The 57,671-nt window shown below is 61.9% G+C and carries 45 protein-coding genes, 1 pseudogene and 1 riboswitch; of the genes and pseudogenes, 24 read left to right on the top strand and 22 right to left on the bottom strand.

The window, feature by feature from the left end; genetic code table 11:
• Positions 1–247: 247 nt before the first annotated feature.
• The gene (locus VGO12_RS31520) at positions 248–1,429 is read left to right on the top strand and encodes a glycosyltransferase family 2 protein (RefSeq protein ID WP_327516671.1); all 1,182 of its coding nucleotides are present in this window, start codon (positions 248–250) and stop codon (positions 1,427–1,429) included.
• Between the two features lie 858 nt (positions 1,430–2,287).
• Here VGO12_RS31520 and VGO12_RS31525 read toward each other — a convergent pair.
• Positions 2,288–2,515, bottom strand: a complete 228-nt coding sequence (locus VGO12_RS31525; protein WP_327516672.1) for a helix-turn-helix transcriptional regulator — start codon at positions 2,513–2,515, stop codon at positions 2,288–2,290.
• A 28-nt stretch (positions 2,516–2,543) separates the two neighbouring features.
• Here VGO12_RS31525 and VGO12_RS31530 point away from each other — a divergent pair.
• Both VGO12_RS31530 and thiD read left to right on the top strand, forming a co-directional pair.
• Positions 2,544–2,933: pseudogene (locus VGO12_RS31530) on the top strand (LysR family transcriptional regulator); the annotation flags it as partial.
• Between the two features lie 256 nt (positions 2,934–3,189).
• A riboswitch (TPP riboswitch) is annotated at positions 3,190–3,293 on the top strand.
• A gap of 118 nt (positions 3,294–3,411) precedes the next feature.
• Positions 3,412–4,248: a bifunctional hydroxymethylpyrimidine kinase/phosphomethylpyrimidine kinase gene (thiD, locus tag VGO12_RS31535; protein ID WP_327516673.1), complete on the top strand. Its 837-nt coding sequence runs from the start codon at positions 3,412–3,414 to the stop codon at positions 4,246–4,248.
• A 168-nt stretch (positions 4,249–4,416) separates the two neighbouring features.
• Here the strand turns inward: thiD and VGO12_RS31540 are convergent, their stop codons facing one another.
• From VGO12_RS31540 to VGO12_RS31580, 9 genes are all read right to left on the bottom strand, one after another.
• Positions 4,417–5,718 carry a glycosyltransferase family 4 protein gene (locus VGO12_RS31540; RefSeq protein WP_327516674.1) on the bottom strand — a complete coding sequence of 434 codons (1,302 nt, stop codon included), beginning with the start codon at positions 5,716–5,718 and terminating at the stop codon, positions 4,417–4,419.
• Positions 5,715–7,946 (bottom strand): hypothetical protein, encoded by a 2,232-nt coding sequence (locus tag VGO12_RS31545; protein ID WP_327516675.1) that lies wholly within the window; start codon positions 7,944–7,946, stop codon positions 5,715–5,717. The genes VGO12_RS31540 and VGO12_RS31545 overlap by 4 nt, the downstream gene beginning before the upstream one ends.
• A gap of 8 nt (positions 7,947–7,954) precedes the next feature.
• Positions 7,955–8,689, bottom strand: a complete 735-nt coding sequence (locus tag VGO12_RS31550; RefSeq protein WP_327516676.1) for a hypothetical protein — start codon at positions 8,687–8,689, stop codon at positions 7,955–7,957.
• Between the two features lie 10 nt (positions 8,690–8,699).
• Positions 8,700–9,962 carry a glycosyltransferase family 4 protein gene (locus VGO12_RS31555; protein WP_327516677.1) on the bottom strand — a complete coding sequence of 421 codons (1,263 nt, stop codon included), beginning with the start codon at positions 9,960–9,962 and terminating at the stop codon, positions 8,700–8,702.
• Positions 9,959–10,804, bottom strand: a complete 846-nt coding sequence (locus VGO12_RS31560) for a class I SAM-dependent methyltransferase (RefSeq protein WP_327516678.1) — start codon at positions 10,802–10,804, stop codon at positions 9,959–9,961. The genes VGO12_RS31555 and VGO12_RS31560 overlap by 4 nt, the downstream gene beginning before the upstream one ends.
• Positions 10,801–13,053 carry a glycosyltransferase family 2 protein gene (locus tag VGO12_RS31565; RefSeq protein ID WP_327516679.1) on the bottom strand — a complete coding sequence of 751 codons (2,253 nt, stop codon included), beginning with the start codon at positions 13,051–13,053 and terminating at the stop codon, positions 10,801–10,803. Before VGO12_RS31565 ends, VGO12_RS31560 begins: the two co-directional genes overlap by 4 nt.
• A 62-nt stretch (positions 13,054–13,115) precedes the next feature.
• Positions 13,116–13,775: a calcium-binding protein gene (locus tag VGO12_RS31570; RefSeq protein WP_327516680.1), complete on the bottom strand. Its 660-nt coding sequence runs from the start codon at positions 13,773–13,775 to the stop codon at positions 13,116–13,118.
• 315 nt (positions 13,776–14,090) lie between these two features.
• On the bottom strand, positions 14,091–15,509 hold the full coding sequence (locus VGO12_RS31575; RefSeq protein ID WP_327516681.1) for an HlyD family type I secretion periplasmic adaptor subunit: 1,419 nt from the start codon (positions 15,507–15,509) through the stop codon (positions 14,091–14,093).
• A complete protein-coding gene (locus VGO12_RS31580) occupies positions 15,506–17,251 on the bottom strand; it encodes a type I secretion system permease/ATPase (protein WP_327516682.1) in 1,746 nt (581 codons plus the stop codon). Before VGO12_RS31580 ends, VGO12_RS31575 begins: the two co-directional genes overlap by 4 nt.
• A 232-nt stretch (positions 17,252–17,483) precedes the next feature.
• Here VGO12_RS31580 and VGO12_RS31585 point away from each other — a divergent pair, with 232 nt between their 5' ends.
• The 7 genes from VGO12_RS31585 to VGO12_RS31615 all read left to right on the top strand — a co-directional run bounded on the left by VGO12_RS31585 (position 17,484) and on the right by VGO12_RS31615 (position 27,220).
• Positions 17,484–18,056 carry a MarR family winged helix-turn-helix transcriptional regulator gene (locus VGO12_RS31585; RefSeq protein WP_327516683.1) on the top strand — a complete coding sequence of 191 codons (573 nt, stop codon included), beginning with the start codon at positions 17,484–17,486 and terminating at the stop codon, positions 18,054–18,056.
• A 47-nt stretch (positions 18,057–18,103) separates the two neighbouring features.
• The gene (locus VGO12_RS31590) at positions 18,104–19,357 is read left to right on the top strand and encodes a glycosyltransferase family 4 protein (protein WP_327516684.1); all 1,254 of its coding nucleotides are present in this window, start codon (positions 18,104–18,106) and stop codon (positions 19,355–19,357) included.
• A 174-nt stretch (positions 19,358–19,531) separates the two neighbouring features.
• Positions 19,532–21,004, top strand: a complete 1,473-nt coding sequence (locus VGO12_RS31595) for a DUF6212 domain-containing protein (protein WP_327516685.1) — start codon at positions 19,532–19,534, stop codon at positions 21,002–21,004.
• A complete protein-coding gene (locus VGO12_RS31600) occupies positions 20,997–23,672 on the top strand; it encodes a glycosyltransferase (RefSeq protein ID WP_327516755.1) in 2,676 nt (891 codons plus the stop codon). Before VGO12_RS31595 ends, VGO12_RS31600 begins: the two co-directional genes overlap by 8 nt.
• Positions 23,673–23,711: 39 nt before the next feature.
• The gene (locus VGO12_RS31605) at positions 23,712–24,890 is read left to right on the top strand and encodes a polysaccharide pyruvyl transferase family protein (protein WP_327516686.1); all 1,179 of its coding nucleotides are present in this window, start codon (positions 23,712–23,714) and stop codon (positions 24,888–24,890) included.
• A gap of 46 nt (positions 24,891–24,936) precedes the next feature.
• Positions 24,937–26,109, top strand: coding sequence for a polysaccharide pyruvyl transferase family protein (locus VGO12_RS31610; protein WP_327516687.1), 1,173 nt, complete (start codon positions 24,937–24,939; stop codon positions 26,107–26,109).
• Between the two features lie 19 nt (positions 26,110–26,128).
• Entirely contained in the window at positions 26,129–27,220 is a 1,092-nt protein-coding gene (locus VGO12_RS31615; protein WP_414650806.1) for a glycoside hydrolase, read from the top strand.
• Between the two features lie 15 nt (positions 27,221–27,235).
• Here the strand turns inward: VGO12_RS31615 and VGO12_RS31620 are convergent, their stop codons facing one another.
• A complete protein-coding gene (locus VGO12_RS31620; RefSeq protein ID WP_327516688.1) occupies positions 27,236–27,478 on the bottom strand; it encodes a hypothetical protein in 243 nt (80 codons plus the stop codon).
• A gap of 356 nt (positions 27,479–27,834) precedes the next feature.
• On the opposite strand from VGO12_RS31620, the gene VGO12_RS31625 reads away from it, so the two are divergent.
• Positions 27,835–29,289: a TrkH family potassium uptake protein gene (locus VGO12_RS31625; protein ID WP_327516689.1), complete on the top strand. Its 1,455-nt coding sequence runs from the start codon at positions 27,835–27,837 to the stop codon at positions 29,287–29,289.
• A gap of 26 nt (positions 29,290–29,315) precedes the next feature.
• Here VGO12_RS31625 and VGO12_RS31630 read toward each other — a convergent pair whose 3' ends face one another.
• From VGO12_RS31630 to VGO12_RS31665, 8 genes are all read right to left on the bottom strand, one after another.
• On the bottom strand, positions 29,316–31,673 hold the full coding sequence (locus tag VGO12_RS31630; RefSeq protein ID WP_327516690.1) for a polysaccharide biosynthesis tyrosine autokinase: 2,358 nt from the start codon (positions 31,671–31,673) through the stop codon (positions 29,316–29,318).
• 179 nt (positions 31,674–31,852) lie between these two features.
• On the bottom strand, positions 31,853–32,860 hold the full coding sequence (locus VGO12_RS31635) for a glycosyltransferase family 2 protein (RefSeq protein ID WP_327516691.1): 1,008 nt from the start codon (positions 32,858–32,860) through the stop codon (positions 31,853–31,855).
• On the bottom strand, positions 32,857–33,786 hold the full coding sequence (locus tag VGO12_RS31640) for a glycosyltransferase (RefSeq protein ID WP_327516692.1): 930 nt from the start codon (positions 33,784–33,786) through the stop codon (positions 32,857–32,859). Before VGO12_RS31640 ends, VGO12_RS31635 begins: the two co-directional genes overlap by 4 nt.
• Entirely contained in the window at positions 33,783–34,781 is a 999-nt protein-coding gene (locus VGO12_RS31645; protein ID WP_327516693.1) for a glycosyltransferase family 2 protein, read from the bottom strand. Before VGO12_RS31645 ends, VGO12_RS31640 begins: the two co-directional genes overlap by 4 nt.
• Positions 34,778–36,001 carry a glycosyl transferase family 1 gene (locus VGO12_RS31650; protein WP_327516694.1) on the bottom strand — a complete coding sequence of 408 codons (1,224 nt, stop codon included), beginning with the start codon at positions 35,999–36,001 and terminating at the stop codon, positions 34,778–34,780. The genes VGO12_RS31645 and VGO12_RS31650 overlap by 4 nt, the downstream gene beginning before the upstream one ends.
• 101 nt (positions 36,002–36,102) lie before the next feature.
• Positions 36,103–36,885: a glycoside hydrolase family 16 protein gene (locus VGO12_RS31655; protein ID WP_414650807.1), complete on the bottom strand. Its 783-nt coding sequence runs from the start codon at positions 36,883–36,885 to the stop codon at positions 36,103–36,105.
• A gap of 2 nt (positions 36,886–36,887) precedes the next feature.
• Positions 36,888–38,003: an acyltransferase gene (locus VGO12_RS31660; protein WP_327516695.1), complete on the bottom strand. Its 1,116-nt coding sequence runs from the start codon at positions 38,001–38,003 to the stop codon at positions 36,888–36,890.
• 411 nt (positions 38,004–38,414) lie between these two features.
• Positions 38,415–39,899 (bottom strand): lipopolysaccharide biosynthesis protein, encoded by a 1,485-nt coding sequence (locus tag VGO12_RS31665; protein WP_327516696.1) that lies wholly within the window; start codon positions 39,897–39,899, stop codon positions 38,415–38,417.
• A gap of 121 nt (positions 39,900–40,020) precedes the next feature.
• Here VGO12_RS31665 and VGO12_RS31670 point away from each other — a divergent pair, with 121 nt between their 5' ends.
• Complete coding sequence (locus VGO12_RS31670) at positions 40,021–40,986, top strand: glycosyltransferase family 2 protein (RefSeq protein WP_327516697.1); 966 nt, start codon at positions 40,021–40,023, stop codon at positions 40,984–40,986.
• 68 nt (positions 40,987–41,054) lie between these two features.
• Positions 41,055–42,005 (top strand): polysaccharide pyruvyl transferase family protein, encoded by a 951-nt coding sequence (locus tag VGO12_RS31675; RefSeq protein WP_327516698.1) that lies wholly within the window; start codon positions 41,055–41,057, stop codon positions 42,003–42,005.
• A 23-nt stretch (positions 42,006–42,028) separates the two neighbouring features.
• Here VGO12_RS31675 and VGO12_RS31680 read toward each other — a convergent pair whose 3' ends face one another.
• Together VGO12_RS31680 and VGO12_RS31685 are read right to left on the bottom strand one after the other, a co-directional pair.
• Entirely contained in the window at positions 42,029–43,045 is a 1,017-nt protein-coding gene (locus tag VGO12_RS31680) for a glycosyltransferase family 2 protein (RefSeq protein WP_327516699.1), read from the bottom strand.
• A 161-nt stretch (positions 43,046–43,206) separates the two neighbouring features.
• Positions 43,207–43,485 carry an exopolysaccharide production repressor protein gene (locus VGO12_RS31685; RefSeq protein ID WP_327516700.1) on the bottom strand — a complete coding sequence of 93 codons (279 nt, stop codon included), beginning with the start codon at positions 43,483–43,485 and terminating at the stop codon, positions 43,207–43,209.
• Between the two features lie 719 nt (positions 43,486–44,204).
• Here VGO12_RS31685 and VGO12_RS31690 point away from each other — a divergent pair.
• The 4 genes from VGO12_RS31690 (at position 44,205) to VGO12_RS31705 (ending at position 48,533) form a co-directional block, all read left to right on the top strand.
• A complete protein-coding gene (locus tag VGO12_RS31690) occupies positions 44,205–44,885 on the top strand; it encodes a sugar transferase (RefSeq protein ID WP_327516701.1) in 681 nt (226 codons plus the stop codon).
• A gap of 114 nt (positions 44,886–44,999) precedes the next feature.
• Positions 45,000–46,226 (top strand): polysaccharide biosynthesis/export family protein, encoded by a 1,227-nt coding sequence (locus VGO12_RS31695; protein WP_327516758.1) that lies wholly within the window; start codon positions 45,000–45,002, stop codon positions 46,224–46,226.
• A 2-nt stretch (positions 46,227–46,228) separates the two neighbouring features.
• Positions 46,229–47,512: an O-antigen ligase gene (locus VGO12_RS31700; protein ID WP_327516702.1), complete on the top strand. Its 1,284-nt coding sequence runs from the start codon at positions 46,229–46,231 to the stop codon at positions 47,510–47,512.
• A gap of 19 nt (positions 47,513–47,531) precedes the next feature.
• The gene (locus tag VGO12_RS31705) at positions 47,532–48,533 is read left to right on the top strand and encodes an acyltransferase (RefSeq protein ID WP_327516703.1); all 1,002 of its coding nucleotides are present in this window, start codon (positions 47,532–47,534) and stop codon (positions 48,531–48,533) included.
• 56 nt (positions 48,534–48,589) lie between these two features.
• Here the strand turns inward: VGO12_RS31705 and galE are convergent, their stop codons facing one another.
• A complete protein-coding gene (gene galE, locus VGO12_RS31710) occupies positions 48,590–49,576 on the bottom strand; it encodes a UDP-glucose 4-epimerase GalE (protein WP_327516704.1) in 987 nt (328 codons plus the stop codon).
• 325 nt (positions 49,577–49,901) lie between these two features.
• On the opposite strand from galE, the gene VGO12_RS31715 reads away from it, so the two are divergent.
• The 7 genes from VGO12_RS31715 to VGO12_RS31745 all read left to right on the top strand — a co-directional run bounded on the left by VGO12_RS31715 (position 49,902) and on the right by VGO12_RS31745 (position 57,438).
• A complete protein-coding gene (locus tag VGO12_RS31715; RefSeq protein WP_327516705.1) occupies positions 49,902–51,539 on the top strand; it encodes a TIGR04028 family ABC transporter substrate-binding protein in 1,638 nt (545 codons plus the stop codon).
• Positions 51,540–51,605: 66 nt separating this feature from the next.
• Positions 51,606–52,550, top strand: a complete 945-nt coding sequence (locus VGO12_RS31720) for an ABC transporter permease (protein ID WP_327516706.1) — start codon at positions 51,606–51,608, stop codon at positions 52,548–52,550.
• A complete protein-coding gene (locus VGO12_RS31725; protein ID WP_327516707.1) occupies positions 52,547–53,428 on the top strand; it encodes an ABC transporter permease in 882 nt (293 codons plus the stop codon). Before VGO12_RS31720 ends, VGO12_RS31725 begins: the two co-directional genes overlap by 4 nt.
• Positions 53,425–55,071: an ABC transporter ATP-binding protein gene (locus tag VGO12_RS31730; RefSeq protein WP_327516708.1), complete on the top strand. Its 1,647-nt coding sequence runs from the start codon at positions 53,425–53,427 to the stop codon at positions 55,069–55,071. Before VGO12_RS31725 ends, VGO12_RS31730 begins: the two co-directional genes overlap by 4 nt.
• A gap of 28 nt (positions 55,072–55,099) precedes the next feature.
• The gene (locus VGO12_RS31735) at positions 55,100–56,146 is read left to right on the top strand and encodes a putative FMN-dependent luciferase-like monooxygenase (RefSeq protein WP_327516709.1); all 1,047 of its coding nucleotides are present in this window, start codon (positions 55,100–55,102) and stop codon (positions 56,144–56,146) included.
• A gap of 52 nt (positions 56,147–56,198) precedes the next feature.
• Complete coding sequence (locus tag VGO12_RS31740; protein ID WP_327516710.1) at positions 56,199–56,816, top strand: CMD domain protein; 618 nt, start codon at positions 56,199–56,201, stop codon at positions 56,814–56,816.
• 19 nt (positions 56,817–56,835) lie between these two features.
• Positions 56,836–57,438 (top strand): alkylhydroperoxidase domain protein, encoded by a 603-nt coding sequence (locus VGO12_RS31745; RefSeq protein ID WP_327516711.1) that lies wholly within the window; start codon positions 56,836–56,838, stop codon positions 57,436–57,438.
• Positions 57,439–57,671 lie beyond the last annotated feature (233 nt).

Consider the following 57,671-nt stretch of genomic DNA (forward strand, 5'->3'; position numbering starts at 1 on the left):
TTGTACTGTACGATCCAAGGCCAAAATCGAGTACGTACGGCAAAATCTGCAAGGTCTATCTGTCCGGCACCCGACCTCGACTTGTCAACGTACCGAAATTCGTTTGGCATGCTGATCACAACATCGGTACTTCCGATGTTGTTGTCGTTAATTTCCCAACGATCCAATACGATCATTCGAGCCCTGACAAATATCGGCTTCCGATTGACACCGATCTAATCCCGTACAGCTTTGAAGGCGCCAAGGGATGGTGAGCCAGCCACTAATTTCCATTCTAATGCCGACCCATACGCGGGTCGACGTCATCGGAATCGCGATCGAATCTGTCTTGAAGCAAACCGTTGGTGATTTCGAACTCCTTATAGTTGGCGACGGCTGCGCCCCAGGCACCGCGGATGTGGTTCACGGCTTCAAGGATGATCGCATACGTTTCTTCGACCTGCCGAAGGCGCCTCATTTCGGCTATGCGAATAGGAACATCGCTCTCCGCGAAGCGCAGGGGAGGTTCATAGGCTTTGCCGCGGATGATGATATTGTACTGCGGGATCATTTTGAACTTCTGATAAAGGCTCTCGGACACGGCGCCGCCATTGCTCACAGTCAGGCCTTTTGGGTTTCGACCGACGGCATAGCAGCTCCATTCCTAACGAACCTTGAAATGCCGGACGAACTCTCGCATTTTATGGAGCGCAAGAATACGATCCCGGCGAGCTGCTTTCTTTATCGAGCTGATAGCCTGCCATCATTGGATTCTTGGCCGGAAGACCTTCCGGCTGCTGCCGATTGGCGCTTATGGCAGCGCATAGTCCGTGAAAACCCGGAACCCGCCGTGGCCCATTGTCGGCAGCCCACGGTGTTGCACTTCTCTGCCAAATGGAAGCGCTCTCGAGAATCTGGGATGAGGCAATTAGCGAGTATGCTGTCTATCGCTGATGTTGCTGATTGGTGGCCGGCGGCACTACGGGTACCAATTCCCTCGGGTCAACCTGAGCAGCAAGCCTACGCGGATCTCCTAAACGCCGATTCAGAGGAGTGGACTGCCGCAATCCGGCAGGCAGGGCGAGATCTTACTGCTCGCTTGGCCTGGGACGACTTGCAAATTATTCGCCCAGCATTGAAGGCTGCGAACGAAAAGTCCGCGACTGCGCAAAAGGAACTCGCAGCAGCGCGCACGGAAACTGCGACCTATCAAGCCCAGTCGCGAATAGCGGAAGACGGCTGGGCAATGTCGGATATCGAAATGGAAGCGTGCCGAAAGAAAATTGATTCTTTGGATAATCGCCTTAACGAAGCGTTACACGAATCCAGGTGTCTGGTGGCCGAAGTCGAACGGTTGGCAGGCGAACTTAGGCGAATTCGGGCATCTACTGCTTGGCGCGTGCACGAAACAATTAAGCGACTCCGATGGGGGCGCAACAAAGCGTCGTAATTGGCCTCAGCAGCGGGTGTCGGGACTCACGACTTCCAATCCCAGATAATTCGTAGGTGTGTTCCGGCGTGCAAAGACGCAGCTTTGGTGGTCATAGATTACATCCCATCCCGATGAGGCGGGCTTGGGGCAGGTCAATCTTTGCGCGAGATAGCAGCGGAGCGGGTCGTCGTGACCGGTGGTCATAGGACGCGCAATGGTCTTGACCCAGGACGCTCGGTTTAAGGCGCTGTCATCGACCTTTCTTCTTTTTCGACTGCTTTTGGTCCACTTGGTAATTACTCGAAGGCATCCGCAGACCCCAACTTTTGAGTTGCCTCCATTACTCCGCTCCGTTCCGATGTGCGGCCGCCGATTGAGCGTCAAGCGAGCGCGGGTAGAGTTGTTGCGGGAAGCGTTCGACGCGCATGGCAGCGTCCGGTGGTGGCGCGACGCCATGGTTAGCTCAACAAATGCGCAACAGCCTTTCGTCTGACTGTGGGAGTCGCCCCTACCTTCCTTTAGCAGCATTGTCGAGCGTCGCGTTCGCCCGCAGGCGCATTCAGATGCGTGTTCTGATCACGCTGTGTTTTCAGTCGTCTGAACTCGGATATCTCGATGTTACTTAACTTGAATTCTACTTATAGTTGGTGGCGCCGCTGAAATCGTGTCCGCGGCAAAAATCCGGGGCGTGCCTGCCTGAGAGCAAGTTCAGGCCGACTTTCGCCCGAAACTACTCGTGTCGCATATAGTATAGGACGGTATCTTTTGGCGGAAACTGGCGCATCGGCGAATGTCGGACCCACGGCATTTCTCTCTGTTTTCCGGACACTTACCTTGTCCTTGTTGCGGCCGCTCGTCGCCAGGTCGTGAGCGGCTCTATAGCAGTTGTGCCTTCTGGGACTTGCTCAAGAGTGAGCCGATCTCGCATTCCACAGCTTGAGCGAGTTTTTGAAGTGTAACAATAGTGGGGTTTTTGGCACCGCGCTCTAGGTGACAGGCGTACGAGCGCTCGATACCTGCCGCCAGCGCCAGATCATCTTGCGATATCTGTCGCGCAACCCGCAATCGTCGAAGATTCAGAGCGACCAGTTGCCGTACATCCATGGCTGCTGCACCTTCAAAGGAGGTTGCGATGGAACTTCGCCAAGTCTCGTTCTTCGTCGCCGTGGCCGAGGAGCTGCACTTCAATCGGGCGGCAGTGCGGATGTGCGTTGCTCAGCCGGCATTTAGTGCGCGCATCCAGGCGTTGGAGAAGGAGTTGGGTGTCCGACTGCTGGATCGATCGACGCGGAGGGTCGAGCTGACGCGGGCGGGGGAGGTGTTCTACGATCGAGCGGTTCCGATCATTGGCGATGTCGGGTTGTCGATGGACGTGGCGCGATCTGCGGCCGGCAAGGCGGCGCGCAGGATCAAGATCGGAACAGTTTACCCGGCGACCATCGGCGCGTTGCCGGCGTTTCTTGCCCGCATCGGCCGGAAGTTCCCCGAGGTCGCACTGCATGTCACGGGTCTTGGCATCGGTTTTGCACCGGAATGGACGAAGGACGTTCCGAACCGCAACTTCGAGCTCCTGCCTGTGCGTCGTTGCGTTCGACAAAAAAATAGAGTCAGCGCGCCTATGAAGTAGAACGCTCAGGTAGAAAGCTTCTAATGTCGTAACGACAATAGGGGCCTTCCTCGCAATTGCTACACCTTGGATTCCCCCAATGGGATCGAACCGTCACACCCGATCGGCAAACTCCGGCGATTGACATCCCCGCCCCCACTCCCCTAGCATCCCTCCCGCCCAGGGGCGCACCGTCACGGTGCTGAGATGGCGGTGAGCCAGACCCTTGAACCTGATCCGGATCATACCGGCGTAGGAACGGCAAGGGCTCCTCCGCTCATCAGCTGTCTTTGCGCTTTTGCCCGGGTCTCCGTCTGTTCAGGGAGATCGCTTTGCTGGTGTGTGCTTTTGATATTTCGAACCGAAAAGACTTGGGCCTTGTGCAGGTGGGCCGATGACTGCGATTGCCGTTACCATTGCAGGCTCGGATTCCGGTGGAGGGGCCGGGGTCCAGGCGGATCTGAAGACGTTTTCGGCGTTGGGCGTCTATGGCGCCAGCGTCATCACGGCGGTCACCGCGCAGAACACCCGTGGGGTGTCTGCGGTGGAGGATATCTCCGCGGCGGTCGTTGCGGCTCAGATCGATGCGGTGTTTTCGGATCTCGCCATCGGTGCGGTGAAGATCGGAATGGTGTCGCGGCGCGAAACGATCGGGGTGATTGCGGACGGCTTGAAGCGCTATGACCGGTTGGCTGTCATCGATCCGGTGATGGTCGCGACCTCAGGCGATCATTTGATGCGGCCGGATGCGATCGCGACGCTCAAGGAGGAACTGCTACCGTTTGCGCTTGTGATGACGCCGAACCTGCCCGAGGCGGCGCTCTTGACCGGACGGGCGATCGCTGAAACCGAAGCCGAGGTCGCGCGTCAGGCGGAGATGCTTCTGAAACTCGGTGCACGTTCGGTGCTGATGAAGGGCGGGCATGCCAAGGGCAGGGATGCGATCGATTTCCTCTATAGCCAGGCGGGTGTGCTGCGCCTGTCGCGGCCACGCATAGAGACCAGGAACGATCACGGCACCGGATGCACCCTTTCGGCTGCAATCGCCGCGGGCCTTGCCAAGGGCAAGCCGATTGCGGACGCGGTTACGGCCGCCAAAGCCTATCTGCATGACGCGCTCATCGCAGCGGCTGGTCTGACCGTCGGTCAGGGGCGGGGGCCGGTGCATCATTTTCATCACTGGTGGAGCGGCAGCGGCGACCACAGCGTTGCGCCTTTGGACGACGCCTAGAGCATCCTGTTTTCAGGCGGAATCACTTACGGTCAGAAGGACGCTTGCGGATCAGAGCATTAGAGCGTCCTTTGCACGCGCGTGGGAACGCGTGCGCCCTGACCACAGCTGCGCCTCGGCCGAATGCCTTGATCTGGATAAGCACCGTGACATGGCGCTCGTCGCACCTCACGCGACAGCCGCGCTCGGCGCAGCCGGCACTTCATCCTTCAGCAGCTTCCGGTAGAGCGCAACATGCTCCCGGGCGCAGTCGACATGACTTGTCGGGCGCCGCATCGTTGCGCGCAGGTTGTCCCAGGCGCGCGGCGTCTTCAGCACGTCGATCAGACGGTCGGCGAGATCCTGGGCGCTGCCGGTGCGGAAGTGGTGGCCGTCGAGGCGGTCTCGGACCTTCTCGGCCATGCCGCCGATGTCGGAGCAGAGGATCGGGCGGCCGTGGTGCAGCGCCTCCTGGATGACGATCGGGGAGTTTTCCCACCAGACCGAAGGCATCACCACCCAGTCGACCGAGCGCATCAGCCGCGGCATGTCCTGGTTCTGGTAGGCGCCGTAAAAACGCACGCGATGGCCGGCGTCCTCGATCAGCTTGCCCATCTTTTCCTGATAGTCCTTTGGCTGGCGCTCGAGGTTGCCGCCAAAGATCATCAGCGAGGAATCGTCGCCCCAGATCTCCTTGGGGATGCGCGACACAGCGTCGATCAGCACGTGCACGCCCTTGAACGGCGTCATCTGGCCGAAATAGGCAAACCGGTTGCGTCGCGCCGCAGGCGTCGGCAACTCGCGCGCCGGCGCCTTGTCGCCGAGCACGATGCCGTTTTCGATCACGAAGATCCTCTCTGCCTCGATCCCCCATTCGACATAGCGGTTGGCGAGAAAGGCGCTCGGCGCGATGAAGGCGTCGGCAAGGTTCAGCATGCCGCGCACGAAATGTTCGCGGCGCACGAAGCGCGATACCGGGATATCCGGAAAACACCCGTGGCAGCTGATCGGTGAAGCGCCGTTGCAAAGCTGGCCGGAGGGGCGCTTCACCATCTGCCCGTGATTGTGGCAGATCGGCAGGTATTCATGGAAAGTCACGATGATGCGGGCTCTGGGCAACGCATCGCGCACGGCGTAGAGCGCCTCCAGCCCGAAGCCGAGGATGTGGTGGAAGTGGACGATATCGGGCTTTATGTCGCCGACGAAGCGCAGCAGATCCCGCTTGATCGCATCCGTATCGCCGTTGGAGAGAAAGAAGTGGTCGAAATCCTCGGCGTGGTAGAGCACCTCGTCCATGGCAAGGCGAAGGCTCATCAGGGCCGAAGCGCCGTGGCGTGGAACGGGGTTCCCGACGCGGGCGAGATAGATCGATTCAATTCCGGAAAGCCCGTTCAGTGCCTTGTGCAGGGCATGAGATGCGACCTCGGCGCCGCCGAGCGAATGGGTCGGGTGGCCGTGAGAGACCACAAGGACGCGCAGTTTTTCACTCATGCGGACACCTCTTCGATCACATGTGTGCCTTCGATCTCATTGGTGCCCATGCCGCCGGCAGGCATCCAGCGTGCGCGAAACATGGTCCGATCGACCTGCTCGACAAACCTTGCCGTTGCGGCGGAATTCTCGTCATGGGCTTCGTCCGACCCCACCATCTGCAGCGATGGCAGCCAGTAGGAGGCATAGCCCTTACCGCTCAGCCGTAGCGCTACATCGAGGCCTTTCAGCGAAGCGCCGAGATAGCTGGGCGCGAGCCCTGCCGTTTCGCGAAGGGCCGCACGCGGCATGATGCAGCAATCGAGCGATGCGGCTGCGACCTTCGTCAGTTTCAGGCGGTTCACGGCCCCGACCGGATAGCCGGCATAGCGGCTCGACTGAAGCAGATCCGGCCGATCGATTGACGTGCTGCCGGCCCAGCGGATGGAGTGATCCTCATAGGCAAGTGTCGGCGAGATGATGCTTCCGGCGTTTGCCTCATAGGTATCTGTCAACGTCCGGTACCAACCGGTATTGGCGGGCGTCAGGCCGGTCGAAAGCAAGATGACGGCCTCGCTGCTGACCGTCTCTGCGGCTGCCTGCGACAGGTCGGCAACGTCGGCGGCCCCCGCCACCGACACCAGGCGCAGCGGCAAACGATAGAATTCCGCAAGCTTGCGGATCCGGGCTGCATGCCTGCGGAACCGTTCGGCCGACAGGACAAGAGCGATCGGGGCGTTGCGCGTCTCAGGATCGAGGGCGAGCAGCCCAAGCAGAGGGGCGAAATCGTCTTCGGCCTCGCCGGCAACCAGCAGGATTGCCGTTCCGTTCGCCTGGTCGAAAGGACCGGCATCAAGGACGGTCTCGATCGATGGGCTCCCCGCGCGCACGGCGCTCAAGAACGGAACAATCTGTCGGTCGAGGATGTCGGGCAGGGCCCAGCTTGTCGGATCGATCGAATTGAGCAGCCGCAGGGCTGCCGTGCGGGCCTGCAGCCGCAGGGGAAACAGCGGCATATAGGCGCGACGGCCGTCGTTGAGGCTCACTTCGAGATGAACGGCAGCGCCCGGTTCCGTGCCGAGCGCGTCGACGAAGGCGACGAAGCCATGCGAGCGACGGTGGCCGGAGATGGCATTCCTGAATTCCGGCCGGTCGGTGAAAGCCTCCTCGACATCCGGACGTTCGCTGCGGGTCCAGTCGTCGTCCAGGCGTGCGACCGAACGCTGCCGACGCAGGCGCACGCCCGTGACATGGCCGTCGGGATCGAGCAGCCAGCCTGATATCAGCATGGCACCGCCGTCATCCTGATAGAGCGCGTCTACGCCGAGACGCACGGGAACCGGAAGGCTCGAAATCGTCTCCGTGCCGTCAAAGCCGCTTGCGGCCTCGCGAAGCCGCAGCAACACCTGAGGCGAGCCCTGGCTCTGAAGCAACAGCGCGCGGATGTGTCCGGGGGTTTCGAGCGGGCCGGCCGTCAGCCGGCGCTCGTGGATTGCCACGTATCGCCAGGCGCCTCTGCCGCGATAGTAGATGCCCTGGATGTCGCGCGGGCGCGGCAAATCGGCTGATGTCAACAGTCCGACGAAGCCGGTAGCACCTTCGGGTGCGTCGTTTCGCGGAAACACCGCCACAGTGCATTCCGCCAAACCCGGACGCTCGCTCTTGACGATCGCTTTCGTGACACCCGCCGGCATGTCCTGCGCCCATCCTTTGAGCGCAATCGCGTCGTCGTGGCTCTCGCCCACCAGCTCGATGTAGCCATCCGCAGCGGTTCCGGCCTTCAACAGCGACAGGATCACCTCAAGCCGCGCGTCGTTGGCAGGCAGGCCGATCATTATATCGATCAAGCGGCTGAAGACATGGGCGGCCTGCGGGCCGGCCACGTCCTTCAGCATCGCGGCAAGATCGCCCTTCGACACGGCGCGGGGAGCAACGACGTAGCGTTTCGCTCCGACGCGAACCGTGGTGGGCAGGCGCCTGGCGCCTTCGACAGGGACAAGCGCTGCAAAGCCATGGGTGTTCTGCGGTTGCGGTGCGACAAGCCGCCAGCTGATGATCGAGGCGACCGCGTGGCTGGACGGATCGTCGTCCGTCTCGACCGCAACCTGATCGGGCAACGCGCCCGCCGCGCCAAGGACGAAGATCAGTGTCTCGTCGAGCGGGCACACGACGACCCGGCCGCTGCGGGTGATCCGTGCGAGCGGCTGCGGCGTGGAGGCGGGGGAAAGAGCAAGCTCCGTGTTGGCCATGAGCCCACTCAGGTCCGCAGGAAGAGGCAAAGCACCGCGCCGGCGACAAAGCCCGCCAGCACGAAAAGAAGCAGGAAAGCCGGCTTCAGATCGCCGTTGGAGCGCTGCTTGATCGCCGTCAGGCTTTTTTCCATGCCTGCGATCACGCCATCAAGCCGCATCAGGTGGACGTCGAGATCGGTCAGGCGCTGGGTGATTTCGGCACGCAGGCTGGCGACGTCTTCGCTGACCGCACCGAGGCCTGGCGCTTCGCCTTCGGCATCGTCGCCGTCCAGCTTCTGCCTGATGGCGGAGCGCTGTGAGACCTGAAGCTGTCGCTGCGCCGCCATCAGCACGTCGAGCTTGTCGAGCACCTTTGCGAGAGGGGCGGCAATCATCGCTTCGGCGGCCTGCTCGTCGGGCTTGGGAACCCGAAGCGGCAATTCGCCACCCTTGTCCGTTGCCGCGAGGACAACGAGGTCAGCGCTGCGCGCGCTCGCCATCTCGGGCAGGGCGATCTCGAACGCGTGGTTGCCGTCGCCGATGCCGTTGCGTTTGAGATCGGGCCTGTTGCGGTCGGCGAGCGCCTCGGCGATCACCTTGCCGTCGAGAAGCACCCTGATGGCGAGCCGCTTTTCCGGCGTTTCCGGATCGAACGCCCAGCCGAAGACGCGGCCCTGGTCGATCGCATCCACGCGGCCTTTCAGCGGTTTTGCATTGTTCTGTTCCGGTGCGACGTCCGGCTTGTCGGCTGCTACAGACATGGTCATTCCTTTAGGCCGCCGCGGTGTCCCGGGGCGCGATCGCGTCGATGAGGGAGAGGTATCGTCGCGCGGTGGTGTCGATATCGTCGGGTTTGCGTGCGTTGGCCGATAGGCGACGCTTCAGATCCGGGGTTTCTGCAAAGCGGCGCATCGCCGCGGCAAGCGCGCGCGGATCGTTGGGCGCCACCGTCAGGCCGTTCATCCCGTCCTGAACCATTTCGGCCATGCCGCCAATGTTGCTGGCGATCACGGGTTTTCGCTGGGCCTGCGCCTCGCCGATCACCAGCGGTGCGTTTTCCCACCAGATGGAAGGCACGATCGTGCAATCCACCGCGGCGATGAGCTCGGCGATATCCTCGCGCCGGTAGGCGCCGCGCTGCTGCACGGACGGTGCCGTTTTCTTGAACAGCCGGGCGATCTCGTCCTTGAAGCTGTCGCTCTGGAACGGTGCTGCGCCGTGAACCCTCAATTCGAAACGCAGGCCGTCGGCGATCAACTGGCGGGCGGCCTCAAGCAGAACCGTGGTCCCCTTCCAGGGGTTGAGGTTGCCGAAATAGCCGAAGATCGGGCGGTCGTTGTCCTGCTTGTCCTTTCGACCAGGCGTATCGCGGCGGGGAAGGCCATTCGGGATGACATCGATGCTCTCGGCGTCCAGCCCCCAGTCGACGAACCGTTGCTTGAGAAACTGGCTTGGCGAGACGAAGCGGTCCACGGTCCGAAGCAGCGCCTTCAGATGCTGCTCGCGCAGCACGAAACGATCAAGCGGGATGTCCTTGAAACAGCCGTGGCAACGATCTGGGGATGACGCGTGGCAGAGCTCCTTGCCGCTGGTGCGCACCATCAGGCCGTCGTGGTGGCAAAGCGGATAGTAGTCGTGCAGCGTCATGACGATCCGACAGTCCGGCAGCGTCCGGCGCACGATGTGCGGAAACTCGGCGCCGAGCAGAAGCAGATGGTGGATGTGCACCACGTCAGGCCGAAAATCGCGCAGCAGTTCGGTCAGGTCAGGCACGACGCCGTAAAGGTCGATCTGGCTCATGAAGAAGCGGTCGAAATGGCCCGACCACAGCAGGACTTCGTCGCCGGCCGAGCCGATGGCCTGAAAGCTCGTGCCCGGGCGCACCTGACGGTGCGTCTGGTTGGTCGCGCCGAGAAAGAGCACCTCGTGGCCGGCGCGCTGGTATGCTCGGAAGAGGTCGTGCGCAAAAATCTCGGTGCCGCCGGGATGAAGGGCTGGATGATTGTGCGCGGCAACCAGAATGCGTTTCGTCATGCAGCGACGCCCCGGCGTTCGGCAACGAAGACATCCTGATAGTGGTGGGCCGCCCGACCCCGCCAGTGCCCGAGCGACTTCAAGGCGATCGCAAGGCCGGCCCGCTGCAGGGCCCGATCGAGAAAGCCGTCGTCAAACCCGACGGCTGCAAGAGGCGGCAGGCCCGGAACGAACCAGCAGGGACCATCGCCGCTGCGGTTGAAGGCAAGGCGCTGATCGCGCGTGCCGGCGTCGTTCCTGGCTGCCACATCGTCGACGACGAAGGCCGTCATGAACAGGCGACCGCCCGGCTTCAGCATTCTGCCAACTTCGCTCAGATAGACGAGCACTTCGTCAGGAGGAAGGTGGGTGACGATCGATGTCATGATCGCGAAATCGAAATGACGGTCGGGGTAGGGCAGCCTCAGCGCCTTGCCGTTGATCCTGCCGTTCGGATTGTAAAGCTCGTTGGCGATGTCGACATGCTGGAAGGTAAAGTTCGGATAGACCGGTGTAACGGTCTCGCGGCACCATTTGACACCGCCTTCTACCGGATCGATGCCGACATAGCGTCCGTGGTCGGGCTCGAGGTACTGGGTGAGCGGGACCGCCATGCGGCCGATGCCGCTGCCGATATCGAGCACGCTGGCTTTCGGTTGCAAGCCGCCCATGCGGATGAAATGGCCGAGAAATTCGGCGCCGACCGCCCGGTAGTTGCCGTCGCCGACAAAGACGCTGTCCTTATCCGGTTGCGGCAGGAAGCGATTGGCAAGCACGGCCTGGAGCATGCCTTCGATGCGCTCGTCGTTGCGTTGCGCGCTCGGCTCGAAGCTCTCTGTCTGGCGAAGGGCGGTCTGGTTCATGCGGCACTCCTGGCGGCCGTTGTCTTGACGCTCGGCGCTGCCGCCTCTTCGGCGCCGAGGGTGGCCGGCATCAGTGCGCTGATGTCGGCATCCCATCGCACGGTGTGCAGCCATGCATTGTACTGGCTGGCGACGCCGCGGGTGTAATCCTGGCTGCGGCTGATCGACCGCCGCTCGAGATGGTAGAGGCAGGCGGCCGGCTCGTAGGCGATGTCAAATCCGGCGCGGCGGATCTTTAGGCAAAGATCGCTGTCCTCGTAATCGCCGATCACGAAGTCTTCGGCGTAGCCGCCGACCAGTTCCCACACCTCCCGCCGCATCACCTGGCAGGCGCCGGTGATGCCCGGCACGAGCCGCGCCTTCTGCGCCGGAGGGTATGCGCCCGGCATGCCCTTGTAGAAATGATGGTTCAGCCAGACGCCCTCTCTGCTGCGCCCGAAATAGAGACCGGCATGCTGCAGCGAGCCATCCTCGAAAAGCAGCTTGGGCCCGATCGCGCCAAGGGATTTTTGTCGAAGGACCGGGAAAGCCAGTGTTTCAAGCCAGCCCGGACCGCAAGGCACGACGTCCGAATTGAGCATGACGACCACCTGGCCGCGGGCGAACCGCGCGCCGGCGTTGCAGGCGCGGGCATAACCACCGTTGCGGTTCATCACCACGAGTTTCATCGAGAGCCCGTGAAGCAGATGGAAACCGCCGAGCAGGTGCTCCGTTTCGTCATGGATCTCCGGAGAATCGAGGACGTAGATGATTTCGGCATTGGCCGCGACGAACGGGTCGGTCGCCAGGCCCGAGAGCTGAAATCTCAGGAAATCGAGCACCCGGTAGAGAGGTACGACGATCGATACCAGCGGTGCTTCGAGCACCGGGCCGAAGTCTTTTGTCTGATCGACCCGGACGGTTCTGCCCAGGCGCTGCTCGACGTCTTTCAGCGCAGGTGCGAGAATCGTGCGAAACGCAGCATCGTTTGCGTGCTGGGGGGGAACAGCCCGCAGAATGCGGTTGCGTTGCGTTGCCGGGTCGAAGGGTTGCGACTTGGGGATCAGAGGCCTGACCGCTCCGGAGGCAAGCCGCATCTGGAAGCGCGGTTGCAACAGCGCGCCGAGTGGCTCGCGCATGGGCAGCCAGCTGACGAAGCCCGTCACGTCGGTCTTGGAGCCTTCCTCTTTTCCCTTGGTCCAGCCGGGGAACTCGTACCAGTTGCCGTCGATCGGCAGGGCTGTTCCATCCAGCTGGAGATAGTCGATTCCAGCGAGCGCTCCGTTCGGGTCCCGCGTCCAGCCGCCGACAAGCAGTCCGTCGGGCAAAGCCAGTGCCAGGTCGATTTCGGCGCCAGGGTGGAGCGAAGAGGGTGCCGCCTTCTGCGCTCGCAAGGGGGAGCGTAGTTGCAGGTCGGTCGCAAGCGCCATGCCGTTTTCCGGCATTTCCGACAGACAACGCACGACGAATTCGCGCAGGCCCGGTGTCGCACCATTTTCCGGCCACCATTCCTGCAGGCTCGGATAGCGGGCGCCCAGATGGGCCAGTTCGCGGACGGCGATGCCGCGTTTTCCGACGATCATCAGCGACAGGGCTTGTGGAGCGCGCGGCATGTCGACAATGAAATGGCAGCGGTTCTGGCCGCGTTCGACCTTTCCAGTCACCGCGAACTGCTCGGCAAGGGGCAGGAGCGCATCGTGGCTCAGGGCATAGATCGCATTGATCTCGCCGAGTTCGGAATTGAGCTTTGTTTCGGCGAGGTAGCGCCCAGGCGCGAGCCTGCAAAGGACGTTTGCCGAACGCTGCCCAAGGTTCAGCGCATGGATGACATCATCCACGATGCCGATGAAGAACTCGTCGCGTGACAGCCGGAAGGCGCTGCGCCAGACCGTCAGCAGGGTGTTGAGGAATTTCAGCCGCCCCTCGGGCCGAAGATCGGCAAGCTGGGCCGACAGGTCGAGAAAAGCGAGCCTCCTTGCCGGTTCCAGCACGGCGGTGTGACGAATGTCGCCATCGGCTGCGATCTCGGCGAGCTCGCGTTCGTCTCCCGGACGCATCGCCCAGAAGATCCGCTGGCCGCCGTCGGTGCGCGGCACGGTGATGCTGACGAGGGGAACGAGCGACCGCGAAGCGGCGAGCGTGTATTTGGTTGACGCCGGCATTCCGGCGGGCGTGTCCCAGATCAGCACAGCAACGTCTAAGCCAAGCCTGAATGCTGCGGCGCTTGCGAAGTCCTGGCCGAAGCTTCTGATTGGGTTGTCTGCCGTCACGCGCTACTCCTGGACAGAAGGGAGGGCGCCCCACGGGAGGAAGTGGGGCGCACCGTTCAATCTCAATGGATCGTGAAGTAGTGGTTCGGATTCGCCTGGATGTCATCGGCGTCCGCATTGACGAGCGTCAGCGTGTCGCCATGGCCGAAGTCGATGATCACGTTGCCACCAACCTGGGTGACGCGCGATGCCAGATCTTCCGGCGACGAGATGTCGAGGCCGTTGATGTCCTTGGAGATCTGCAGCAGGTCTTCGCCGGGCGTGAAGTCGAGGATGACGTCATTGCCGCCACCGCCGTCGAACACGAACACGTCGCTGCCTGTGCCACCGGTCATGACATCGTCACCGGCGCCGCCGTTGATGACATCGTTGCCGGCGCCGCCGAACAGGATATCGCTGCCCTTGCCGCCCATCAGAAGATCGCTGCCGTCGCCGCCGATGAGGATGTCATTCCCCTTGTCGCCGTAGAGCAGGTCGTCGCCGTGGCCGCCAAACAGGACATCATTCCCGTTGTCGCCATGGATTACATCGCTGCCCCAGCCGCCGAACAGGGTATCGTTCCCGTTGCCGCCGAACAGCAGATCATCACCTTCGTCACCGAAAATGGTGTCGTCGCCATTGCCTCCGTTCACGAAGTCATCGCCACCGCGGGCATGGATGAAGTCGTCGAAGCGTGAGCCAAAAAGGGCGTCATCATACGCGCCGCCTTCCAACGTGGCCATATGCTACTCCTCTTAGTTGTTGCTTACGTCATCTTGGTTGTTGCTTGCGCTCGTCACTGACACTCAAAACCTGTGGCGAGCGCGGCGACATTGCACTGCAAAAAAACAGATAGCAACAGCAAAAACGAAATAAAATCAGCTGTACTGTATTATTATCTGCTACCTGCGATGTATATTATGTATCATTTTGATGATTATCCCCGAGATGTAGGGGGTAATAGATTTGGTATTACTTAGAAATAAATTCAAAAGTGGAAATAAATTGCCGGCGAAACCGAAATTTCGCCGGCACCATTGGATCTTGTGGTCTTCTGGTCAGTCTTCTCGGAAGGCCCGGTTCACGCTGTCGGCGATCGGCGAGACCATATAGTCGATCGCCGAGCGCGGCTTGTGGACGATCAGGACCTCCGCCGGCATGCCTGGATAAAGGCGGATGTCGGGGTTTGCCGTGAGGGATGTCGGGGCGATGCGGGCGCGCGCCACATAATAGGAGACGTTCGATTTTTCGTCGACCGACTGGTCGGCGGCCACATAGGTGATCTCGCCATCGAGCGGCAGGTGCGTGCGCTGATTGTAGGCCGTGAGCCTAATCTGCGTCTTCGAGCCGATGCCGATGCTGTCGATATCGCGGGTGCCGACATGCATTTCAACAAGCAGCGGCTCGTCCTCGGGCACGATGTCGAGCAGCGGCTGGCCGGCCGAAACGGCACTACCGGGCGTGCGCAACTGAATGTTGGTGACGATCCCCGTCTGCGGCGATCGAATGTCGAGCCGGGTCAGGATGTCCTTGGCGGAAACCAGCCGTTCCTCGACATCGGAAAGTTCAAGTCGGGCGGTGGTGATTTCGCCGGCGATCTCCGACTGAAACTCGTTTTCGATGCCGGTCAGGCCGAGTTCGGCACCCGCTTCCGCCTTTTCGGCCTGGGCCTTGTTGCCGGCGAGCTCACCGCGGGTTGCGGCCAGTTCACTGAGCTTGGCGTCGATCTCGATCAGCTTCGAACGCTGTGCGTATTCCTTCGCGACCAGGGTCGCGATCGACGTGCGCTGCTCGGTGATCAGTTCAACCTGGCGATCCGTCGCGCGGATCTGCTCTGCGAGCGACTTCGCTCGTTCGGAATACTCTTCGATCGTCTTGCGCTGGACGTCGAGGCGGCCGGTCTTGGCCTCGTGCCGCCTGTCGAAGAAGTTCGTTTCCGCCTTGATCGCATCCTCGGCGGTTGCGTCCGACGTTGCCGTCAGATCGGTAGGAAAGGCGATCGCCTCTGAACCGGTCTGCTCCGCGCGAAGGCGGGCAAGCTTCGCAATCAGGCCAATGCGTCGGCTCTGAAGCGCCTGCAGGTCCGAGCGGGCGCGGGTATCTTCGAGCTTCATCAATGGCTGGCCGGCGGCGACGCGGTCGCCTTCCTGGACGAGCAAGCGATTGAGGATCCCGCCCTCGAAGTGGCTGACGGTCTTGCGCTTCGAATCGACGACGACGGTGCCGCTCGCCACCGAGGCGCTGCTGAGTTCTGTGGAAAACGCCCAGCCGAAGAAGCCGCCAAAGGCGACAAGGATGGTCGTCAGTCCGGCCAGAACGACACCTCTGAGCGGCGCCGTGGCGCTGCCATCGGTGTCGAGATCATGGCCGTGGAGCGGTCGCGGACGATTGGCGAGGGCCGGCAGGTGACTGTCGCGGTCGCTTGGGACAACCGCCTGAGTGTCGCGTGCGATCGGCAAGTTTGGTTTCTTTGTCATGCGGAAACGCCTTCCCGTCTCGGTTCGCCGGGCGTCATGGAAGCCACAACATCGGTGCGCGGCCCGAACTGGGTGATGCGGCCGTTTTCAAGCACGAGCAGCTTGTCGGCTGCCTGCATGATGGTCGGCCGGTGGGCGATCATGATGACGATCGCTCCGTCGTTGCGCGCCCGGTCGATCGCGCGGATCAATGCCCGTTCGCCGATCGCGTCGAGATTGGCGTTCGGCTCGTCGAGAACGATCAGGCGGGGTCGGTCGTAGAGGCAGCGCGCAAGCGCGATGCGTTGGCGCTGGCCGCCCGAAAGGGTGAGATGGCCATCGCCGACCGGCGTGTCGTAGCCAAGCGGCAGGCGGCCGATCATATCGTGCACGTCGGCAAGCCGGGCTGCTTCAAGAACCTTCTGCGGCTCGCCTTCTTCCATGCGCGAGATGTTGTCGCGAATGGTGCCTTCGAGCAGCGAGACCGATTGCGGCAAGTACCCGGTCATCTGGCCGAAGGACGAGCGCTCCCAGAGGTAGACATTGTTGCCGTCGAGGAAGACGCCGCCGGTGGTCGGCTTCAGGATGCCGACGAGCAGGCGCGCAAGCGTGGATTTGCCGGCCGCGGACGGGCCAACAATGCCGAGGACTTCACCGGGCGACAGCGAAAACGAAATGCCCTTGATGATCGGAACATCGAGGCCGGGTGCGGCATAAACAAGCTTGTCGACCACAAGGTCGCCCTGAGTGCGCGGCTGCGGCATGGTCTGCCGCACGGCCAGGTCCTGGCTGAGTGCCGATTCGATTCGCCGCCAGCTGGCGATGGCGGTGACCCACTGCCGCCAGTTTTCGATCATCGAATCAAATGGGGCGAGAAGGCGGCCGACCAGAATGGTCGTCGCCATCATCGCGCCGGGAGAGATCTCCTGCCGCATCACGAGGATCGCGCCGGTCGCGAGCGCCGCCGACTGGATCATGAAGCGTATCGAGCGCGTGATGGAGGCCATGGCCTTGCTTCGGCTGCCGCTGGTTTCAAGCGCATCCAGCGCATGCATCTGCGCCGCGCGCCACCGGCGCGCGAGAGCCGGGAGCATGCCCATTGCCTCAATGGCCTCGGCGTGGCGCAGGCTTGCACCAATTTTAGAGACTGCCTCGATATTGGCTTGATTGGCCTCTTTCATCAGCCGGCGAGTCAGCAAATCAGTCAGCAATCCACAACACACGAGCAGGGCAACGGAAATGGCGCCAAGAAGGCCGAACATCGGGTGCAGTGCGAAGAGCACGCCGAGGAAGATCGGTGACCAGGCGGCATCGAGCGGGGCACTGACGGCCGACGTCGTCAGGAAGCTGCGCAACTCAACCAGGTCCCGCAGCGACTGTGTCGCGCGGGTCAGCCCTTGATCGGCTGCCGCCTGTACCGCCGCGGTCAGCACCGGCAGATTGAGCCAGCGCACAACGGCGCTGCCCATCGCCTGGAATGTCAGGGCGCGGATGTATTCGAGCACACCGTAGATCACGAGCGCGCCGACGACGAGAATCGTCAGCATGACCAGCGTATCCATGCTCTGGCTGTTCAAAACGCGGTCGTGGACCTGCATCATGTAGAGCGGGGTCGAGAGCTGCAAGATGCCGATGCAAGCGCTCAGCAGGGCTGCATAAATAAGTGCCAAAACGAACACGCGGCGTGCCTTCAAAATAAGCAGCCGCGGATCAATTGCTCCATTTTGCGCCGTCTTTGGCCCAATTTGGTTCTTGCTAATCATATTGCCTCGTTTGCTGTCACGCGTGGCGATTTTCTGGATAAGTTCGGCGGGGTCTTGAGGAAGCTATTTTGTTTGTTATCACTTAAATCACAGTGTTGCCGTGATAAGTGTGACACAATAATGGTGGATTGCTCAAGATGATCGTATTCGGGGGGAGTAAAGGGGGCCAAAAATTGCTTCAAAATTTGAAGTAATTTTTGAATATCGTAGTAATGCTCAGTTGGAGAGAGGGATGAATCAAAGGATTCTCTATCCGTTCGCAGATTTTGGCGGCGCTGTTGCCATCCGTCCCGGGGATGACGCAGCTGGAAGTGGCCCTGAACACGAGAATATTGACCAGGACAGCGAAGCTTCCGTGGTCAGCTATTTCGAATTGGCACGGATGATGGAACGCGCCAGCAGACGCTTTACCGGCCTGTTGCGGGCCGAGCTGACCAAGCTCGGTGTCGACGATATCGGCCCGGCACAGGCCATGGTTCTGTTGGCGATCGGTGATTCGGAAGTCTCCGTGGCGGAGCTGCTGGATCGGGGCCACTATGTCGGCTCGAACGTGTCCTATTATTTGAAGCAGCTGGGCGACGGAGAATATATCGACAGAGCGGCGTCTCAACGCGACAAGCGCTCGGCGCGCATCCGGCTTTCGGACAAGGGCAAGCAGCTCTGCGACGCCTTGCGCAAGGCGTCCGGCGCCTATGAGCGGGTCCTGAGCCACGGAGAGCAGGACCGGCGCAATCTCGAAACTGCATTTCAAACGCTGCACCGGCTCGAGCTGGTTTGGGGGAATGCAACGCGCTACGGCATCTGAGATGCCCGGCGCAAAGGCTGTCCTTTCAACGGCAATAGGCTAGGAACATGCACGTAGCATTTGTACACCGGCGCGGCTTCTGCCAGTTTGCCGCGCTTGCGGCGCATTTGGCGCAGACGGGAAACGAAGTGACCCTCGTCACGGAGACCGTGGACCAGAAGATACCGTCTACTCGGGTCATCCGGCACAGAGCCGAGCCGGGCCCGCAGGCCAATGCACAAATGGCAAGGCATTTGGGCGCTCCGGACCACCACGTCCGCATCGGCCACCGCGTGGCCGAAACCTTCGATGCAATGGCGCGTCAGGGCCAGGTGCCCGATGTGATCGTCGGCCATACCGGATGGGGCGGCATGATGTTCGTCAAGGACGTCCTGCCCCAGGTGCCGGCGCTCGGCTATTGCGAGTTCTTCTATCGCGCTGAAGGTGCTGATGTCGGCTTTGCCCCTGACGATCAGGTCGATTCGGATACGCGAAAGCGGCTCAGGCTGCGCAACATCGCCCAGCTCGTGTCGCTGGAGGCGCTGGATGGCGGCATCAGTCCGACCCATTGGCAAAGGAGTCTCTATCCGGCCGAACATCGCCCGCGCATCGCGGTGTGCCACGAGGGCGTCGATACGCGTGTTTTCCGTCCCGATGCATCCGCGTCATTGAAACTTCCGGATGGGCGGGTGCTGAAGGCCGGCGATCCGCCGATCGTGACATTCGTCGCGCGTGACCTCGAGCCCTATCGCGGCTTTCCACAGGCGCTCGCCGCTGTCGCGAAGGTGGCGCGCAGCCATCCCGATGCGCTGTTCGTTTTCGTCGGCGGTGACGGAGTCAGCTATGGCTCGCCTCCACCGGGCGGCGGGTCTTGGAAGGAGCAGCTGCTTCAGTCGCTGGACGTGCCGGCGGATCGGGTTCTGTTTCCCGGGGCCGTTCCACACGGCGTTCTCCGGCAACTGTTCCAGATCTCGGCCGCTCATATCTACCTGACCTATCCCTTTGTCTTGTCCTGGTCGGTGCTGGAGGCCATGGCCTGCGGTGCGCTGGTCATCGGTTCGGACACAGCACCCGTCCAGGAAGTGATCAGTTCCGGTCGCAACGGCCTTCTTGTGCCGTTCTTCGATGTGGACGCGCTGGCCGAGGCGGTATCAGGTGCGTTGCGGCAGCCGGAAAAGTATACCGAGATGCGCTCCGCGGCGCGCCGGACTGTCGAGCAGAGGTTCCGGCTCGGAGATTGTGTTGCGCGACAGATGACATTGCTGGACAAGGCGGTGGATAAACACGTGCCCACTCAAATGTTACGGGTTTCATCTGCATAATACTTCAAAATATGAAGTGTTATTTCACATAAAACACAAATATAACTTATTGTGCACTGCAAATAACCTTGGTATGCTTTTTCTAGAGTGTTGAATTCGCCGATTTATTTCGAATTGGCGAATTCAACTTGAGAGAGAGTTTGGTTGTATCGAGGGTGGCGCGTGCAAGAGTTGATGTCTTCTGGCGTGAGGTATTCGCAGGCGAAGCGAAAACTGGTGGTGGCGTCCGATCACGACAGAGCAAGTGTAGAAGGCAGTGGCATCGAGCACCTGGTGCATTTTCTACCGACCGGCCAACATAGCCGAGCGACCCTCGACAATGTCTTCCCCCTGATTGCGATTGCTTTTTCGAGCGAGGGCGAAGCGGATCTCGCTGACAGTGTCGCCGCGCTTCGCGCACTCGGCACAATTCCGGACATTCCGATCAAGCGGCTGAATGCCGAGGCCGTCGGCGAGAGTGCGGCGCTCATCCAGGCTCTGATCGACGGTGGCGTCGGTCGGCTGGCGCGATTTTCCTCGGCGATCACGTCGGAGCTCGCGCTCCTGCGGCGCGAGCGTGAAACCCTGCTTGAAAACTACCGCGCGCTTGAAGACGCCTTCCAGGCGCGCAATTGGGAGCCGGTCGCCGAGGTTTTCGCCCACGATCCTTACGTCGACCCCAAGGACGAAGGCATCGGTCACCTGATCGCAAACGCCTTCGTCGAGCAGCTTCTGCCCGTATCGAGCCACGGCGTCGCCGGCATCGCGCTCCATTTCAATTCGGTTCCGAGAGACGGCGGCGAGCTGATCGTCGTCTTGAGCTATGTCGAGAGCGGCGAGGGGGTGGCGGAATGGGCCGTTCCGTTCTCGCAGCTCATTCCCGGTTGGAATTTCTTCGCCCTGCCGCGTACATGTGGCGGCGGCGCCAGGACGTTGCGTCTGAGGGTCTCGACCGCGGGCGCCGAGACCATCGGTCTTTCGCTCGGCTATCCCATCGCCAGCGAGTACTACACGGCCCGCTCCGAGAGCCGCCACGCCGATCTCGACCTGCGCCCGCTCGCCTTCCGCGTCTATACCGGCCTGCCGGGCGTCAAACCGACCCGCATGCCCAACATGATCGCGCCGACGGCGCTGCTTGCCGGCCACTTCATCGAGGATTATCGCCTCTCAGTCGATCTTCTGAGCCAGATCGTCGACGTTTCCGTAACGCCTGTCGTGCCGGAATTCCAGACGGTTCGCTTTCTCGAGCACGAGCACGCCGTTGTCTGTCATCCGCTTGCAACGGGCGTGTCGGCCGGAGCCATCGGCCGTGCCGTTGAACCGGGTACGATCTCGTTTTCGGCAAGCGCAATCGTCGATCATCCAAAGGGTGCGCCGGCCGCCGTCAGCTTCCTGCTTGCGCCCGCCAATTCGAACGCGCGTTCGGAAGTCGCCGAGCTTGCGCGCAAGGGGTCGGTGAAGCCTTCGGCATTCTTCAGCGGCTGGCGCGAGGTGACGAACGAGCAGCCGATCAACATCAACTTCCAGCTCGACGAGCCGGTGCGCCAGCCGATGGACCTGATGATCCTCAGCCGTGCCGTCACCGATTCTGTCGATTTCTCCTGGCTCAAGGTCTCGGGCTTCCGGATGGTCAAGCAATCGGGGGAGGCGTCTCATGCCCATGCATAGCGAGCCCCGCGACCTGATCGCAATCGCCATGCCGCTCTACGGACACGCGGCGCTGGCGCTGGAGGCGGTCGAGTCGGCGCTGTCGTCGAAACTCTCCCATTGCCGGATTGCCGTGGTCGTCTCGGTTGACGGCGACCCGCGCCACGAAACCTTCGATCAGCTGCTGCTCTATGCCGCTGCCCACCCCGATATCCATGTTGTTTTCGGACGCAACGCAGGACCGGGTGGCGCGCGCAATCGCGCGATCGACTACGTGCTTGAAAATTTGCCGGAAGCGGAAGCTGTCTACTTCCTCGACGCCGACAATCGCGTGCTTCCAGGTACGATCGAAACGCTCTATCGGCGACTGCATGAAAGCGGCGCAGGCTGGGTCTACACCAACATCGACACCTTCTCGGTCAGCTGGCGGGCCCACTACGGCAACCAGTACTCGCGGCTCGTCCACTGCATCACCGACAATATCTGCGACACCGGTTCGATGATTTCGATCGATGTCTTTCGCGATGGCGTGCGGTTCAACGACGACCGGCAGAACGGTTTTGAGGACTGGGAGTTCTGGCTCTCCTGCGTCGAGCACGGTTTCGTCGGAACGCCCTGCCATGACACGACATTCGAATACCGCTTGCGAGCGGAAAGCCGTTTCAAGGAAGCCAATCGCGATCGCGCGACATCGGTAAGCTTCCTCAGGAAGCGCCACCGCGCGCTGTTCCAGCGGCCGATGCTCGTCGACTTCGAACACGAGGAATGCCCGCGCTACCTCTTTGCAAGGACGGAAGACGCGGCGATCTCGTTCTTCACCGATCCGACGAAACAGCCGAAGCGGCTTAGGCTCGACGACATCATCCCAGCCTTCTGGGCAAACACTGGCGAGCCGGACAACGTGCATTTCCCGCCTTTCGTGATGGCTGGAAGCGGCGCCACGATCGACCTGCTTCTGCGCTCGCGCATGCTGCCGAACGTGCTTTGCCATCTGGAGCGTTTGAGCGAGAAGGCGAACGTCGTGTTCGTGCACCTCGGCAACGACGCGACGCAGCGCAAGATCGCGCCGACATTCCTCGATGCCGGGGCCGAACATGTCGGCCAGCCCGATCTCATCTTCATCTCGACGGCGCTCCTGCGTGACGTCATCCGCAACAACGCGCTCGACTGGTTTGCGTCGATCGGCAGCCAGCAGGTCTGGCCGACATCGGCGGTCCTCAACGTGCGCTTTCCGTTCCCGCGCGCACTGCCGCGCCGCACGCTCATTACGCCGCAGCAGGTAATGATCAACTGCGTCAACGCGATCGCCACCAGCCCGCTTCGCCGCACGGCCGGTCGTCGCTGGACCTGGCGGCCGCCGCGGCTGATGCCCTATTCGGACCTGCACAAGGCGTTGCGCACGGAAATCGGCGGCTCTCCTGTGCTGCCGCTCGGCCACAGCGAGGCCGGCAAGAAGACCGCAGCGCTTCTGGTGCCGAACGCCTCCTTCGGCGGCGCAGAGAAGGTCATCTACGCCGCCTCGCGCGAGCTCAGGGCCTCCGGCTATGAAACCCACCTGTTCGTGCTTGGCACCAGCCGAATGGATGTGATCGACGAGTTCGACGCGAGCTTCGACTACGTGCATTTCTGGGACCAGGACATTCCGGCCTGGGGCGGGTCCGGCTCGTTCCTCGGACAGGATTTCATCGCCGAGCATCACGAGGTCGACTGGGGCGCGCTCAAGGGGCAGCTGTCGGGGTTCGATCTCGTCATCAACAATCATGTGATGGCGATGCATCCGCTGATCGCGCGACTGCGCTCCGAAGGGACCCGCACCGCCTGCTATCTGCATGTGGTCGACAACACGCCCTTCAAGCGCCCGGCCGGTCAGCCCTTCGCAGCGATCGCGCACGAGCACTGCTATGATGCGTTTCTGACCTGCTCGGAACAGCTGAAATTCTACCTGCACAGCTTCGGCGTGCCACTAGAAAAGATCTTCGCCGTCGCGAACGGCGCAAGCTTCTCCGTGCCGCCGAAGGTCCTTGCCGACGTGCTGCAGGTGAGACGGATCGAGCGCAAGGATGACCGCCTGAGGGTGCTCTACATGGGGCGCCTCGACCAGCAGAAGGGGATCGACCGTCTGGCGGCGACGATCGCCGAGCTGAAGGCCGCACGCGTATCCTTCGATGCACGCGCCATCGGGGGCGAAATCCTGGCCGACGCCTCGTTTTCATGGACGGACCGTCTGAAGGATCTCGGCGTCGAGGTGCGGCCCCCAGTCTTTGCAAGCCGCGACCTGATCAAGGCACTGGGATGGGCCGACGTGCTGGTCATGCCGTCACGCTGGGAAGGCGCGCCCTTGATGATCGCCGAGGCGCAACAGCTCGGCTGCGTGCCGATCGCAACCGCCGTTGGCGCCGTGGACGAGCTGATCGTCGACCGCGAAGACGGCATTCTGATCGATGCATCCTCCGATCCACAGGTGGTGCGCGACATGGTCAAGGCGATCACCGAGGTTGCCCATGACCGCAACCTGCTCGCGCCCATCATGGAAGGGTGCCTCAGAACGGCGGCGCGCCGCGGCTGGTCGAACTCCTTTGCGGAGTTTCTCGGCTGGTGCGACGGCGCCGTGAACAATTCCTCGCTTTCGCGCGCCAAGGTGATCCGGGCGCGTGAGACATCCAATACCGGCGTCGCAGCCGCAGGCTGACCGATCCGGGCTACTTTTCTAAACAGAAGGGACTTTCGCATGCGTCCAAGAATCCTCCTGACGGGCATTCCTGGTCATTACACGCGCCTCGCCAATGGCGCGAATGGCCTGTCGGTTTCCTATTCGGAAAGGCAAAAACAGCCCGAATCCAAGGACGAGTTTCTTCAGGAGCTTCGCAACATCAGCAACACCGGCAACTATCTGATCGGTGAGGGGGCTTTGCGCGCTATTGCGCCGCACGCCAAGCAGATCCCGTTCTGGCATCTCTACAATGCCCACAAGAACGGCTCCGGCTTCGAGGAATTCAACAACAACTTCGATATCTGCGTCTTCACTTGTGCCAATCTTCTGCGCAAGGGGCTTTCCGCGGACGCCGAAGCGGATGTTTTGAGCAAGCTCAAGATGCCGATCGTCATGCTCGGCATCGGCCACCAGAACCGCAAGGACCTGGAAACTGGCCTGCCGGAGGGGACGAAGCGCCTGCTCGAGGTACTCAAGGACCGCGAACATTACTTCCTGACCCGCGGCTACGAGACCGCCGGCTACCTGAAGGACCAGGGCTTCACCTACGTCCGTCCGACCGGTTGCCCTTCGGTCTACTTCGCGCCGAACAACATGCGCGCTTCGATGAAGAAGCTGCCTAGCGTCAAGATCGGCCAGGCCAAGACGATCTTCTCGGGTTATCTTGGCGCCAATCACGATTGCATCGTCGACGCCATTGCGTTGAACCCCGAAGGCGCAAAGCCGCAATATGTCATCCAGGACGAGTTCCTGCACTTCGACATGAAGGTCGAGCCGGATGCCGATGGCAGGGTCTTTGATTCCTGCTCGGGCAAGATGCTCGGCGATCTCGCCTTCCCGGGCGCCGAGCGCCAGAAGGTGCCCTTCGACGTGCGCACGTTCTTCGACACCAACCAGTGGCGTGCCTGGGCATCGCACATGGACTTCAATTTCGGCCGGCGTTTCCACGGCTCGATCATCGCCATGCAGGCGGGCGTGCCGAGCCTGATGGTGGCAGTGGACGACCGCATGCGCGAGATGCTCGGCTTCACGGGCCTGCCGTCCGTCGAGGTCCAGGATCTCGAAAAGGCGGAAAACCGCGCGGATTTCGTCGCCGCCCATCTTGCCGGCCTAAACGTGTCCGAACTCGTCGACCGCTATTCGGATCGCGAACGCAACTTCCGCAGCGCGCTGCGGGAGATCGGTATCGGCCAATAACCTCTTTTGAACAATTGCCGTTCAGCTTCCAATCTCAGGTGTAACGATGCGTATCCTGCTCACCGGAATTCCGTCCTATCTCCAGCGTACCGTCTCTCGTGTTTCCGGTGCGACCGTCTACCACAAGCCCTATTTCGACGACATCAGAAGCAAGAAGGACCTGATCGACCAGGTCAAGAAGATCGCCAACACAGGCAACTACCTGATCGGCGAAGGCGCGGGTCACGCCCTTCGTGGTCATGACGTGACCTATGTGCCCTTCTGGCACCTGGTCAACAGCCGTGGCGCCAACGACGTGTACGAAGCCCTGAACAAGGAATTCGACATGTGCGTCTTCGCCTCGGCGAACCTTCTGCGCCCCGGCTATTCGGCCGATCTCGAAGCCGATGTCTTCGAAAAGCTGAAGATGCCGGTGCTGGTCATGGGCATCGGTATCCAGAAGCGCGAAGGGCTCAAGGAAAACCTGCCGGCAGGCACCTTGCGCTTCCTCGAGGTGTTGAAGAAGAAGGAGAGCTTCTTCCTGACCCGCGGCTACTTCACCGCCGAGTTCCTGCGCGAAGAGGGCATGAAGTTCGTCAAGCCGACGGGCTGCCCATCGCTCTTCTTCGCACCCAATGAGATGCGCCGTTCGCTGACGTCGCTGGCCAATGCCGATCTTGCGTCGGCCCAGAAGCTTGCGCTCGGCGGCTATCTCGGCAGCGTTGCCGACACGATCGTCGACGCCCATGCGCTCTTGAAGCCGGACAGCGTCGCCAGCTACGTCATTCAGGACGAAGTGGTCGCCTACAACCTGACGCTTCCGGTTGACGACAGCGAGCACGTCTATGATCGCGCCAGCGGCCGGATCACCGGCAAGACCGAATACAAGCACCAGGAAAAGTGGCAGCGGCCGAATGAGCTTCTGGTGTTCTTCGATACCAATCACTGGCGCGCCTGGTCCGCCTCGCGTGACCTTTGCATCGGGCGGCGTTTCCATGGATGCGTCATCGGCATGCAGGCCGGTACGCCGTCCCTGATGATCGCCGTCGACGATCGCATGCGCGAGATGCTGGAATTCATCGGCTTCCCTTACATCGAGGCGTCCGTCTGGAACCGCGAAACGGACAAGAAGACCCATCTTGCCAATTTCCTGTCGAAGATCGATGCGCAGGCCGTGACCGAGCGCTATTCCGCGTGCGAGGCGAACTTCCTGAGCGCATTGAAGCAAGTTGGCATTTGATCGCCATCGGGCAAGAGCGGTGTCATCGACACCGCTCCTTGTCGCCCTCTCGTTGCTGGTGCTGCTGGCCTGCGGTCGAGCGGCGTTTGCCGACGATGCTGGCTCCGGCCGGTTCGGCGTCAACCGCCTCAATCTTGCGTGGCTCGATCGCGCCGGGCAGGAGCGAGTGCTTGGCGAAATCGCCGCAAGCGGCGCCAGATATGTGCGTCTTTCCCTGTCGCGTCCGGTCGACAAGAGCGTCGACGCGCTCGAAATCGCCAATCGCCTCGGGCTCAGGATCCTGCTCGAAATTCAACTCTCCAACAAAAGCTATTATGCTGACGGCGTGCGGCGGCGCAGCGGTTACGGCCGGATCTGGGACATCAACCGGCTATCGGATCTGGATCTCGACCTCTACCGCAACGGACTTGGTGAGGCGCTGGGACGGATTGATGCCCTTGGGATCGCTCTCGATGCGGTGGAACCGGGCAATGAGATCAATCTTGCCGGCTATAACGGCGATCTCGCAGTCTACCAGAAAGCCGGACGAACGACGCCCCGCAGGCTCGATGAACTTGCCGATCGCGCAGCCTTCGAGAAGGGGCTTGACAAGTACGTCGACGCCCTGAAGATCACCCGCGACCTGTTGAAGGCCAGTGACCACAGCCCTGGCGCGGCCATCGTCTCGGCCGGTCTGTCCGACATGGGACCCAGGGAGGCTGACCGCCAGGGCATGGAGCGTCTTGATCCGGGGGAAGTGATCGGGCTCCTGAAGGCCCGCGGCATGGACGACCTTGTCGATGCCTATGGGATCCATATCTACCCCGCCCGCAAGGATCCGGCGGCAATCAAGCCTGTGGTGACGAAGCTTCTCGATTTTTGCCAGCCCGCGAACACGGGCCGGCCATGCTGGGTCACGGAATGGGGAATTGCCAACAGCGCGCGCGCCTGCCCGGTCGACGACCGCGAACGCGAACGCGCGATGGTTGCGATGCGGACGATCTTTGCCGACCTGGCCCAGGCGAAACGGCTGGATGCGGCCTTCTATTACGACTGGGATACGCAGCAGTCCTATCGGCTCTGGCGCTGCGGCGCCCTCAGCCCGGCTGGGACCACGGCAATAGCGCCGTAAAAGGCGGAATGTCGGCTAGCGCCGCGCGGCGCGGCTTGTCGCCGGCTCCAGGCCCTTGCCGCGATAGGTAACGGGAATGCCGAGTTCTTCGTGGCTTCGGGCCAGCGCTTCGAGCCAGGTTGCCAACTCGTCCGGCACCTTCTCCTCGCCGGTCTCCATCGCTTCGATCCACGCCAGGTTGCAGTGGAGCGCGCTTGCCAGATTGATGGGCGTCCAACGAAGAACAAGAAGGCATTGGGTGAAACGGGCGGGGGTCATCGGTCGTGCTCAAAGGTTTGCATGTGGAATGGATAGCCAGGCTTTACACGTGGAAATAAGTCAAGGTGATGACTTGGTGCGCCCAAAAGCTGTGATTTTTTCGTGAGTTAGAGTTGAATGGGCAATATGCCGCAGTGCAACATGAATTCAATGCCCTCGGCCCCGTGTTTTGCGGGGAGGGCCGCGCCGGTTCGGATCCTTTTGGAGGGGAAAAGCGTCCGGAGGGCAGGCCGTTTGCCCCGTGCGGAAACCGGTTTCGACGCCGAGGCGGTGCGAATCGCACGGCTTTGAGGTTCAATGTCGCCAATCTCGGGGACTGATTCGGTCCCCGAACCAAACGCCGAGGCGATCGACCATTGCATGCACCCCTCTATCAGACGGCGATCAACATCGCCGCCAAGGCCGCGTTCTATCTGTCGCTGGCGATGCTGATCCCGGCAGCGACCGACCTGTTCTACGGTCATCCGAACTGGAAGGTGTTTGCCGGGTCCGCGTTCGTGACCGGAGCACTGTCGCTGCTGACGATGGCCGCCACGCAGGGCGGTTCGCCGTTGTTCAATCGCAAGATGGGCTTCCTGGTGGTCAACCTCCTGTGGGTCGTCGTCTCGCTCGTCGGCGCCATGCCATTCTGGCTCTCGTCGCTGAAGCTCGATTTCGCCAAGGCGCTGTTCGAATCGGTTTCCGGCATCACGACCACGGGATCGACCGTCATCAGCGGCCTTGATCACGCGCCGCCGGGCATCCTGATGTGGCGCTCGCTTCTGCATTGGCTCGGCGGCATCGGGATTGTCGCTCTTGGCCTGTTCGTCATGCCCTATCTGAGGGTCGGCGGCATGTCCTTCTTCAAGATGGAATCCTCCGATACAACCGAGAAGCCCTTTGCCCGCATCGTCACGTTCACGCGCGCCTTCATCCTGATCTATGTGGTGATGACGGTGACGTGCACGATCATCTATTCGTATCTCGGCATGAGCCGCTTCGACGCCGTCAACCAGGCGATGTCGACGATCGCCACCGGCGGATTTGCCACCCACGACGCCTCGCTAGGCTACTTCAACAGCCTGCCGATCCTGTGGGTCGCGACCTTCTTCATGACCTTGAGCAGCCTGCCGTTTTCGGTGCTCATTCTCTTCATCGTTCGCGGCCGGCTCGACACGCTGAAGGATCCGCAGATCATCGTCTTTCTGTCTTACCTGCTCGCGCTTGCGCTTGCGGCAAGTCTCTATCAGCGGGTGGTCAACGGAGTGGATGCCGATGAGGCGCTCACGCACGGGTTCTTCACGGTGTCGTCGATCCTGTCGACAACAGGTTTTGCCAGCGACGACTATATGCTTTGGGGCGAGTTCATCGTCGCACTCGCCTTTGCCGCGACCTTCATGGGTGGATGCTCTGGCTCGACGGCGGGGGGCATGAAGGCCTACCGCTTCATCATCATCTTCAACTCGATCCGCGCCGGCCTGTTCAAGCTCATCTATCCCAATGCGGTGCACACGGTGCGCTACGGAAAGACCCTCGTCGATATCGACGTCCAGCGCACGGTGTTCATGTTTTTCACCGCCTACATGTTCATCTGGGCCTTCGGCAGCCTGGCGATGGGGGCGATGGGCTACGACCTCTTGACGGCCGTGTCGTCCGTGGCCACGGCACTTTCCAACGTTGGCGCCGGGCTCGGCCCCATCATCGGGCCGGCCGGCAATTTCTCGACATTGTCAGACCCGGCGCTCTACCTTCTGTCGGTCATGATGCTGCTTGGCCGCCTCGAGATCCTGACGGTTCTGGTGATCCTGACGCCACTTTTCTGGAAGGACTGATCGCTAGCGCTTGCATCCGTCCGTTCTCACGCAGCCTCGCTCTTGCGGCGGGTTCCGGTGTTCTCAAGGTAATATTTTTCAAAACGGTGGCGATAGTGTTCGGCGCCGTCGAAGTCGCTGTACTTCGCCAGTTCGCTCATGTCCGTCTTGTTGAGAATGACGCCGAGGATCTTGCCGTCGATCTGCGGTTCTGCGCCGAGCAGGTCGCGCACCAGCCGTGACGGCGTGCGGCCCCACTCGGCGACGAACAGGAACCCGTCGGCAAGCGGCGAGAACGCCTTGGCGTCGACGACCGGGGCCAAGGCCGCAAGATCGACGACCACGTAATCGAACGACCTGCGGGCGTTGTCGATGAGTTCGGCCATGGCGGGGGAGGCCAGAAGCTCGTGGCTGTCATGGGGATCGCTGCGCGTCGCCACTTCGCCGCCGACCGGCAGGATTGCGAGCTTCGTCTGCTGGTCGATCTTGATGCCGGCCGGCCAGGACGCCTCGCCGGTCAGCACCTCGACGAGCCCAGCTTTCGGCGGCGGGTTGATCATCTTGCTGAGGCCCGGCTTGCGGATGTCTGCGTCGATAAGAAGCGTCTTCTTGCCACTTGCGGCAAGAAGTGCTGCGAAGTTCGCAGCCACAATCGACTTGCCCTCGTCCGGTACCGCCGAAGCGATGCCGATGACCCGCGAACCATTGCCGCCGAGCATCCGGTCACAGGCGAGTTTGGCATTGCGGAATGTTTCGGCAAAGGACGAGCGCGGCGCGTCGAGCACCATGCGGCTGAGGCGTTCGAAGGAGGGCGTTCCTTGCTCCGGTCCTGGCGAGGCCTTGCCTTTCATCAGCTTGGCGCGAACGAGATCCGCAGCACTCGTCGGAGCCGTCCCAAGCAGCGGCACATAGCCGAACGACCGGTGTCCAAGGATCGCGCGCACGTCGCTCTCCAGCCGGAACGTGCGCTCGCGAAACTCCTGGAAAGCGGCGAAAGCGCCACCCGCCATCAGTCCGAGCACGGTCGACAGTGCCAGCACCAAGGTCTTCTTCGGGCTCGACGGCGAGGCCGGCACGCCGGCCGCCGATATCACGCGTGCCTTGGCGATCGGGAAGGAGCGTTGCTGCGATGCCTGCTCATAGCGGTTGAGATAGGTTTCATAGAGGGTCTTCAGCGCCGCGGCCTTCTGCTCGAGCTCCCGCAGGTGCACCAGCGAGACGTTGGCGTCGGAATTGCGGCCGGTGGTGCCCTCGATGTTCTCGCGCAAGGAAGCCTCGCGTGAGCGCGCGACCTCGTATTCGTTGCGGTAGCTTGCCGTCAGCTGCTGCAGTTCCTGGAAGATCTGCCGACCGATGTCGGTCTTTTCCTTGCGCAGCGATACCGCCTGGGGATGGTCGGCGCCGAAGCTCTGCGACACTTCCTGTTCACGCTTGCTCACGGCGAGATAACGGGTGCGCAGGTCGCGGATCACCGAGTTGTCGCCTTCTTTCGCCGAAATCGTCGCGTTCTTCACGGCCTCTTCTGGCCCCTGATCGATGATCGCCTGGAACTGCTTGTAACGGGCGGACGCGCTTGCGCTGTCGGCTTGGGCGATGATGAGCTGGCTGTTGAGGTCCGCGAGCTGCTGCTCCGACATGAGCTCGCCCCGGGCAAGCGTCAGGCCGTTTTCGCTGCGAAACTTCTCGACCTCGAGAGACGCTGCCTGCGCACGTTGCCTGAGGTCGGCCAGGCGTTCCTGCAGCCAGACGGACGCCCGTTCCGTGGCCTCGAAATTGGCGTTCAGCTGATCATTGAGATAAGCCTCTGCGTACGTCCGAACGATCCCGGCGGCAAGCTGCGGGTCGCTGGAACGATAGGCCAGCGACACGACCGAACTGCGCGTCACGCGTTCGACCGCCAGTTGCTGCTGGAGGAGTGCGGCTGCCTTCTGGCGTCGGCCATTGCGGGCCATATCCTCGGAGACCTCGGGCTCGTTCGAGACAAGCCCAGCCACGGACTTCAGCCCGTCCTTGACAATATCCACCGGCGATCGCGGCGGATTGAGAACCGTGTCGTTGTCGGCAAGGTTCATCTTGTCGACGACACGCAAGGCGAGTTCGCCGGATTTCAGGATCTCGACAGCGCTCGCAATCTGGGTATCGAGCAACTGGGCATTTTGCGGCGGCGTCTGCTCTTCGGCGAATTTCGACAGGTTTTCGTCGAGCAGGATCTGCGTCATCGATGTGTACAAGGGTGTCGCAAACAGCAGATAGGCGATCCCGAGCCCGACGAAGAGGGCCACGAACAGTCCGATCATCCGAGCGCGTCGGACGACGGCCGAATAAAGACGATCGAGATCGATGAAGCCATCGGGCTCTTCGGTGTTGCGCGATGCGCTGTTGAAGGGGAGGCTTCGTTGGTTCATGGGCACTCTGTCCGTTCGATTTCGTTCGAAGGCGGGCGCCCTTTCGAAAGGGCGCCTCAGCCAGTTATGCCGCGCAGATGCGGCCTTGATGAGACGGAGCCACGTCCTTTGCCGCCGAGGCAATTGCGCAGCCGCCCTTGATGGGTTGGGGCGCTATTTCGCCGACAAGGCTCATGGTCCTACCCTTTGCTCGCTTGCGGGCCTTCGCCCGTTGCAGATCGTTCAGCGGCCGTTGGCCGCGCGGCGCGGGCGACCGGATCCAGATAACGACGCAGCCGCGCGGCAACCGGCATCTTGAGATGCCGGAGCGCCCCTGGGTTGCTGAAGGCAACCTGCGTTGCACCGACCCATGACCTGGATTTCAGCTGCGCGACGAGGCGAAGGAAGGCGTGCGCCTCGCGAAGGCTCCGGTCGCGTCGGCGTTGCATTGCCATCGCCTGCCCACTGATCTCGTACTTTGCAAGAAAATCCCTGTCGGCAGCGACCATTGCCTCGACATGCGAAAGCTCGAGAACACGGGAAATCGAGCCTTTGCGGATGTGGTAGCAATAGCCGGCGGACGGATCGACGGCGCAGCGCCCGCCAAGGGCAAGTGCGGAAGCGAGCAGGATATAGTCTTCGCCGATCCGGATGCCTTCTTCGAACCGCAAGCCATGGGTGATCAAAAAGCGCCGCTCGAAGACCGGTTTCATGTAGCCGAAATTGTAGGTGGAGCGGAACAGCACGTTGGACCCGATGAAGGCTGCGAGCGACATCGTCGGGTGGCGCGCGAGCTCGGCGTCCGGAAACATCCGTTCGATGCGCCCGTCGAGGTTTGCGACGTCGATGTTGTCGACGACGATTTCAGAAGAGGCGTCAGAGGCGAGCTTGGTCATGCGCGCAAGCCGCTGTGGGCTGACGCTGTCGTCGGCGTCGAGGATTGCGATCCAGCGGCCGCGTGCGACATCGATCCCCGCATTGCGGGCAGCACCCGGCCCTCCGTTTCTGGCAAGTCGGACCAATCGTACCCGCGGATCGCCGAAGCCTGCCACGACGGCACACGTATCGTCGCTGGAGCAATCGTCGATGACGATCACCTCAACGTCGACGCCCTCCTGCGCGAGCGCACTGTTGACCGCGCGGCGAATTGTGTCGGCTGCGTTATAGGCCGCAATGACAAAGCTGACGTCTGGTGAGGATCGCATCATCTCGCGGCAACCGCTCCGTATTGCTCAAGTTCTCGCACGCCAAGAAGTCCGCTGACGACGCCCGCATGCATGATCGCGCGCAGGGCATAACGGGAGCGCGTGACCGGCGAGGCCGCGAAAACCAGGCTGGCAGCCGCGCAATAGCCCGACTTCGCCAGGGCACGGGCAATCTCGACGAGCCGTCCTCCAGCTCGGGCAGGCTGGTTGAGAAGGCGACCGTGGGTCTGGCCGGAGCGAAACCGACGCTTTGCAAGCCAGGCAAGCCGGGCCCGCTTCTCAGGCACCGGCTCGAACACGAGTGCGTCCGGCGCATAGGCGATGCGCCCCCCGGCGGCATGCATGTGACGGAAAAACTCGGTGTCCTCGCCGCCGCTGCGCCCCGATTCGAGGTTGAACCACCGGGCTGAAAGCACGGGCCGGGTGAGGTCGAGCAGCACATTGCACGTGTATCCCGTCAGGATCTCGCCATTGACCCATACCGGCCTGGTCGAGTGGAAGTCGCCGCGGCGCATCCAGTTCGGGGCGGACAGGGTATATTCGGCGCGAACCGGTCCGAGAACGGCATCGGCGCCGCTGGCGCGGGCGACATCGAGCAACTGCACAAGCCATGTTCGCGATACCGTTTCGTCGTCGTCGACGAAGGCGAGGTAGTGCCCGCGGCTGTTGCCGAGGCAGGCATTGCGCGCAATCGAGATGTTGGACGCCGGGCAGTGCACGTAGACGATCTCGAAGGGCATGGTCGGGCGCATCTGGTCGACCAGCGGCTCGGCAGTCGGCGTCACATCGTTGTCGGCGACGATGATGCGAATGTCGGCGGCATCGGGAACGGTGATCAGGGCGAGGGAATGCAAGGTCTCCTGAAGCTCGAGCCTTCGGAACGTGCAAACGGCGATGTCGATCTGAATTCTGTTGAGTGCAGCGGTCATGGCGCCACCTTCCTGCTGCGTGAGGTCAGCAATTCACGCCAGAAGCCGGCCGACCAGGCAAAATGCATGATCATCGCCGAGAACGCGGCGAGCGGGCCGTAAGGGTTTCTCTGCCCGAGGGCCATCCAGATGCCATAGCCGATGCAGGCAGCCGCCCAGAGCGCCACCGGCACGACGGCAAGCCAGTTGATCACGGCGAGCAGGGCGCCGATGGCGACCGGTGCCACCGCGAGCGGCAGAAGCTGGCGAAGGCTCGGCCACGCCCGGTGTTTCAGGACATTGCGCGCGCGCCCCCGACCATAGGCGAAGTACTGGCGAAACAACGGGCCAACCCTGTCGCGCGGATAGTAGACCATGCTGGTCCGGTCCGTCATCCAGATGCGAAAACCGGACTGGTGGAAACGATAGTCGAATTCGGCGTCCTCGTTGTGACTGAAGATTTCGTCATAGCCACCGATCGCCTGGAACGCCGAGATCCTGATCAGCGCATGATGGCCATGATCCGCCCAATGGCTCGTAGCGCCAAGACGGTGCTTTGCACCGCCATTGCCGAGCTTGGAGTTCTGGGCATAGGCCGTTGCCTTCTGGAACGGCGTGAAGCCGACGGTCTGCATTGCCACAACAACCGAATCCGCGCTGGTCCGGAGCGCTTCCTCGACAAGTGTTTCGCAGTAGTCCTCAGGATAGGTCCCGTGGGCGTCGATGCGGATCATGTAGTCGTAGCCGGCGCCGAAGACGGCGACCGCCAGATTGATCGCGGCGCTCTGTATACGCTTGGGGTTGTCGAGGGAAAGCACAGCCGGGCCGGTGGCCGTAAGGCGCGCCGCGATTTCTCGGGTGCCGTCCGTGCTGCCGCCGTCGACGATGACGATCGCGCCGTTGAGCTTTGCTGCGGCGGGCCGCAGTGCCTCGACGAGGCCTTCCAGATGCTCCGCCTCGTTCAGGCAGGGTATGACGATGAGGGTTCGTGTCGAGACCAGGCTTTGCGCGCTCATGACAATCCACCTTCGTTCTGCGGTGTTGGCGTACTGCGGGGCCTTCGCGTCCGTCTTTTCTGGGTGAGCGGAGGAGAGGCCGTGGCCGCGGCTGCAAGGCGCCGCACAAGGTCTTCGCAGTCGCTGCGGTTGAAGATCCAGGTTTCAGGCGCACACGCGGCGATCCGCCGTGAAGCATCGGTGTAACGCTCAGGCGTGATTGCGCCGACAAGTGCCGCGAGGGCTTCCGGCGCGGGCTCGTCGAGCAGCATGCCGAGGCCGCGTATCGCAAGGAAGCGCGCGGTTTCCGTGCCGCGCAGTGCGATCGGCACGCGGCCGTATCGGCATCCCTCGTAGAGCCGGTTTGGCAGCAACCACTTTGAATTCTTGCCCTGCTCGAAGAAGTCGATCGCCCAGGTGAAGTGCACGTCCTCATAGACCACCGCCAGTTCCTCCGGGCTTTGGTAAGGGCCGTGGAACTGCATGAACGGTTCGTTTCGGACGAACTCGTCGAAATCATCGAACTCGGAATAGGCGGGCCGGCCGCGCAGCACGATCTCGAAGCGCCCGTCCATCAGGCGGGAGAAGGCGGAGAGCAGCGCAAGCGATCGTCTGCAGCGAAGTGCACCGAACCAGCCGATCCGCCAGGGACCGTCCTTGGGCGGTACCGCCAGCGGAACGGTCGGTCGCGCCGTCGTTTGGTCAAGCTCGAGGACCTTGTTTTCCAAAAGCATCATTGGCGCCGCAATGCCGGATAGCGGCCGGAAATAATGCTCGACGAAGGCCGGCGAGCTGGTGATCAGCAGCCGGACGTCCCTGCCGAGGAACGCCTCGCTGGCGCGAAGCGTCCGCCCGACCGTATCCGGGCGCAGAAGCAGGCGGTGAATGTCGAGGCATTCGTAGACAACCGGCACGTCGCTGCCGAAAATCCCGGCGGCCTTCCTTGCAATGGCGAGCATGTCGAGGTTGCGCGCGACAATGAGATCCGGGCGTTCGACTCCGCGCAACGACTGCTTGAGCGAGAGCCGTGTTCTTGCTACCGCGCCGATCCTTTGAAGAAAACGTCCGTCATGGGTGAAACCGAGTTCGATGGGTTCGATACCCTCTGTGGTAGCCAGCGGATTCGTTCCGCGCCGGAACCCGGCGAGCCTGACCTTTGCGCCGCCGGCAGCCAGCATCATGACCCGCCGGCGAACGGCGGGGTCGGCAAGGTCCTGGGCGAAATAGAGTATCTGCAGCATGAACATCCGGTCTTCTGTCCGGGCCGGGCCGGACATGGGTTTGCAAAAAAAAAAGCGCGCTGCGGCCGCAGCCGCCTCGCATGAAAGATCGCCGGCCGTTGTCAATTCGTCCGGCAGGCCACGGACTCTGCGAACTGGCAATCCGCTCCGGGCGCCGTGAAGGCGACGCGATCGATCTGCATGGTGGACGGACCCTTGTAGGCAAAGGCGCCCATCCAATCGGTCAGCGTGTCGGTGCCCCAAAGGCTGAAGAAGATCTTCTGGGGGTTGGTCGGAATCTTTGCGGGGTCGGTGACCTCATGCACGAGTTCGCCGTTGACGTAGTAGCGAATCCGCTCCTTTTCCCAGACGAAGGCGTAATCGTTGAAGCCCTGATTGGCGCCGCCGGTGACATCGACGAGTTTCTCGTTGCCGCCCTTGGCAGCGACATACTGGTTCAGCTGAACCTTCGCCGGGTTCTTGCCGAGGACCTCGAAATCGATCTCGTCATGCGGCTTCTTGTCGGCCGGGCCGATATAGGTGAAGAAGGCCGAATTCAACCCTGAACCATCGGCCGTCTTGATGCGTGCCTCATAGGTACCGTAGCTGAAGCGCTTGCGCGTCTGGATTTCTCCACACGCATAGCTGCGCTCACCGAGCTTTCCGTCCTTGAAGCTCAGGACCGCGATGCCGTTGTCGATCTTGACCTGGTTCTTCGACCAGGTGCAGTTCTGGTGCGCTCCGTTGTTCCAGCCGTCCGAGACGTACCAGACGGACTTGTCGAGCGTGTCGAAGTTGTCGATGAACGACGCGGGGCCTGCCGGTTCTTCGGCGAGTGCCGGGCTGAAAAGGCCAACTGTGGCGACGGTGATAAGGGCGAGGCGGTGAGGTCTTTGGGATCTCATGGTCAGGTCCTTTGCTTAAGAGAGGGGGCGGAGCGAACGGCGCCAGCCCGCGCGCCAAGGTCGCGGTCAAGCCCGGTCCGGCTGCCGGTGAGAAAGCCGGTGACGCCGGGAAACCACGCCCTGGCAAGGGCGTAGCTCAAGGCGAGCACCGCGATCGTGAAGAAGGGCGCCGTGCTGTAGAAAGCCGGATAATAGCCAAATCCCATCCGGTTCCAGATCATCCACAACAGCACCAGCAGCGGGAAATGCGTGCAGAAGATCCAGAAGCTGAGGCCGCTGCCGCGGCCGAGAAACATGCCGGCCTGCGTTTTGACGAGAAGGGCGGAAATCGCCCACGATCCGACGATGCCCGAGAGCGCGATCAGGTTGCGCAGCATATCGAGCCAGACCGGAAAATTTGGCCCGAACGGATAGAGCAACAGCGAGAGCAGCACGGCGGCAATCAGGAAGACGGCGGAAATCTGCCAGGCGAAGCGATCCATACGACGGATGTCGATGCGATGAAGGCTCAGATAGATGCCGGCGCCAAAGCCGAAGAGGATTGATTTCTTCAGGAAGATCCAGGTCGGGAACGGCAGCACGGCATAGGCCATGAGCACGCCGAGCGTTTGCATCGGGTAGCGCTTGATCAGCCAGCCGAGCACCGGGGAAAGCACGATGCAGAGCAGCAGATCGCGCAGGAAATAGAGCGGCAGGTTGATCGGCATCCCCTCAAGCGCAAACGCCAGGCTCAGCCATTGCCGCGCATCCGCATGGACGACGTCAGGCAGGTAACCCGTGCCGACACCCTTGCTCTGGGCGATGAAGACGACCGCCAGGAAGGTGACGTTCCAGCACAGGAAGGGCAGCAGGACCGTTCGCGCCTTGGTGGCCAGCGTCTTGCGGTAATCAAAGCCGTCGAGACCCTTGCGAAACAGAAGATATCCGGAAATTGCGCTCAGGCAGGGGACGCCGACGCGAAAGAGGCTGTCCCCGAGGAAGACACGCAGCCAGTCGAAGCCGCCGTAAATGCCCGCATAGGGACTGGTCGCCGGATCATAGGGAACGTGAACGAACACGATGCCCGAGATCAGTACGATGCGCATCAGATTGATACGCGACGAGATGTTCGCGTTCACATCAACGATGTCCGTCACCCCCATCTGGCAGCACGTTTTGAGGCGGCCGTTTCAACAGAGCAGACCAGAGCCCGCAAACACCAAGCTAGGCCCATGCACGGATGAAAATATGGCAGCGCAACAAACAAATCGATCTCTGGATGTTGCGGCGCAGCAAATCAATTTCCGTCGGCTTCTCGGAAATAGATCTGTTCCAGTGACGAGAATGGGGAAATGACTGTATTTCCCGTTAGTTGCGGAATATTTTCCAATGCTGATATCCGCGGGCCGACGCTTGTAGTGACGCCAGATATACACTGAAAAAGTGTGCGCTATTCTGGCTGATCTTCGGTTGGTAACGGGGTGCCGGCTGTGCCCTTTGTTGAATTGCGGCGAGGATGAGGCAGCTTTTCCGACGGTCGCGACGCTCGCCTACTCGGCCGCGGCCGGCATGGAGCCGGAAGTCCCGCGCGTGCGCACCATGTCGCGGAGCTTCAAAAGCAGCGGGCGCTCCGTCAGGAGCACCAGGACAAGATAGATCAACGAGCCGATTGCGGTGCCGACAAGGACCTGGAGAAGCGCGTTTGGCAGAAGCGAACCATAGGCCTGCAGCAGCAACCGGACGACAAGGGCCATGACGAAGGCCGAGGCCAGCGGCCGGACGGACATCAGGAATCCACGCAGGAACGGCAGGCGGTCGGCCCGCAGCACGACCCAGGTATAACCGACGAGCGCTGCAAGATTGACGAGGCAGAGCGCGACCATCGCCTCGACGAGCGTCCCGCCGATCGCGCCATAGGCAACAGCGCCTGTCGTGGCGACGGCGCGGATCACCGCCCACCAGAACAGCAGCGTCCCCTGGCCGATGCCTTTCAGGTAGGGGATGTAGGTGCTGCACGGCGTGAGCAGGCCTTTCGACAGGGCAAGCAACCCGAGCACCGGCCAGGCGGCCGCCCACTGCTTTCCGAAAAGCACGAGCATTGCCGGTTCGGCCAGCGCCCAGAGACCGAACATCATCGGCGCGAGCAGCACGGTCGTGACCTGCGTGCTCAGCATCAGGGCCTGCGATCGCCGTTCACGGTCTTCGGCCATCTGGCTGAAGGCCGGAAAGAGCACGCCCATGACGGCCGAGAGCACGATCTGGTTGGGAATGCTTGAAAAGCGGTTCGCCGCCGAATAGGCGCCGGCATCCGAGAGCCCGAGATAGCGGCCGATGATCACCATCGGCGACTGGAAGGTGATGAAGTTGGCGATCTCGGCGCCCATCATGCCGAAGCTGAAGCGGCAGAGCGAAAGAACCCGGGTTGGGGAAAAGCTGAACCGGGGAACGTAACCAGATACCGCATAGAGGCCGGCGAGGCGGATGAGCGCGGAGACGAAGAGCTGCGACAGCAGCGACCAGATGCCGAATCCGAGAAGTGCCGCGACAACGGCGACGAGTGCGCCCACGACCTCCGAGAGCATCGTCCAGGCGGCGTCCTTACTGAAGTTCATCCGCCGGGCAAGCAACGAATAGGCGACATCGCCGGCAAGCTGCAGCGGGATCAGAAGGCTCATGATCTCAAGCAGGTGGGCGGCATCGGGCGCGCCGAGCAGGTTTGCGAGCGGTGTAGCAAAGACGAAAAGTCCAAGTGCCATCAGCAGCGACACTGCCAGATTCGCCCAGAATGCCGAGTGGATCAGCGCCATGTCTTCGTCGCGTTCGACGATCAGCGCGGAGGCAAGGCCCGCGCCGCCGATCATCGCCAGAAACTGCACGACCGTCAGCGCAACGGCGACCGTTCCGAACTCCTCCGGAGACAGGATCCGCGCCAGAATCGGCACCGTGACAAATTTCAGCCCGAATGTGCCTGTCTTTGAAAGGACACTCCAGCCGACGTTCCTTGTCACAGACTTGGCGTTTACATTTGAAGGCATGTGAGCATCCTGTGAGGCCTTTGAAGATTTATCGACAAAGGACAAGCGCTGGATCTGAGATCGCACCCCGGTGGAACGGGACCGAGCAAGACTCTTTTAGAGAAACCGCAGGGGCGAAAAGATGGCGAAGCTGACTGTTATTATTCCGTACTATCAGAAGGAGGCGGGTATTCTTCGCCGTGCGTTGGCCTCGGTCTTCGCACAGAGTTTTCAGGACTTTCATGTCCTGGTTGTAGACGACGAATCGCCATATCCGATCGACGAAGAACTGGAGCCGCTGGCTGCCGGCGAGCGCGCCCGCATAACGGTGATCCGCCAGTCCAACCTGGGACCTGGCGGCGCCCGCAACACCGGACTTGACCACGTTCCTGAGGATACGGAGTTCGTAGCACTCCTCGATTCCGACGATGTCTGGTCTGTCGACCACCTCAAGAACGCCTATGACAGCCTGTGCCGATTCGGTGCCGACTGCTATTTTGCGTCGATCACCGGGGGCGACGCGTTCTATTACCATTTCAGCGTTGCGTCGCTTGAAGGACGCGGTACCGCCGTGCGGCTGCAGGACGAGCCGCTCGTCGTCGAACTGCCCGACCTGACGGACGTCATGCTGGAAAACTGGAGCTTCCTGCATCTCTCGTGCATGGTCATCGGGCGCAGTCTTTTCGAAACGATCCGCTTCGATGCCGCCTTGCGTCTCGCGGCGGAGGACGTGCTCTTCTTTTGCGACTGCATCCTTTCAGCCAGACGCGTCATCCTGTGCGACGCGGTCGGGGCCGAACGGGGGGAGGGGATCAACATCTTCCACTCGATCGACAACGATTCGCCGGAATTCCTGCAGCAGCAGTTCAACACCTACGTCGCTCTGGAAACGCTGGAGGGACGTTTTACCCGCAGACCTCAGGCGATCGCCTCCATCCGCTCCTACCAGCATACGGCGCGCCGCCAGGCGCTCTGGAGCCAGGCCCGCCGGCTCAAGCAGCGCAAGTCGCCGCAGTTTCAGCTCTTGGCCCGCTGGGTCCTGCGCGATCCGCGGTTGTTGCAAAGCGCACTGTCGCTGGCTGTCAGCAAACTGTCGCGGTCACGCTGACCGCATCCGGAACGTTACCGGGTGAAAAAGTCCAAGATGACCCGGCACTTTGAAAGAAGGGACCGCTCATGAAACCCTACTACTGGGAATCGCAGCACGGCAACTTTGGCGATGACCTCAACCTCTGGCTATGGGACTTCCTGTTGCCGGGATTTCGCGACGTCCATGATGACGTCCTTCTCGTCGGCGTCGGCACGGTTCTCAATCGGGCGCTGTTGCCGGACGGCGGGCGAAAGCTCGTCATCGGCAGTGGCTTCGGCTACGGAATGTTGCCGGACATGCGCAACGCGGCGGAATGGGACCTGCGTTGCGTCCGCGGTCCGTTGACCGCAGCAAAGGTCGGACTACCGGCAGAACGCGGCATCATTGATCCGGCCGTCATGGTGGCGGATATGCCGGAATTCCGGAACCTGCCGAAGTTGCATAAGCGTAGCTTCATTCCGCACTGGGAGAGTGCGATTGCCGGCATGTGGCCCGTCACCTGCGGCACCGTCGGCCTGCATTACATCGACCCGCGCGGCGAGGCGAAAAGTGTGATCCGCGAGATTGCGCAGTCCGAGTTCGTGGTTGCCGAATCGATGCATGGAGCAATCCTCGCCGATGCGTTTCGCGTGCCCTGGGTGGCAGTTACGACCTCGGACAGCATCAACAGCTTCAAATGGAACGATTGGGCGCAAACCGTTGGCGTCGTCTACCAGCCACGGCACGTACCGGTTTCAAGCCGTGCCGAGGCGGTGATCAAGGGAGCACGCTTCTGGGGGATGGACGTGGACGGACAGGCTGTCCAGGGCGGGCCCGTCGAACACCGGCTTGCCGATGACGATGCGACCGTCACCTTGCGGGAGCCGAGGCAAACGTTCCTGCGCAGCGCCGCCAAGCAGGTTCTGGCCGCGCCGTCGACGCTTGCGCTTTGGCAGGCGACCCGGGCGGCGCCGCAACTGAGCAACGACAATCGCCTTGCCGAGCGCAAGGATCGATTTCAAGAGGCGCTTGCCGCGATCCGCCGCGCCTATTTCTGACGTGGCGACGCGGCCCGTTCGAGTTACGGGCGGTTCAAGGGGCCGGCGAGAAGGTAGCGCAGCTTTCCTGATCCGCTGCGTCCGATGGGCGCTTCGCCGGATCGCCTGAAGCGCGCCGTCTTGTCGGCAAGGATACCGGTTGCGATCGCCGACACGGAGCCGGGGTGCCGCAACAGGTACGCGATCGCTGCCGCCGCGCTCCTGTTCTTCTTCAGATCAAGGAAATGCCGGTGCAGATAACGGCCGCGGACATGACGCTCGTGGCGTCGGATTGCCGCCGCCGCCTCCCTGTCGAGGCTGTTGGCCGCGAGGATGTTGCGGTCGGCCTCATAAAGCCGTTTCAGGTCTTCGGTCCGGTGATTGCCGCTCAGCGAATTGCCGCGAACGATCGCGGCGTAGCCGCAACTGTGGATGACCTTGTAGCGGGCCCCCTTGGTCAGCGCCCGCAGGTAGAGATCGTAGTCCTCGCCAAGGCGCAGCGGTTCCCGATAGCGGATGCCATTGGCATCAAGGAAATCGCGCTTCATCAGCGGCTTCAGGAAACCGATCTCTCCGCGCCTGGCATTCCTGCTTGAGATGTTGCCGTCGACAAAACCGACGAGGTCGAGCCGATGCGGCGCTGGCGGGAACTCCTCGACGTCGGCTGCGGCTGCAGGGGCATCGGCTTCGTCCATGAAGGCGATGTTGTCGGCAATGAGGTCCCAGTTCCTTTCGGCAAGCAGGCGGGCGAGGCGACCGGGAAAAAAGAAGTCATCCGCGTCAAGGATCGCGAGCATCGGCGATCGACTGACCGAGATGGCATGGTTGCGCGCGGCGGCAGGGCCGCGGTTGCTTTCGAAGCGCACGATGGTGAGCCGCCCCGTGTGGTCGTCAGCGGCCCGCGCCGCATCTCCGGTGCCGTCGGTGGAGCCATCGTCGATGACGATCACCTCCGCGGTCTCCGGCTCAGAAAGGGCCGAGACGACTGCGCGCGCGATTGTCGCCTTTGCGTCCTTGGCAGCGATGATAACGCAGACGTCTCTCTCAGCGGCTGTTGTCATGAAGCCTCCAGCATCGTGTCTCACGCCCGTCGCGCCAATCGTTTGCTGGCGTTCGGCGTGCGCGGCACAATGGGATGCGAACATGTCGTCATCGCGTCAAGCGAATGGCATTTTTGGGGAATGGCTTTTCCAGGAAGATCCGGGAAGGCCAGGCTTGGCCTCTAGCGGTTGATCGGCCCGGGGCGGTTCAGCGGTGGCGCCTTTCCGCCCGGAGCATCGTCACCCGAGGCGCGCGAAACGTCGGCAGCCTGCCTTTCGGCTTCTCGCGCCTTCTTCCAGACAAGGACGACGATGGCGATGAAATATCCGACCTGCATGAGAACGGCGCAAATCGCCGTCTGTATCAACGTCGGCGTCAGCGATCCGTTGAGGAAGTAGGTAACGACGGCGAATACCGCCAGGGCGCCGAGCATGCTTGCAAAGACGCGTGGTGCATACATGGTGTCAACTCACACTCGGAACTATCAGCGAGTTCCTTCACTATATTGGCGACGCCCGATGGCTTCAACCGCCAATGGTTATCGAAGACAATGCTCGTTTTATCATCGAAATCCTTATCTCGCGTTTAGAGCGAGTGGAGACGAATCAAATTCAGTTGATCGTGAGCCTCGCCGATTTCACTTGCCAGGGATTTTTCCGCAGACGTTTCAGCCTTCGTGCGGATCACAGCGAACGGCCGGCTCCCGATGCTCTCCGGGCAGGTCGCCTGATCAACTTTTGTTACAAGATTGCGCCTTGCAGACGCGCAGCCTGTGCGGTGCGAAGACTTGTTGCGATGCAGCAATTTCGCAGGGCGAAAGACAATTTTCGTCGACACAAACGATTAACACGCCATCCCAAAGCTCAAGGAAAACAGATAACTGTGATGGCACAGCCATTATCCGCCAAAGTAACCGGGATAATTAAACGCATTACGCTGACGTCGAGGATTTTAGACTTCATTTGGAGATAATATAATTACGACCCCTGGATGCTATATTACATATTCAAAAGTCCATATATATGCGAGCCGCACCCCGATGGTCTGGCCGCCATTATTTCGCCTTCAAAAAGCAAATCCTAACCAAACGTTCATTGTTCTCGATGGGCGCGCCCGTTCGGGCTAGAGGCCCCACCCAGGGGAGACCGACCAATCGCCAACGTAAATGGAGCCATCTCTATGAAGTCTGCGACCAGATCGGCCAGTTCGCCGTTTTTCAGTGCCGCAGAATCTGCGGCATTTCCGCCGGTGGGCGGCATATCGAAGCGCGGCTTCGATATTCTCGCCGCCTCGCTGGCGCTCGCCTTCCTGAGCCCGCTCTTTCTGATGCTGATGGCCCTTGTCAAATTCTCCGATGGAGGCAAGGTCTTTTACGCGCACCGTCGCGTGGGGCATAATGGAAGGGCGTTTCGTTGCCTGAAATTCCGCACCATGCGGGCCGATGGCGACCGCGTGCTGCACCGCTATTTCAAACGCAATCCGAGTGCCTACGAGGAATGGCGTGCGACCCGCAAATTGCAGCACGACCCGCGCGTGACCGTCGTTGGAAGCGTGTTGCGCAAGCTCAGCCTTGATGAACTGCCACAGCTTATCAACATCATTCGCGGTGAAATGAGCATCGTCGGGCCACGCCCGGTCGTCGAGGACGAGCTCGAACTCTACGACAGCGCTGCGGTCTATTACCTGCAGTCGCGGCCGGGTCTTACCGGCTTGTGGCAAATCAGCGGCCGCAACGACGTCTCCTACGAGGCGCGTGTCGCATTCGACATGCACTACGTGCAGAACTGGTCGCTGCTGAACGACTTTTCCATTGTCGTCAGAACAATACCTGCCGTCTGCTTCTCGCGCGGCAGCTACTGAGCAAACAAGCGTCTGAGACCCCGCGCCCGAACCGGCGCGGGGTCGACGCTTTGATATCGGGAAGCCCACATGAACCAACACGAATTGACCGGGAAGTCCCGCCTTTCCCGCAAGATGGCGCATTTCCAAGCCGTTCTTCTGGCCGCGATCCTGCTTGGCTCGCCGCAGGCGCGCGCCGAGGACTACCAGCTCGGCACGATGGACAGGCTGAAGATACGGGTTGCCGAGTGGCAGACCGCCGAGGGCGCCGTGCGTGACTGGTCGGTCGTGAGCGGCGAATACACCGTCGGCCCCTCCGGCACCCTGTCCTTGCCCTTCATCGGCGACCTGCCGGCGGCCGGCAAGACGACCACGGAAGTCGGCGAGGCGATCGGCGAGAAGATGCAGACCCTGTTCGGCCTGCGGGATCGTCCGTCGGCCTCCGTCGAGCTCGCGCAATATCGTCCCGTCTATCTCTCCGGCGAGGTCGAGAAACCCGGCGAGTATCCCTTTGTGCCCAACCTGACGGTGCTGAAGGCGGTGAGCCTTGGGGGCGGATTGCGTCGTGCGGAAAATGGCCAGCGCTTCGCCCGCGACTACATCAATGCCAATGGCGATTCGAGCGTGCAGACGGCCGAACGCAACCGGCTCCTGATCCGGCGCGCCCGCCTTCAGGCCGAAATTGCCGAGAAGGAGGGGATCACCTTGCCGGATGATCTCAAGCAGATTCCCGGTATCGACAAGATTCTTGCCAGCGAGGCTGCGCTGATGGCGTCGCGTGACCGCAAGCAGAAGCTGCAGCTGGCGTCGCTCGCAGACCTCAAGTCCTTGCTTGAAAGTGAAATCCAGTCGCTGGCGAAAAAGTCCGTAACGCAGAACCGCCAGCTTGAGCTGGTGATGGAAGACCGCGAAAAGATCGAAGGTCTTGCCGAAAAGGGGCTGGCGCTCAGCCAGCGCAAACTGCAGCTAGAGCAACGTGTCGCCGAACTGCAGGCAGCCCTGCTCGATATCGACACGGCATCGCTGAAAGCCAAACAGGATGTGAGCAAGGCGGGCCAGGACGAGACCAATCTGCGCAACGATTGGGACGCCCAGTTGGCGCAGGATCTGCAGAACACGGAGGCCGAACTCGACACGCTCTCGATCAAGCTGGGCACCAGCCGCGACCTGATGACGGAGGCGCTGATGCAGTCGGTCGAAGCGGCCCAATCCAAGGACAAGACGACAGAAGCCGCTGTCGCCTATTCGATCGTGCGCGAGCGCGACGGAAAGCCGAGCGAGATCGCCGCCGACGAGAACACACCGGTCCTGCCGGGCGACGTGATCAAGGTCTTGGCCGGTCTGACGACGAAACAGGATTGATCGTGAAGATTGCAAAGGCCAGTCTGGTTTCTCCCGACCGAAACGGCGCCTATGGCGCCGTAGCGGTCGCGCTGTCCATTTTTGTCTTTGCTTATTCGGCCCGCTTCGGGCAGGTGTCGATCCTTCTCTACTATGGTCTGTGGCTGCCTTTGGTGGTTGTCGACTACCGGCGTGTGCTTGGTCATGCCGGCAGAAATGTCTGGATCGTCGGCTTCGCCGTGTTTGCGTGCCTGTCGGTCTTCTGGTCGGCGGCACCGGGCATGACGGCTCGAACGGGCATCCAGTATCTTTCCCATGTCGTCTGCGCGCTGATCGCGGTGCGCGTCATCAGCGTCAAGACGCTCGCTCGGGGCGCCGTGGCCGGTATCGGCATGGTGCTCTTCTATTCGCTCTTCTTCGGCGTCTATCACCTCGATCCGCTCGACGGTACCTACAGCTTCGTCGGCGCCTTCGCGTCAAAGAACCAGCTCGGTTTCTACGCCTCGCTCGGTATCTATTTTGCCTTCGTCGCGCCGGTGGCGCTCGGCGAGCGGGGCCTTTGGCTTGCCGCGTCGGGCGTGGTCGTTCTGCTTGCAGGCTATTGCCTCGTTGCGTCGCAGTCGGCGACATCGGTGCTGACCACGGCGCTGATCATAGGCCTGTGGCTTGGGATGCGCGGGGTCGGCCTGTTGCGGCCACGCCATCGAAAGGGCCTGTTCCTCGCAGCCGCCGTCTGTGGCGGAATGCTCGGGATTGCCGCCGTCTATGGCGGCGGCATCGACCTTGTCCTCGGCCTCTTCGGCAAGGATTCGACACTCACCGGCCGGACCTATCTCTGGCAGCAGGGCATTGAAGCCGCGATGGCATCGCCAGTCTTCGGAGTCGGTTACCAGGCCTATTGGGTGCAGGGCTTTTCGGAGCCGGAACGCCTTTGGGAAGAGTTCTATATTGCCACGCGGTCAGGGTTCCATTTCCACAACACCTTTATCGAGGCCATGGTGGAAACCGGCTTGATCGGGCTCACTCTGCTGACCGTCGTGCTGCTGGTGACGGCCCTTGGCCACACCCGGCGGCTTCTGAATGAAGATCACGATATCCAGTCGTCCGTGCTTTTCGGTGTCGCTCTCTTGCTGGTGGTCCGCTCCTTCGTGGAGATCGACATCATGAATCCGTATCACGTCGGTTCGTTCCTGCTCTATTTCGCCGCCGGCAAACTCACTTTGCCGCAAGCCAGCCGGCAGCGGCCTGCCGCCGATCCTAGACCTGCTCAGGCAGCCCTGCAGGTCGGGCAGTTGCGATACCGATGAACGGGAAGTTGAGCGCGCGATGAGCACGATCTACGGCATCCAGTATTTGAGGGCAGTGGCCGCACTTGGTGTCGTCGTCTTCCACGCCGCCGAGCGGACCGGGCACCACTTTGCAATCGGTGCTGCCGGCGTCGACATCTTCTTCGTGATCAGCGGCTTCATCATGTGGGTGATCAGCGCGCGGCGGCCGATGTCGCCGCTGGCTTTCCTGCGCGATCGCGTGCAACGGGTCGTCCCGATCTACTGGCTGGCCACAGGGGTGATGGTGATCGGCGGCCTTGCCGGCCTGTTCCCCAATCTTGTCCTGAGCAATGGTCACGTGCTTGCTTCGCTGCTGTTCGTGCCGATGCGGTCTCCAAGCAACGGTGAAATCTGGCCGGTGCTGGTGCAGGGCTGGACACTGAATTACGAGATGTTCTTCTACGCCGTCTTTGCCCTCACGCTGCTGCTGCCGCAAGCGCTGCGGCTGATCACGATGACCGCCGGCTTCCTGGCACTGGTTACGGCTGGATTCGTGTTGGAGAGCGAAAACGCGCTCGTGGTGACCTATACCCAACCCATCCTGCTGGAATTCGTGGCCGGCATGGTTGTTGCCAGATTCTGGCTGCAGGGAAGGATGGCAGGGCCCGCTCTCGGTGCGGCGCTGATCATTGCGGCGGTTGCAGGTTTTGCGGCCCTTGCCGTGTTCGGCCTGCCTTTCGGCGCGCTCGTCCTCGGGCCGTTGGCGGTGATGCTTGTCATCGGCACCCTGGCGCTAGAGCGCGCCGGCTGGTTTCGTCCGCGTGGACTGCCGATCCTGCTTGGTGATGCGTCCTATTCGATCTACCTCTGGCACACCTTCGCCATCTCGGTGGTCGTCAAGGCCTGCGCGCTTGTCGGGGTGAACCCGCTCGCGTCGGCGCTGATAGCGGTGGCCGCGGGTACGGCCCTCGGCGTTCTGGCATACCGGCTAGTTGAAAAGCCCCTGACGCAGCGTCTGCGTGCGGCACTTGTCTCAAGGCCGATGCAACACTCGGCATGACGAGCAACAAAATGTCCGACGCGGCGGCTGTCGCCGCGCCGGCCATGGTGAGCGTCTCAGCCGTGCTGATTGCGGCGCGAATGCCAGTTCCAGGCCGTGCGCGTGATGTCGGTGAGGTCGTATTTCGGGACCCAGCCGAGAATGTCGCGCGCCTTGTCATTGTTGGCGACCAGCGTCGTCGAATCGCCTTCGCGACGGTCGACGAGATCGACCTGGAACTCACGTCCCGAGACCTCGGAGATGGCAGTCAGCAGTTCCTTGACAGTCGTGCCGGTGCCTGTGCCGAGATTGAGTTCGACACTGTCCCCGCCTTTAAGCAGATGTTCGACGGCGCGCACATGCGCATCGGCGAGATCGAGCACGTGGATGTAGTCGCGAACGCAGGTGCCGTCGCGCGTGTCGTAGTCCGTACCGAAGATCTTGAAGCTCTGGCGCCGGCCGAGCGCAGCATCGATCGCAAGCGGGATCGCATGCGTCTCAGGCTCATGCCATTCGCCAATGCGGCCTTCCGGGTCGGCGCCGGCGGCGTTGAAGTAGCGAAGGATGACCGAACGTAGGCCCTTGTACTGTCCGTAGTCCTTCAGTGCCTGCTCGCACACCCATTTCGTGCGGCCATAGGGATTGATCGGCGCCTGGCGGTGCTGTTCGTCGATCGGTACGCTTTCCGGCAGGCCATAGGTGGCGCAAGTGGACGAAAAGACGAACGCCTCGACGCCGGCGGCCAGCGCCGCCGAAAGCAGTGTGAGCGTGCCGATGACGTTGTTGTCGTAGAACGAGACCGGGTCCTTCACCGATTCTCCCACCTCGATCATCGCCGCAAAATGCAGGATCGCCCGCGGCTTGTGGCGAGCGAGCACCTCGTCGAGCCGCGCGCGATCGCGGATATCGCCCTTCTCGAGCACACCCCATTTGACGAATTCCTCGTGGCCGTTCGACAGGTTGTCGTAAACGACGGGCTCGAAACCCTTTTTCGCGAGTTCGAGGCACGTGTGCGAGCCGATGTAGCCGGCGCCGCCGACGACGAGGACTTTGTTGCTTTCCATGATTCTTCCTTGGGAGGTTCAGAAATTGCCCAGATTTTTCAACGGATAATGACAATGCTGTCAAAGCCGCGCGCAATCAAGCACGCCTCCATGTCGCGCATGTGGCGGTGGTTATCAGCGCGTATCTTTCCACACACGTGATGAATATCGACCCTTCAAAATTGGTGGGAAAAAGCGAGTTGGGGACAATTATCTCCATTGCGACGGAGTGCTAGATGCTTCTTTCCCTTCAGGGTCGACAAATAGCATATTAATTTACTAGATTTAATTGATAAAGCTGCCAGTGGTCGTACCATAGCCTCCTGAATTTCGAAGGAAGGCTCCCATGACGACGAAACTGAAACGGCTGGCGCTTACTGTGGCGTCGCTCGCGACCTCCGCGCTTGTTCTCACTGGTGCGCACGCGCAGACGGATGAGCCGGTCAAGGGCGGCACGCTGATCTATCTGGAACAACAGGCCCATACGAACCTCTATCCGCCGGCTGGGGGCTTCTATCCGAACGGCGGCATCCTCAACCAGATCACCGACAAGCTGACCTATCAGAATCCGAAAACGCTGGAGATCGAACCGTGGATCGCGGAATCCTGGAGCGTGAACGCGGATGCGACCGAATACACATTCAAGATCCGTCCTGGGGTGACGTTCTCTGACGGTTCGCCGCTCGATGCAGCCGCGGTCGCCAGGAATTACGACGTCTTCGGCCTTGGCAACAAGGCATTGAAACATCCGGTCTCCGAGGTCATCAACAACTACGACCGCAGCGAGATCGTCGATGCGCTGACCGTCAAGTTCTACTTCAAGAAGCCTTCACCGGGTTTCCTGCAGGGGACGTCGGTCATCGGCTCCGGACTTGTCGCTGCCAGCACGCTTGCGCTGCCGTTCGAAGAACTTGGCGACGCGACGAAGATTATCGGCTCCGGCCCCTTCGTGGTCGAGAGCGAGGCGATCGGCAAGGAACTGAACCTCAAGGCGCGCGAAGAGTACACTTGGGGCCCGGCAAAGCTTGAGCATCAGGGCCGCGCCTATCTCGACGGCATCAAGTACATCATCACCGGGGAAGACAGCGTTCGCATCGGTGCATTGCTTGCTGGCCAGGCGGATTTCATCCGCCAGGTCCAAGCCTACGACGAAAGCCAGGTCGAGGCGCAGGATTACCGGATCTATGCGCCCTCCACCCGCGGCGTGAACAACAGCGTCGTCTTCCGCCCCGACAATCCGCTGGTCGCTGATGTCAAGGTCCGCCAGGCGCTGTTACATGCAACCGACAGCAAGGAAATCGTTAGCACGCTGTTTTCGGCCAACTATCCTCAGGCGACCTCGATCATTGCTTCGTCGGCACTCGGCTACAAGGATATCTCGGCGAAGCTCAGCTTCGATCCGGACAAGGCCAAGGCCCTGCTTGACGAAGCGGGCTGGTCTGTCGGCGCCAACGGCCTGCGCCAGAAGGATGGCAAGGAACTCGTGCTGACGGCCTATGAATCGCCGCCGCAACCGCAGAACAAGGAGACGCTGCAACTGGTTGCCCAGCAATGGGGCAAAGTTGGCGTCAAGCTGAGTGTTCTTGCCGGAGACAGCGGCAGCAGAACGGTGGACGATCTGGACCCGTTGAAGACCCCCGTTTCGCCCGCCATGGTCGGTCGAGCCGATCCGGACGTGATCAAGAGCCAGTACTATCCGAAAAACCGCGACGTGCTGCGCCAGAAGGGCGGGCTGAGCGACAAGGTTCAAAACTTTGCCGACAGCAAGCTCAATGGCCTGCTCGAGGCGCTCGCATCAGAGCCGGACCGGCAGAAGCGGTTGGCGATTGCCGGCGAAGTCCAGGATTACGTGGTGGACCAGGCCTACGCGATCCCGATCTTCGAGGAACCGCAGGCCTATGCCGGCGCCCCCTATGTCCAAGGCGTCGCATTCGAGGCCGTCGGACGTCCGAGCTTCTATAGCACCTGGCTTTCCGAACGTTGATCGATGGGACGGCCACGCAAGGTGGCCGTCCATTTCCCCATGAAATTGCGTGCAAAGGAACCGATCATGTCGGGCTACTTGCTCAGTCGCGTCGCGCAGGCCCTGTTCGTGTTATGGGCCGCCTTCACGATTTCCTTCGTGCTGCTGCAGGCAATGCCTGGAGATGCGATCCTCATCAAGTTCCAGAACCCGGATCTTGGCCTGACGGCGGCGCAAGTGGCCGAAATTCGCGCCTCCTACGCCGTCGACAGTTCCGTGCCCATGCAGTATGCGCGCACGCTCGGCAATTTCCTCAGCGGCAACTATGGATATTCGGTCCAGGCTGGCGTGCCTGTCGGCAGCCTGCTCGCCGCGCACCTGCCGGCGACCTTGAAGCTCGCCACGCTCGGATTTCTCCTTGCCACGGTCCTCGCGCTGCTGGTCGCCTTCCTCTCCAGCCTCACGCGGTTCAGTTGGCTGCGCGGCGCGCTGCAGTCGCTCCCGTCCCTGTTCATCTCGATCCCGACCTTCTGGCTCGGCATCATGCTGATCCAGATCTTCTCCTTCAGGCTCAAGCTGGTTCCGGTCATCAATCCGGGCCCCTGGCAGGAACTGATCCTGCCTGTGCTGACGCTCGCCGTGCCGATCTCCGCCCCGCTCGCCCAGGTGCTTGTCCGCAACATCGACGACGCGATGACGCGTCCCTTCGTTGCCGTCGCCCGGGCAAAAGGCGCAAGCCGCTTCTGGGTTCTCTCCCGGCATGTCGCAAAAAACGCACTCCTGCCGACGCTGACCATCGCCGGCGTTCTCCTCGGTGAACTGATCGCAGGGGCGGTGGTGACCGAGACGGTCTTCGGATTGAACGGCATCGGCGGCCTCACCGAGCGTGCCGTCGGAAGCCAGGACGCCGCTGTGCTTCAAGCCATCGTCGTGTTCTCGGCGCTCGCCTTCGTAATCATCAATCTTGCCGTGGACCTCCTTTACCCGGTGCTCGACCCACGCCTCAGGACAAAAGCTGGAGCTGCCGCATGACTGCGTTCGATACGTTTCACAGTGACATCGGTGCCGAGGCTAGGCGGGAGGGCAACCGGCGGTCAGCCGCAATTTCCCGGCTGCGCCACTTGCCTAAAGGGTTAGTCTTGGCCTGGCTGGTACTCGCCGCGGCTCTGCTCTTCGCCATCGCACCGTCTCTGTTTACCGGCCACAATCCGCTCGAAGGGGTCGGCGGGCATCAATTGAAACAGCCGAGCGCTGCGCATTTGCTGGGCACGGACGCACTTGGACGGGACCTCTATGCCCGCATCGTCTATGGTGCCGCCCAGTCGCTGACAGGCGCCTTTGTCGCCGTCGGCCTCGGGCTCGTGGTCGGTACCGGCCTTGGCGTGATTGCCGGCTCGGTTCGCCCCCGGTTCGACGACGCGATCATGCGCATCGTCGACGTTCTCCTGTCGATCCCGCCGCTTCTGCTTTCGCTCAGCATCATCATCCTGCTCGGCTTCGGCACGGTTAATGCCGCGATAGCCGTTGGCGTTACGTCTGTCGCGGGCTTTGCCCGGCTGGCACGTGCAGAAGTCGTCCGTGTCCGCCGCAGCGACTACGTCGAGGCCGCTTTCGGCAGCGGCGGGACCTTCGCCTCCGTCCTCTGGCGCCATGTCCTGCCGAACTCGCTCACATCGGTTCTCGCCTTCGCGTCCCTGCAGTTCGGCTCGGCTGTGCTGCAGATCTCGACCCTCGGATTTCTCGGCTACGGCGCACCGCCGCCGACGCCGGAGTGGGGACTGCTGATTGCCGAAGGCCGCAACTACATTTCGACGGCCTGGTGGCTGACGACGGCGCCGGGTGTGGTTGTTGTGCTCGTCGTCCTTGCCGCCAACCGCGTCAGCCAATCCTTCGGAAAGGCATCAGCATGACAGTGGTCCCCGAGAAACTGCCTCCGGTCCTCGAGGTCGAGGGATTGTGCATTGCCTACCGCGACGGTCAGGTCGAGCGGCGCGCCGTGCACGATGTCTCTTTCCGGATCGGTCCGGGTGAGGTCGTCGCATTGGTCGGCGAATCCGGTTCCGGCAAGACGACGACCGCGCAATCCATCATCGGCCTGCTGGCGGCGAACGGCAGGATCGAAAGCGGCAACATCAGGCTCAACGGCACGGATATCGCCGGCTGGTCGGACCGTCGCCTCGATACGGTGCGTGGCGCCAAGATCAGTCTCGTGCCGCAGGATCCGGGAAGTTCGCTCAACCCGGTCAAGACCATCGGTGCGCAGCTTGGCGAGATCTTCCGCATCCATCGCGCTTTGCGCCCGGACGAGATCGACGCGCGTGTCGTTTCGCTGCTTGGCCGTGTCGGCTTGAGCGAGCCCGAGTTGCGGGCCCGGCAATTTCCGCACGAGCTTTCCGGCGGAATGCGCCAGCGCGTCCTGATCGCGGTCGCCATCGCGCTCAAGCCGCAACTGATCATCGCCGACGAACCGACGAGCGCGCTCGACGTCACTGTGCAGAAGCGCATCCTCGATCTGATCGACGAGTTGCGGACCGAGTATGGCACCTCGGTCCTCCTGGTGACGCATGACCTCGGCGTTGCTGCTGACCGGGCGGATCGGATCGTCGTCCTGCAACGTGGCAGGGTGCAGGAGCAAGGGGCCGCCAGCGTCGTCCTCGCAAGCCCGCGCAGTCCCTACACGCGCCAACTGATTTCCGACGCTCCGTCATTCGCTGATCCATCGGCAAGGCCACCACGCGTGAAGCTGCCGGGCGCTACGGAGGCTTCGGACAAGATCGTGGTGGTCGAAAACCTCGTGCGCGAATTCGCCCGTGCGGGCGCCGGGGGTAGGTTTTGTGCGGTGAATGATCTGAGTTTCAGCGTTCGCCGTGGCACGACCCACGCAATCGTCGGCGAGTCCGGGTCCGGCAAGACGACAACCATTCGCAGCATTGTCGGCTTCGACAGGCCGACGACAGGTCGCATCGAAGTCGACGGCAGCGAGATTTCGCGCCTGAGCGGAGAGGATCTGCGACAATTCCGCCGAAAGATCCAGCTGGTCTACCAGAACCCCTATGGCTCGCTCGATCCGCGCCAGAGCGTCCTGCAAATCGTGACGGAGCCGCTGTCGAATTTCTCGCGGCTGGCGCGTTCCGACCGCGAGGAAAAGGCGAGGGCGATCCTTGCCCGGGTCGGGCTGCCTGAAGATGCGCTCGCGCGACGGCCACATGCGCTGTCCGGCGGACAGCGCCAGCGTGTCGCGATTGCGCGGGCGCTCGTTGTCGATCCGCAAGTGGTGGTGCTCGATGAAGCGGTCTCGGCGCTGGATGTCACGGTGCAGGCCCGCATCCTCGACCTGCTCGCCGAATTGCAGAGCGACCTCGGCCTTACCTACCTGTTCGTATCCCACGATCTCGCCGTGGTTCGCCAGATCGCCGACAGCATCTCGGTATTGAAGGACGGCCGGCTTGTCGAAGGCGGGAGGGTCGCAGAGGTCTTCGACGCACCCCAGAGCGAGTACACCCGAGACCTCATCAACGCCATCCCGGGACGCGCACGCCGGGCTGCGGCGTGACGCATCGACATCTTTCACAGGAATGACCATGACTGAAACGATCCCTCGCAAGCGCCTTGGCTTCTTTACCCGCCTGCTCGACGACGTTCCGGCCGGCACGCGCTATCACTATGCCAAGGAACAGATCGTGACGGCGGAGCGCTTCGGCTTCGACACGGCCTGGGTTGCGCAACACCATTTCCATGCCGACGAGGGCGGGCTACCCGCTCCCCTGGTGTTCCTCGCCCATGTCGCGGCCGAAACGACGCGCATCCGCCTCGGCACCGGTGTGATCACGCTGCCTTTGGAAAACCCGATTCGGGTGGCGGAGGACGCGGCCGTTTTCGACCTGCTCTCGGGCGGCCGCCTGGAAGTCGGATTCGGGACCGGTGGAACGCCGTCTTCCTTTACCGCCTTCGGTCTCGAAAGCGCGGAGCGCGGTGCGATCTTCGGCCGACATCTGCAGACGGTGCTCGACGCATGGGTCGGGCGCTGCCTTGCCGGCGGTGACCGCCTCTACCCTTCGGCACCGCAATTGCTCAATCGCATCTGGCAGGCAACCTTTTCTGTTGCGGGCGGTGAACGGGCCGGCCGCGCCGGCGATGGCCTGATGCTGTCGCGCACGCAGCCGCGTCCCAACGATGCGCCCGACGCCACCCTGGCCGACCTGCAGAACCCGATCATTGACGCGTATCTGCACGCGCTCGCTCCCGGCCGGGCGCCCCGCATTCTCGGTTCCCGAAGCCTGTTTGTCGCCGATAGCCGCGCTGAAGCATTGCGGCTCGCCGAAGTCGGGCTTGTGCGCGGCGCCGAGCGCCTGATTGCCGCCGGCCACAGTGTCAGGGGCAACTCGCTCGCGGACCTGATTGCCGCCTTCGACGTGCATGTCGGCACGGCCGAGGATGTCATCGAAAGCCTCAGGGCCGATGAGACGCTGGAGCGCGTCACGGACCTGGTGTTCCAGGTCCACTCCGTCGATCCGCCGCATCCGCTCATTTTGCGCTCGATTGAACTGATCGCGACCAGAGTGGCGCCGGCGCTCGGTTGGTCGCCGCTCGAAAACCATCGGTCACGCCGCTTCGGCGCTGTCGGTTGAACCGGATCCTGCCTCATCTGTGCCCATTGCCATCTACCAAAGGAGACGAAACATGACCCTCGCGTCACCCGACGTCATCGACCTGCTCAGCGGCATTTCGCCTGGCTCGGCGCTCGATCGCATCCGCGCCCAGCGGCCGGAAACCCGCGAACAGGCGCAGAAGAGCTATCTCGCGCTGTTTCAGCCGGAGGATTTCGGCGATGTGACGTCGAACGAGCGCCATGCCGTGGCGAGCTTTGTCGCCGGCCTGCATCGGCAACCCGACATCTACGACTTCTACACCAATGGGCTCGAGGAGAGTGTCGCCGGCCGTTGGCTGGTCGAGCTGCTGAAGGCGGAGATCGGGGCAGGGCTGGCAACCGGTCCCTATGGCAATTACCCGGGTGGCCCTTTGAGCGCTGAAGACGAGGCAGGCCCGACCTATCAGGTCACCGCGGCAAGCCGCGAGGCACTTGGCCGCAAGCTTGCTGCCGCCCTGGAACACGCGCATTTGCTCGTCCTTCACCCGCGAGACGCCAATCCAAGGGCGCTGCAAGCCTTGCTGGACGCCGGCTGGACGGTGAACGGCGTCGTCACGTTGTCACAGCTCGTTTCCTTCGTCGCGTTCCAGATCCGGGTGATTGCGGGCCTTTCGCTCCTGTCGTCCGCATCGAAGCGCGCCGCCGCCTGATACCCGAGAGGATCTGCAAATGACCGACCAGGCCATTTTTCCCGAAGTTGCCAACCCGCCTGTCATCTTTACCCAGGCTGAGATCGGCTGGACGCCGTGGTTGCAGCCGCTCGCCGAAGACGAGTTGACCGACCGTCACATCAGCGGGCTCGTCGAAGCTGCGCGCGCAAAGTCGCCCTACTTCCGATTGCTCGTGCGCGATCCCGACGTGCTTGAGGCGCGGACGAAGACCGACAAGGACATCTTCTACAACACGCGTTCGGGTCTGCCGCGGGCAGAACGCGAACTGGCTGCGACAGCTGCATCTCGGTTCAACGGCTGCATCTTCTGCGCATCCGTGCACGCGCGCTTTGCATCGCATCATTCGAAACGTGGTGAAGACGTGCAAAAATTGCTCGACGAAGGTGTGGAAACCGATCTCGGCGAGCGTTGGAATGCCATCGTCGCCGCGTCCGTCGCGCTGACCAGGACTCCGCCGGTCTTTGGGGAAGAGCATATCACCGGTCTCGCGGCCGCTGGCCTCGACGAACTGGAAATCGCCGACGTCATCCATGGTGCCGCCTTCTTCAACTGGGCAAACCGCCTGATGCTCTCCCTCGGCGAGCCGACCCCCGCAAATTGATCCGCAAGGCGGCTTGCCTTGCACACTGGACGTCACAGCAAAGCCCGCGATCTCTTGAGACGTCGCGGGCTTTGCGTTGCCGGGTCGACAGCAACGCGTTCGTTGTTTGCTCGACGCGGCTCGAGAGTTGCTACATCGCAGACATGAAGCCGCTTAGCCGCACGTCACAGCGCCCTGCATCCCGGCAGGCGGACAAGCTTATCGCCTTTTCAAGCGGGTCAGTCGACGATCAG

It is taken from the genome of Ensifer sp., assembly GCF_035999135.1.
In the GTDB taxonomy this organism is placed as follows: domain Bacteria; phylum Pseudomonadota; class Alphaproteobacteria; order Rhizobiales; family Rhizobiaceae; genus Ensifer.

Coding starts and splice junctions, on each gene's coding strand:
- VGO12_RS31520 (WP_327516671.1), top strand. CDS start 248: ATGGTGAGCCAGCCACTAATTTCCATTCTAATGCCGACCCATACGCGG.
- VGO12_RS31525 (WP_327516672.1), bottom strand. CDS start 2,515: ATGGATGTACGGCAACTGGTCGCTCTGAATCTTCGACGATTGCGGGTT.
- thiD (WP_327516673.1), top strand. CDS start 3,412: ATGACTGCGATTGCCGTTACCATTGCAGGCTCGGATTCCGGTGGAGGG.
- VGO12_RS31540 (WP_327516674.1), bottom strand. CDS start 5,718: ATGAGTGAAAAACTGCGCGTCCTTGTGGTCTCTCACGGCCACCCGACC.
- VGO12_RS31545 (WP_327516675.1), bottom strand. CDS start 7,946: ATGGCCAACACGGAGCTTGCTCTTTCCCCCGCCTCCACGCCGCAGCCG.
- VGO12_RS31550 (WP_327516676.1), bottom strand. CDS start 8,689: ATGTCTGTAGCAGCCGACAAGCCGGACGTCGCACCGGAACAGAACAAT.
- VGO12_RS31555 (WP_327516677.1), bottom strand. CDS start 9,962: ATGACGAAACGCATTCTGGTTGCCGCGCACAATCATCCAGCCCTTCAT.
- VGO12_RS31560 (WP_327516678.1), bottom strand. CDS start 10,804: ATGAACCAGACCGCCCTTCGCCAGACAGAGAGCTTCGAGCCGAGCGCG.
- VGO12_RS31570 (WP_327516680.1), bottom strand. CDS start 13,775: ATGGCCACGTTGGAAGGCGGCGCGTATGATGACGCCCTTTTTGGCTCA.
- VGO12_RS31575 (WP_327516681.1), bottom strand. CDS start 15,509: ATGACAAAGAAACCAAACTTGCCGATCGCACGCGACACTCAGGCGGTT.
- VGO12_RS31580 (WP_327516682.1), bottom strand. CDS start 17,251: ATGATTAGCAAGAACCAAATTGGGCCAAAGACGGCGCAAAATGGAGCA.
- VGO12_RS31585 (WP_327516683.1), top strand. CDS start 17,484: ATGAATCAAAGGATTCTCTATCCGTTCGCAGATTTTGGCGGCGCTGTT.
- VGO12_RS31590 (WP_327516684.1), top strand. CDS start 18,104: ATGCACGTAGCATTTGTACACCGGCGCGGCTTCTGCCAGTTTGCCGCG.
- VGO12_RS31595 (WP_327516685.1), top strand. CDS start 19,532: ATGTCTTCTGGCGTGAGGTATTCGCAGGCGAAGCGAAAACTGGTGGTG.
- VGO12_RS31600 (WP_327516755.1), top strand. CDS start 20,997: ATGCATAGCGAGCCCCGCGACCTGATCGCAATCGCCATGCCGCTCTAC.
- VGO12_RS31605 (WP_327516686.1), top strand. CDS start 23,712: ATGCGTCCAAGAATCCTCCTGACGGGCATTCCTGGTCATTACACGCGC.
- VGO12_RS31610 (WP_327516687.1), top strand. CDS start 24,937: ATGCGTATCCTGCTCACCGGAATTCCGTCCTATCTCCAGCGTACCGTC.
- VGO12_RS31620 (WP_327516688.1), bottom strand. CDS start 27,478: ATGACCCCCGCCCGTTTCACCCAATGCCTTCTTGTTCTTCGTTGGACG.
- VGO12_RS31630 (WP_327516690.1), bottom strand. CDS start 31,673: ATGAACCAACGAAGCCTCCCCTTCAACAGCGCATCGCGCAACACCGAA.
- VGO12_RS31635 (WP_327516691.1), bottom strand. CDS start 32,860: ATGATGCGATCCTCACCAGACGTCAGCTTTGTCATTGCGGCCTATAAC.
- VGO12_RS31640 (WP_327516692.1), bottom strand. CDS start 33,786: ATGACCGCTGCACTCAACAGAATTCAGATCGACATCGCCGTTTGCACG.
- VGO12_RS31645 (WP_327516693.1), bottom strand. CDS start 34,781: ATGAGCGCGCAAAGCCTGGTCTCGACACGAACCCTCATCGTCATACCC.
- VGO12_RS31650 (WP_327516694.1), bottom strand. CDS start 36,001: ATGCTGCAGATACTCTATTTCGCCCAGGACCTTGCCGACCCCGCCGTT.
- VGO12_RS31655 (WP_414650807.1), bottom strand. CDS start 36,885: ATGAGATCCCAAAGACCTCACCGCCTCGCCCTTATCACCGTCGCCACA.
- VGO12_RS31665 (WP_327516696.1), bottom strand. CDS start 39,899: ATGCCTTCAAATGTAAACGCCAAGTCTGTGACAAGGAACGTCGGCTGG.
- VGO12_RS31670 (WP_327516697.1), top strand. CDS start 40,021: ATGGCGAAGCTGACTGTTATTATTCCGTACTATCAGAAGGAGGCGGGT.
- VGO12_RS31675 (WP_327516698.1), top strand. CDS start 41,055: ATGAAACCCTACTACTGGGAATCGCAGCACGGCAACTTTGGCGATGAC.
- VGO12_RS31680 (WP_327516699.1), bottom strand. CDS start 43,045: ATGACAACAGCCGCTGAGAGAGACGTCTGCGTTATCATCGCTGCCAAG.
- VGO12_RS31685 (WP_327516700.1), bottom strand. CDS start 43,485: ATGTATGCACCACGCGTCTTTGCAAGCATGCTCGGCGCCCTGGCGGTA.
- VGO12_RS31690 (WP_327516701.1), top strand. CDS start 44,205: ATGAAGTCTGCGACCAGATCGGCCAGTTCGCCGTTTTTCAGTGCCGCA.
- VGO12_RS31695 (WP_327516758.1), top strand. CDS start 45,000: ATGGCGCATTTCCAAGCCGTTCTTCTGGCCGCGATCCTGCTTGGCTCG.
- VGO12_RS31705 (WP_327516703.1), top strand. CDS start 47,532: ATGAGCACGATCTACGGCATCCAGTATTTGAGGGCAGTGGCCGCACTT.
- galE (WP_327516704.1), bottom strand. CDS start 49,576: ATGGAAAGCAACAAAGTCCTCGTCGTCGGCGGCGCCGGCTACATCGGC.
- VGO12_RS31715 (WP_327516705.1), top strand. CDS start 49,902: ATGACGACGAAACTGAAACGGCTGGCGCTTACTGTGGCGTCGCTCGCG.
- VGO12_RS31720 (WP_327516706.1), top strand. CDS start 51,606: ATGTCGGGCTACTTGCTCAGTCGCGTCGCGCAGGCCCTGTTCGTGTTA.
- VGO12_RS31725 (WP_327516707.1), top strand. CDS start 52,547: ATGACTGCGTTCGATACGTTTCACAGTGACATCGGTGCCGAGGCTAGG.
- VGO12_RS31730 (WP_327516708.1), top strand. CDS start 53,425: ATGACAGTGGTCCCCGAGAAACTGCCTCCGGTCCTCGAGGTCGAGGGA.
- VGO12_RS31735 (WP_327516709.1), top strand. CDS start 55,100: ATGACTGAAACGATCCCTCGCAAGCGCCTTGGCTTCTTTACCCGCCTG.
- VGO12_RS31740 (WP_327516710.1), top strand. CDS start 56,199: ATGACCCTCGCGTCACCCGACGTCATCGACCTGCTCAGCGGCATTTCG.
- VGO12_RS31745 (WP_327516711.1), top strand. CDS start 56,836: ATGACCGACCAGGCCATTTTTCCCGAAGTTGCCAACCCGCCTGTCATC.